The following is a 57671-nucleotide window of genomic DNA, read 5'->3' as shown; positions in this document are numbered from 1 at the left end:
TTCTCGGCCTTAATCAAATTCCCCTTAACAGCAAATTGATATTGACTCTTGGCTTTATCGAACTGTTGCAGGTCTTCGTAGAGGGACCCTAGATTATAGTGAGCGTTGACATTATCTGGATCGAGAGCCAAAGCCTGAAGATAGTCGGCTTCAGCACCAGCCAATTGCCCCTGATTATATTTCTTGACTCCCTGGCGATTGTACCAATCGGAAAAAGCTGGCTTGTTAGAGAATAATAGGGCTAGAACCGCACACAGCAACAATGTGGAAGCGAATTTGGCTTCTTCATGGTAATGCTTGGGAATACGCAGCCTGTTGAGTAATTTTTCAAACCCTTCTTTTCCGGCCTGGGTCAGTTCGCTTCTGGCTTGCAATAGGGTTAAGATACTCGGAAACGCCACCACTGCCACTCCCGCAACTCCGGTTCCCGCACTCAGAAATCGGGGCACAATATCCACCAACAAGCTCAGATTCACTGTCCAACTGCCCACCGTCAGCCCTCTCCACAACCAATCCCAGCGGTCCCAGAGATGGGGTGGTGCTTCTGTTTCCAATCGCCACCACCACGCAGCGGCGGGAGGCTGAAAACTGTTTCGGTATTCAGCTAAGTCGATGACTTTGGTAATCTGCCCTGCTTTGCTCTTCAGCAGAGCGTCCAACTCAACCAGTTGCTGTTGATCCGTTGTAGATACGTGATTACACTGACTCCAAGCAGCCTGCACAGCATCCCTGGCATTGAAAATCTCTAGCACTTCCTTTACTTGAGGAGATTTAGACTCTTTTAGGTTAGAGAGTGCTTCTTGATAGCAATTAAGGGCAGTTTCTAGCTCAGAAGTAGTCATCTATAATTTGACAACTCAATAGCACAGATTATTCTTTTGTAGTTTAGATCTTTTTTTATCTATTTGGAGCAATTAGGAAAAAACTCTTGCATAACTCATAAGTATTAAAAACGCTATAGCTCTTAGGAAATAGGCCGTAAGGAGTAGACCCTAGGGAGTAGTGGTTCAGTTATAGCGCTACGCGCAAGTCAGAAGTCAGAAGTTAGAAGTCAGAAGTAAGCTAGACTCACGTTTCAGAGTTTAGGAGCGACTGCATCAAGACAATGTCCTAATTTGAATGCGTAGTGCTATATCAGCTATTAGCTATCAGCTATCATAAAAAAAATCCCAATTAAAGTAGGGTGGGCAAAGTAATCTAATCATTAATACTGATGTGAAGCAAACGGTTTTTGCCCACCCTACAAGCTTCAACTTTAGAAGTAGTGAACAAAAAATACCAATTAAAGTAGGGTGGGCAAAGTAATCTAATCATTAATACTCATTTGAAGCCAACGGTTTTTGCCCACCCTACAAGCTCTCCCCATCTCCTAACAACCTTCAACCCTCTTAACCCTTCAACCCTCTTAACCCTTCAACCCTCTTAACCCTTCAACCTTCAACCTTCAACCCTCTTCAACCTTGGCCTTTCGGCCACGCTACGCGAACAACCAACTTTTAGCAATCAATAGCCAACAAAATCGTTTCCATCTCTTCCCTTGACAATCCCCCATGACCGCCCAACTTGTGTTGTTCAAACCGGTCTTCTTCATACCACCAAACCGTTTCATACTTATTCGGTAAAATCACTAAATTGCCTAACCGATTCAGCAATAGTGGCGATATTTCACCTGTACCGAAATAGCCTTGCTCAAGTAATGTTGTAGTGCGATACACTGTTGCTCGATCTGCCAACTGCTCCGTCAGCAAATCATAGACTTTATCCAAATGGTCTTCCTGAATATACAACACCATATCCCGACATGATCCTGCTGGCACCAACAGTTTACCTTGGGCATTCCGTTTAATAAACTGCTCAATGGAAGGATTAAGCTGATTCAAATAAATAGTAGTCTCTGGTGAAATCTCTATTTGTCCATGATCAGCCGTAATTAGTAATAATGTATTCTTCAGCTTACCAGCTACCTGCTGATATAAAAGTCGCTCCATAGTTAGCAAAAGTGTGCTAACTTCAGCCTGGAACTGCAGGGAGCCAGGACCGTATTTATGAGCGATGCCATCAACAGTATCCAAATACAGGAAAAAGTAGCTCTTATCGGATTCAGCGATCGCGGCTTCAGTCAGGTTAACTAATGCTTCAGGAATAGTTTTGTAGGGAACAATACTTGCCCCATCACACACCACTCGTGAAAAGGGAGAGTAAGCATAATTGTAGTGTTGAAAACAATAAGATTTAACACCATACTGTTGCAATTTTTGATAGAGAGTTTGGGTAGGGAAAAGGCTTTGCTCAGAAATGCCAGTTGTTTGCAAGGTTCCCCGTTGCTTATCACCCGCAAACGAAAACATCAACGGAGCAATAATATCATCCAACAGCGGCTCATAGTAAAACCAATGGAAGACACCACTCTCACCAACCGGAAGCCCTGAGTGAATAGTAGTCACATGAGCAGCAGTTGTAGAAGGAAACTGGGTAGTCAATTTAGAAGCGACACCTTCCACTACAAACCGCTTCAAAAATTCCGATTGTTCAACATAGTCCTGAAAAAAGCGCCACCCGAAAGCATCAACAAAAATCAGAATAACCTTATCATAGCGTTCCGGTAATTCTCCTAATACACTCCTAGGTAATCCCATGTTTCCTTGACCCGTGAGCAGATGATAGATCATCTGGGGAATCTGGGAGAAACAATAGGAGTCATAAAGGGGCTTACCAATGTTGTCATTTAGTCTAGCGTTTTCAATAGCTTTTAAGGAGTCAGAGTTAATCATAGATAGCAAGGGAACAGGGAATCGGGAATCGGGAACAGGGAACAGGGAATCGGGAGTCGGGAATCGGGAATCGGGAATCGGGGAAAAATCCTGTTTAGTTCATTACTATATGGAAACGCTATTCTATAGGATTTATTAATCGATTATTTAAACTACTTTAAATTTAACACACCAAAAAAAAAATATCAAATTTATTTAAAAAAAATCCTATTTATAGCGGTTTATCGCCTAATGAGGTATATAGTATTTTTTCCCTGTTCCCTGTTACAGGTTACCTGTTACCTCTTAGAGGATATCTGAAAAGTTTTTTGATACTGAATTTTGCCCCCCTAGCCCCCCAATTCTGGGGGGAACAAGAATCAATTTGCTGGTATAAGTCCCCCAAAATTGGGGGAGGGGGCTTTGATCTAGCAAATCATACTTTTCAGACAACCTCTTATAATATACAGTAATTTTTTTTTATGTTCTCTGTTTCCTGTTCCCTCAACCAAAAAAAACTTTTCCAAAACTCTTGACAAAAACATATATAATCATTACGATTATAAATATAAATAAAAAGCAAGAGGTTCACCTTATGCCTTCAAAATTACCGCCTAACTCAGATAATAATCCTGACGAGTCTTCCCCAAAAAAAATCCCTGTTCAGCATATTTTAAAGGGGTCCCGCAAGGCCATACTTAATACGATGCATACCCTGTATGTACTTCGTTACACGGAAATTTCCGACTGGACTCCTCTTCAGCCAACGGGCATTCCGGGAGAGTTCATCACAATTACCGTCAAGTACTTGATTATCCCGTAAAACCTTAAATTCCTGGGGGGTTTTCCCCCCGGCAAAACCATCGGGTCTAATCAGATAGGATCATGTCTGGATAGGTGAAAAAACTGAATGACATAGCGATGCAGCGCGGTCTTGGGGGTTTCCCCCATGAGCGACTGCATCAAGACAAGGTGAATTTTCTAGCCGTGGATAGTATTTCTGCGGCTATTTTTTTGGGGTTAGGAGGTTGAAGGTTGAAGGTTGAAGGTTGAAGGTTGAAGGTTATTTTGTTGAAGGTTGAAGGGTGAAGGTTAGGAGGTTGAAGGTTAGGAGGTTGAAGGTTAGGAGGTTAAAGGTTAAAGGTTATAAGGTTAGCAGGTTGTTCGCGTAGCGTGGCCAAAGGCCAAGCTTGTTCGCGTAGCGTGGCCGAAAGGCCAAGGTTATTAGCTTAAAAGAAATGCTTGATTTCAATTAGTAAGAATATAGCACTACGCATTAAGGTGTTTGAAATTCATAAATTCCGAAACTTAGTCATAGCTGACTTCTGACTTCTGACTTCTGACTTCTGACTTGCGCGTAGCACTATAATGCTGGGATTGGTGAGATTCTTGATATTCCCACACTTCCCTTCTTTGCTTGACAAAGTAAGAGATATTGGTTTACTATCCTAGATTAATTTTAAAAAAAATATTGAGAAAATGTTAAGGCTTTGGGGAATGTCTGCTCTGTTCGTGGTAGGTTGTTATCGCAACCTGAGACAACAAAAGTTTTAGGTTAACAATGATCATCAAATGGAGATATGATGGTGAATTTTCAGTCTATCGGGAAGAAAGTTGCTTCCTTCTTTCTTTTAGTTGCTTTGTGCTTGTCTGTTTTCGTTGCTAACCCTGCTGTAGCTCAAGCTCGTGAGCTTTATGGGGCTGTTAATTCAGATGGTCAAGTATGGTATGGTGAGGGTTTCAAAAGCCGGGAACTCGACGGAGGTATTTATCTTATACAGTTTCAAGAAGGATTTCAAAGTCTGCCAGCACCTACTGTTTCTATATATGGTTCGCCGTGGAAGACTTTCAATATGTCTGCTGCAATTGTTGAAGTCGGACCCGATTATTTGGTCGTACAAACTTCTTCTCCAGATCGTCCTGCCGATAGTGCCTTTACTTTTACGGTTATTGGCGACTAATTACATTTTGGATTCTGTAAAATCCTAGGAATCAAAGTAAGGATTCAGCGAACAGCTATCAGCTATCAGCTGATAGCTGACAATTTCAATTAGCAAGAATAATCCTGGGATTAGTGAGATTGTTGAATGCGATCGCGTAGCGTGGCCTATTGGCCATGGCTTCCCACACTTCCCGACTCCCGATTCCCGATTCCCGATTCCCGACTCCCGACTACTATATACTTATTTCCAATTCCAGTTAAGACCAAAACTTGAGGAGCAGGGGTGATGACTTCAACAGAGAAAGTACTGGTGGCGGGTGCTACAGGTGGGGTTGGACAGCTAACGGTGGCCAAGCTACTAGAGAAAGGTTTTCAGGTTAGTGTTCTGACTCGCAGTGCTGAAAAAGCTCAGGAAATGTTTGATAACCGAGTAGAGATTATAGTTGGTGATATCCGCTATCCCTCTAGGCCGTGTTTTCAAAGTTTTCCGCAAGATTTAGATCCCCCCCAACCCCCCGCGCGGAAGGGGGGAGCCATTCTCAAAGTCCCCCTTTTTTAAGGGGGATTTAGGGGGATCTCCGAGTTTGAAAACACGCCCTAGCCTCCCCCCTGCCATCCAAAATGTTACTCATATCATCTGTTGTACTGGAACGACTGCTTTCCCTTCTAATAAGTGGGATTTCGACACAATGGATCAGGCGAAAGGATTCCCAAGTGTGATCGAGTGGCTCAAGATCTATCTCAACCCCACCTACGCTCGTACTAAAGCCAAAAATAGTCCTGAGCAAGTTGATGTTATAGGAGTCACCAACCTGGTAGCAGCAGCTCCTAAAGACCTCAAGCGGTTTGTCTTTGTATCCTCTTGTGGTGTGCTACGGAAAGATAAACCACCCTATAGTATTCTTAATTCCTTTGGTGTACTCGATGCCAAACAAAAAGCTGAAGAAATTATCATTAATTCAGGATTACCTTATACTATTATTCGCCCAGGACGATTGATCGACGGTCCGTTTACCTCCTATGATTTAAACACTCTGTTGAAAGCGACAACAGCAGGAAAATTAGGGTTAGTCTTAGGTACCGGGGATACTTTATCAGGTCAAACTAGCCGGATTGATGTGGCATCAGCTTGTGTAGAATCCATTGCTAACTCTGTTACAGTTGGAAAAGTTTTTGAGCTGATAAATAGGGGAGCGAGACCATCAGTAATTGATTGGCCAGGGCTATTTTCTACTCTGGAGTACTTAAGCATTTAGCTATCAGCCGTCAGCGGTCAGCGGTCAGCGGTCAGCGGTCAGCTTATTTTATTCAAAAGCTGTTCGGTGTAGCTTGCCCTACGGCGTTGCTTAATAATGGAATGATTTCAAGACTTTTGTGGAATGGGCATCTTGGTGGAACTGGCATCTTGCCAGTTTCAATATATTTTCGGGCGGGCAGGATGCCCACTCTACTCCTATTCAAAAGAAGATTCAGCAACGCCTGGCCTACGGCCAATGGCTGATAGCTGAATGCTGATAGCTGAAAGCTGAAAGCTGAATGCTGATAGCTGAAAGCTGAATGCTGATAGCTGAAAGCTGATAGCTGATAGCTGAATGCTTACCTCCCGATTCCCTACTCCCCACTCCCTACTCCCACCCCTCTCGCTAACGTAAACCCTTCAGCAGTGCCTAAAAATACTTGGTTAGGTAATTGCAAAGCCGCTAACGTAGAATTGTCCAAGAGCAGGTAAGATTGAGTTGAACACAACTGTTTTAAAGTATTTTCATCTTGGGGAATCACTTTGCGATCGCTATAAAAATCTAAACTAGGACGCTGATAGGAAAAAGACGTATAGATAATATCCCCTGGAGCCGTATTTTCCTGAATCAAAGCCGCCACTGGCTTAACTGGAAATGCTTCATTTAACTCCCAGAGCCAAGAGTGAGAACTCATTAATAATACCAAAGTTATATACATCCCTATCAATAAAATTGGGATAAAATTGCGGTTATGCTGTTTAATTGTCCAAGCCGCTAGGGTCATGGTTAGGCTTACCACCATACCCATAAGGATTAAAACCGGTTGGGGATCTGCCAAGATAAAATAAATACATCCCCCTAAAGCAGCTACTCCAATAAATCCTAAAATAATTGTTAAAATCTTAGGATAACGACTCCAATGTTGCCAAAATACAGTGAGTTTAGCGGCAACAGCTATAGCAAAAAAGGGATACACAGGCATAATATACCAGGGTAGCTTAGTGGCCATCATAGAAATAATTGTCAAATAGCCGATAGTCCCAATTAAAATTAAACTCCCCCAACTCGTGAGGGGTTTTCGCCAAGCTAGATAGAATCCTCCTATCCAAAACAATAGCCAAGGGAAAGTATACTTAATTAACTCCAAAAGATAATACCACGCTGATCCTTGATTCCCTTCCACCTTTTCAGAGATGCGAGCAAATCCTTGAGAGAGAAAATGAACTTGCCAAAAGGTTGCTCCATAATGCTGCCATTGGGCAATATACCAAACCAAAACCGGTGCGTAACCTAGGACTATGCCCAACCAAAAATAGCGACTTTTCAACAACCCTAAGGTTTTATTGGCCAGAATAAAGACCAAAGCAATTGCCCCTAGAGGCACAACTAATAGACCTTTTGTGAAAGTAATTAGTCCTAAACAAACTCCGATCCCAATTGCCCAATAAGACTGAGCCTGACAAGCTTTAAGTAAGCAAAATAGCAACAGCAAAAACCAAGTATTGATCATGCCATCCAGCATTGCCAAACGTCCGTGGCGCACAACTGGCAACAGGGTTAAGTAGACGCTAGCGGCAAATATGGCACTGAGACGTTGAAGGAATAGTTCTCGTGCTACTAAATAGAGCAGTGGTACTCCACACGCTGACAAAAAAGCACCAGGCAAACGAGTAGTGAATTCTTGGACACCCCCTACTTTATAGCTTAAAGCAATCAGCCAATCCATCAAAGGGGGTTTCAGTAGATAAGGTTCTCCCCACAGAGTAGGATGGAGCCAGTTACCCGTGCGATAGATTTCTCTAGCGATCAGGGCTCTAGTGCCTTCATCCCAGTCCCGTAGGGGTACATTTCCCAGAAAAATACCCCAAAGGAAAAGGGCGGCCAGGAAAAGGCTTAGGATCCACTTGATATCAGTGAGAGAGGGATTTTTTAAGGTAAGTGCTAATTTGTTCATCTATAACAAAGGGAGTAGGGAGTAGGGAGTCGGGAGTAGGGAGTCGGGAGTAGGGAGTCGGGAGTAGGGAGTCGGGAGTCGGGAGACGGGGTAACAAAATTGACTGTACCTCATAAGTATGAAAAACGCTATATTAATGTTTTGACTAGTTTCGCCCTAGGATGGTTATATAGCATTTCCATTTGATTTGTGAACATAATCTCTTTGGGAAAGGCAAGAGGCAAGATTTAATTAAGTATATAGGAATTTTTGGTAATCAAAAAAACTGTAATTATTTTTTTGTATTTATTTATTAACTCTATAGCAGCATTTAAAGCGTTTTTAATAACTATAATGTCCACAGTTTTTTTTTCCTATTCCCTGTTACCTATTCCCTGTTCCCTGTTCCCTGTTCCCTGTCTTGATATAGATTGATAATCAAAAGATGCATCCTCTATCTCCATCAAATCAACTCCCTCTCTATGGCAAAAGAATCATTGTAACAGCACCAAGAACCTATGGGTCTCGGTTATCTCAACAAATCATTAACCAGGGTGGACTTCCCATAGTGATGCCAACCATTGAAACCTGTTTGTTAGAAAATTATCCTGAATTAGATGCTGCTCTCAGGGAAATAAGTAAATTTGATTGGATTGCCTTTACTAGTCGCAACGGAATAGACGCTTTTTTTGCCCGCATGGCATCCTTGGGTATTTCTAAATCTGTGCTGAAAAATTGTCAACTATCTGCCATTGGAAAAGATGCCGAAAGATTGTCGGATTTTGGAGTAACAGCTGATTTAGTTCCGGCTGAAGCTAGCCCAACCGGAATGGTTACTGAATTGTCTAACTATCCAACTATTGATCAGAAAACTATATTAGTTCCTATTCCAAAGGTGGTCGGGATACCAGAACCTAATGTCATTCCCAATTTTATTTCCGGTTTACAGGAATTGGGCATAAAAGTCAGTCCAGTATTGACCTATCAAACCCGAATTTTGGATAAAACTATCTATGATGTAGAATTGAATCTGATTCGTCAAGGCAAGATAGATGTTATTGCTTTTAGTAGCACCGCAGAAGTGACCGCTTTTTTGACAATGGTAAACTCCCCCCAGGATTATAACCATTGTGTCATTGCTTGCTTTGGTCCCTATACCGCTGCTAATACTGAAAACTTGGGGTTAACTGTCTCTATTGTATCTAAAAATTACCGCTCCTTTGAGGGATTTGCGAATGCGATCGCAAACTTTTTTAATAGCTAACTTTCAGCTATCGTAATCCTAAATAAATTGTGATAATTTTTGATGCCATATTCCGTACTTCTTACTCCCGATTCCCGATTCCCGATTCCCGATTCCCGATTCCCGATTCCCTTTGCTATATAATTAGCGAAGGGAAATTTAGGTGGGTGAATGGAAACCAATCAGCCCTCAGTCAACCCCAATACCCCTAATCTAGATCGGCTTCACATCAAGCGCCCCTGCTTGGTAGTTGCTGATCTCGAACGAGCATTCACCATTTACCAAGATATCCTAGGATTTAAGCTCGACTATCTGGCTGAAGCATCCCCAGACTCTTACCTCTACCAAGTGTTTCAGTTTCCCAAAAGTGCTCAGCTCAAATTTGCATCACTCAGTACAGAAGACGAACCTAGAGCCCTAGCCCTGACCGAAGTCAAGGGAATTGAATTACCCACCCCTACCACTCCCTATCGTTTAGCCCTGGTGGTCAGAGTAAAAGACCTGACCCTAACCATTGAGAAAATCCGTGAACTCGGCCTTGAAACCATTGAGCCCAATTACTTTACTAGACCACCAAACCTCAATTTCACTGAGCAAGCATTCTGCGATTACGACGGTCATCGGATTATGCTTTATGATGTGACATCTGGTTGAGTAATTTAGCGAAGGGAATAGGGAGTCGCACCTCTGCATCGCTATTCCCGACTCCCAGATCCGCTGTTCCCTTTGCTATAGTTATTGCTTCTAAAAGAACGTGAGAAAAATCCTTGGGCTGAGCTTGATTGCCATTGGTTTAGCCATTGGGTGGTTATCTATCCGGAATCACCAGCCACCCGATGCCCTCTCTTCAGATGTTTCGCCACCCCAGAAACAGATCAAATACCAATCCCATCCTCTAGACTTTAGTGTGGTTCATACCTTATTAATTCCAGCTGAAAGTGGATTTTCCGTTACTCCAGCCATATCGGAACAGTTAATCACCTTAGAAGATTTAGCCCAAAAGCACCAAGCTGTAGCTGCCATCAACGGCGGTTTTTTTGACCCAAAAAATCAGAAGACCACCTCAATCGTAATCAAGCAAGGGCAACTAGTAGCAGATCCCCGTGACAACCAGGGGCTAATCCAAAATCCCAACTTACAGCCCTACATGGATAAAATTCTCAATCGATCAGAATTTCGGCGATACCGTTGTGGGTCAACAGTCCGCTATGATATTACCCTACACAGTGAACCGACCCCCCCCGGTTGTCAATTATTAGATGCCCTAGGCAGTGGTCCGTTGCTGGTTCCACAAATTACATCAGTCACCGAAGGTTTTGTAGCTGTAGAAAATGGCAAAGTCATACGAGATGCCCTAGGGAGCAGCCGACTCAATGCTAGAAGTGCAGTCGGTATTACTCCTGATGGCAGCATTTTGTTAGTCATGGTCGCTCAAAAACCAGAAGCTCCCAGAAATTCCGGTATGTCGTTCAGGGCCCTAGCTACCTTCCTGAAAACTGCTGGGGTGGAAAAAGCCATGAATCTAGATGGAGGAAGCTCCTCCGCTCTTTATTATAACGGCAAAACCATTTATGGGAGAGTGGACAAAAACGGAAATCGAATCAAACGAAAAATTAAATCGATTCTAATGGTTAACCAAGACCCGTGACTAGTAGGGAGTCGGGAGCGGTGCGACCCGTGGCGAATTTAATTCGACGACTGTAAGCGCACCGAGGGAGTCGGGAGTCGGAACGATCTGAAAATATAATCAGTCCTTAATTATTATATAGCAGTTCTCCTCTTTATGAGGTACACAGGATTTTTGACCTATTCCCGTTTTCCTATTCCCGATTCCCGATTCCCGATTCCCTATTCCCTAAAATCCAAAACTTGTGTACCTCACCTATTTTAGAAATGCTATAAGAAGATAATAGATGGCATTAGTGAAAAAGTAAATGGCTAAGAAAGTAGCACTGCTGATCGCGGTTGATCAGTATGCAGAAGGTTTAACTACCCATCAAGCTGCCTCCCATGATGTGCAAGCAATGCAGCGAGTTTTACAAGAGAAAACCCTAGGGGATTTTAATCGGGTAGACTTGCTGCTCAATCCCAATATGGTCAACCTAAAAGAGGCAATTCAGAACCTAGTTGACCAATGTGGTGTCAATGACTTAGCCCTAGTTTTTTTCTCTGGCCAAGGAATTATTAATCAGGATGGTAAACTGTATTTAACAACTAGCATCACGACTAAAGATAACCTTGAAGGTACTGCATTACCCGCTTCTTTTTTACACCAGCAATTTAGTCGTAGTGATGCTCAGCAACAAATAGTAATTCTTGAGTGTGATTACTATAGTGCTTCCGCTGATGGTTCGCTGACAGAACCTGTGAGTGTCAATCTCAAGGAAGAACTCAGTGCTCCAGGGCGAGCAGTTCTCACCTCCTCCACAACTACACAAACCTCTTTTGAACAGGAAGCACCTCATTGTTCCCTTTACACCCAGTACTTAGTCGAAGGCATTGAAACTGGTGCAGCAGACCGAGATGGGGCTGGCTTAATCTATGTTCGTGAATTACATAACTATGCCACCGAAAAAGTCCAGACTATTAAGCCCCAGATCGAGCCAGCTCTGTTTCTCGATAATAAAGGGTTGGATATTTTACTGACTATTTTAATGAATAAAGACCCCAAGGATGATCCCGATAGTGAGTATCGCAAAATCGAAGCCAAGTATCGCAAAATTGTGGAAAACTATGAACGGTATGGTAAGATTCCTGAAATTGTTCAATATACATTAAATAAAAAACACAAAGAGTTGGGGATAACTGTTGACCTACACCAACCTGACCAACTCATTTCTGATCAAGGCATAGACTACTCTAACTTGCGAGATTTACTCAAAGCCGGTAAATGGAAAGAAGCCGATCAGGAAACCTTTGCTCTAATGGTTAAAGCAGTTGATCGAGAAGAAGACAACAATCTCGATCCTGAGTCAATCAAGAATTTTCCCTGCACCGATCTACACACCATTGAGCAGCTTTGGCTAAAGTATAGCAGTGGGCAATTCGGCTTCAGTTTGCAAAAAGAAATTTGGCAGAAGCTTGGGGGAAAACTTGATAGTGACGAGAATAACGTTGATAAACTAGAATTCAACCGAAGCGTGTATGTTTTGAGTTCCTATTACAACCCAAACAGTATTTCCCGCAGTAATTATTTCCCTAACATATTAGCGTATCAAACTCAGCTTTATCAACAATTTGGTCATAGTGTGGGATGGCGACAGCGCAAAGGATTGCACCTCAGAAGACGATGGAAAAATTATGAAGACCTTACATTTTCCGTAATCTGGGCTCCAGTGGGTCACCTGCCAACTCTGGTTGGTCGTGATGGCATGAATTTGGGAGTATTATCGATTTGGAGGATGAGGGTTAATTTATTCTCTCACCTTGAGGAGTGTTGGTTATAGCGTTTGTAAGTATTCAGCTATCAGCCGTCAGCGTGTCGCGTATCAGCTTATGGGCACGCTACTTGAGGTGCAGCCTGGTCTTGGGGGTTTCCCCCACTCGCGCTTTGCATCAAGACAGTGTGGCACAGGCTTCGACGCATCGGACCTATTAGCTGATAGCTGACAGCTGAACGCTTAGGTTGAGGAAATGCCAAGCTGGAGAAATAATTCTCAGCACAAATAAGAATCATGAATCGAAACCGTTTCAAAGTTGGAACCTTTAACCTATGCAACTTAGTGCTACCAGATGTCCTATACTATAGAAAAAAGATATATACCCAAACAGAGTACGCTCTTAAGACCACCTGGATCGCTGAACAACTGAAGAAGATGAAAGCTGACATTGTTGGCTTTCAAGAGGTATTTCATAAAGAAGCTCTCCAACAAGCACTGGCTCAGAGCCAAGTTTATGACAATGCCACCACTGTGTTCGCAAACCCTACGGGTAAAAGTCCAGTTGTTGCCCTGACCTCCAGGTTTCCAGTGCTTGAATACAACGTCATCAAAGATTTTCCCACTACGGCATGCCTGGATATCCAAGGAACAGACATCCCACTCAAGCGTTTTTCTCGACCAGTGTTGGAAGCACATCTCAAGCTGAGTGACACGATTGATTGTACAGTTTTTGTAATTCACCTCAAGTCCAAGCGTCCGATCATCCCAGATGGAGTAGACCGCAACGACCCAATTGAACAAGCCAAAGGACAAGCGAGATCTCTAATCCTCCGAGCAGCTGAAGCAACAGCTTTGCGGGTAATTTTGATGGATAAGCTTCAGCACAGGGATCATCCGGTAATAGTTATGGGTGATGTCAATGATAGTGGTCTGGCTATAACCTCTCAAATCGTTTCTGGAGAGCCTCCTTTGAGAAAACTCTGGTTTCAGCAAAAGCAGATCATCTGGGATGTGTTGTTGTATTACGTCAAAGACATTCAAGCTCGACAAAACTATGGTGACTTCTACTACACCCACATCCATAATGGCCACCACGAGAGCCTAGATCACATCCTGGTTAGTCAGGAATTCGTGGTTCAAAATCCCAAACGCATTGGCAGAGTTGGGTATGTCTCCCTTTTCAATGATCATCTGATCGACGAAACTTTGAGTGAAGAGAAAATTGAGACTTGGCAATCTGATCACGGACAGGTCGTTGTCTCCATCGAACTTGATTCATAAGGTGATGTATGAACACTGAAGAGATAGCTAACATTTTCAACTTACCTCCTGAACTTCCTACCGAAGAACTGTTTGAACCGTTGATATCTAGCCAGAGCGTATTAATCGAGCGCATCATCTCCACTGGACAAACTACACCAACCGGAGAGTGGTATGACCAAGACCAAGACGAATGGGTAATCCTCTTACAAGGGCAAGCAACCCTTGCCTACCTTGACGGTTCCAGTGTCAAGCTCAAAGCAGGGGATTATCTATTTATTAAAGCTCATCAAAAGCATCGAGTTGAATATACCAGTGCTGAGCCACCCTGCATTTGGCTAGCCGTTCATGGCAATTTGCAACAGCAGCAGACGTAGGCAAAATTTTCAGGACTTACGCAAAACTGGGCGTTGCTTAATAATGGAATGATTTCAAGACTTTTGTGGAATGGGCATCAGGCGTGGAACGGGCATCTTGCCCGTTACAATCTTCGGGCGGGCAGGATGCCCACTCTACTCCTATTCATTCGAAGATTCAGCAACGCCCAAAACTGGACTCTAAACCCGCTTATAGCATTTCTCAAATAGATCAGGTATCAGAAACGCTATAGAGTAATCGCCCTTCAAGTATGATCCTAAAGTATTAAGTTTTGTAAAACGTTTCATAACTTGATTAGCTAGCCCTGATTACTTACTAGAGGTTACTGTTGTGATGGGGAAATGCGATCGCTATTTATTGTCGTCTCATTTTCCCTTAACTCTAGTAAATTTATATTTCCGAAATCACTCTAAATCAGGAAACTCTCTCCCTAGATGGGAATAGTTTATATAAGCCCAACCAAGACCAGACTACCTTCAATGACAGTTCATAGACAGTTCATAGAAGTGTAGGACCCGAGTGAACTAGGAGATGATCATAAGACGCCGATGTCACTAGAAAATGGATTAAATGCTCTCCAACAAAAACGTTATGCAGAGGCGGTGCAATGGCTAGAAGACTATTGCCACTATTGCCAACATTCTCGCGATCACCATTCTCAAGAGTATAGTCAAGCCCAAGCAGCTCTGGTGAAAGCCTATAGCGGCAATGGTGAGAACAAAAAAGCGATCGCCCTCTGTCGGAAGTTAGAAAATCACCCAAATTCCCAGGTCAGCAATTGGGCAAAAAAATGTCTGGCCACCCTCACTTCAAAGTCAACAAAAACAACCCTAACAAAAACAACAGCGAAAGCCATGTCAAAATCCCGTCACAAAGCCGGAAGAGTGGCGCAAACTGGAATCAGGTTAGCCATGAAAGGCATTGCCAGTAATCTTGCCCTTGCCTCTGGTGTTACCATCTCTTTACTATTTGGGATGGTATTAGTCTTATCTCTGAGTTTGCTGCTAATCCTGAATAGTAACAATCCTGTTACTGGATTAATCATCTCAGTTGCCATCACCCTAATTTTTAACAAATCTGGGAGGCAAGAGGGGTCTATCCATCCCCATCCGTGCATAGGGATGGGGATGGATAGACCCCTTGCCGTAGGCCACGCTATGGGAACAAGAGTATTTAGCAATGGGTTGACAATGTAACACAAAATATATATAATGGTACATAAGGTCGATAAACAAGGTAAAAGCAGTGAGACATCAGGCAGTCAAGGTCAGAATTTACCCCACACAGGAGCAAATTCATATACTTGCTCAGCACTTTGGTTGTGCTCGCTGGTGGTGGAATTATGCACTGAATCAGTGTATAGAAACCTACAAAGAAACAGGCTTTGGATTGTCTCGCGCTGCCCTCAATTCTATACTACCAAAACTCAAAAAAGATAAAGAAACTGAATGGCTAAAAGATTGCTACTCTCAAGTATTGCAATCTGTGAGTCTAAATCTTAGCCGTGCATATCACTTTTTTGAGGGGAGAGCCAAATATCCTAGATTTAAATCATATCATCATCGCCAATCAATTCAATACCCACAGCGTGTATGCCGCGTAGGTGACTGTCTTAAATTTCCTGGAAAACTAGGAATTGTCAAGGCAATAATCCACCGACCACTAGACGGAGAAATCAAGACTGTTACAGTTAGCAAAACTCCATCTGGGAAATACTACGCTTCTGTGCTGATGGAGTACGACTCAGACAATGTAAAACCTTCCACAGACGGAAAGGTTATTGGGATTGATTTAGGTATCAAGGATTTTGCTATTACCTATGATGGCGAAAAGACCTCTAAATTTGCCAATCCAAGACACTTAGCCAAATACGAACGAAAATTAGCCAAAAAGCAGCGTATTGCTGCCCGAAAGAAGAAGGGTAGTAATGGACGTAGGAAGGCTAGAAAGATTGTAGCTAAGGTATACGAACAGATTGGAAATGTCCGCCAAGACTACCTGCACAAGTTGTCTAGAAAAATAGTTGACAACAACCAAGTGGTGGTAGTCGAAAACCTGAATGTCAAGGGCATGGTTCGTAACCACAAATTAGCTAAAGCAATATCTGATCTGGGTTGGGGAACTTTTGTAAACTTCTTGTCTTATAAGTGTGAAAAAGAAGGAAAGGTATTGGTTGAGATAAACCGGTGGTTCCCCAGCTCTAAAACCTGCTCTAATTGTCATTACCAAATCAAGGAGTTGCTGCTTGATGTAAGAGCTTGGACTTGTCCAAGTTGTGGAACTCACCACGATAGAGATGGTAATGCGGCAAAGAACATTAGAGCAGAAGGAATCAGAGTGCTATCCTCCTCTGGGACGGGGGAGGTCAACGCCAGGGGAGAAGAAGTAAGACCAAGACGCGGACGTCCGCCCAGGTTGAGGTGCGACCCGTGGCGAATTTAATTCGCCGACGGAAAGCGCACCTTCGGCATTCTTCCGTGAAGCTGGAAGCCCCAACTTGGCCGTAGGCCACGCTTCGCGAACAACGGAGTAAGTTGGGGTAGTTCACTGTGTGACCCCTACGCCAGTCCTTTGCGTGGTCGTCCAGTGAAACTCCAAGGTGAGTTAATTGGTCGCGGCGATGCTGGCTATAAATTTGGTTCCGATCTCAAGCTTCAAGACCGCAGTGGGATGATTTATACGCGCTATGCTTCTCGCTTTGGTCCAATCGGTAACTTCCTCTTTGGTAGCAGTAAGGTGCAGAACTTAATTGGCTCCCAAGTTAATGTAGTTGGCTGGTTCCGCAGAGGAATTGCCCCTTGGCTAGACTTGATCCACTTGGAAAACAATAACACCACTGTCAACAGCTACCATCGTTTCTGGTCATTGACTGTTGCAGTTGGAGCAATTATTTTGGGTTTTGGACTTTTCTTTGTCCTTTGATATCATCTCCGGTTGTTTCGGGAGTCGGGAGCGGTGCAGCGATTAGCGCGATCTAGCGCGGTCTTTGCTACTGTTCCCTATTCCCTATTCCCTATTCCCTTTGTTATACTTTAAAACTTAATCTAGTCTCACCTCTTTTGATAGGTGTCTAAACCAATTAAAGTACAAACAAATAGATAGGATAATAAATAAAAATAACAGGATTCCAAAATTATCCCAACGTTTCATCATCAACATGATTCCCATTAAAAACAAGACTATCTGCCAAGGAATCCCGATCAATGTCGATAGAATATCCCGCCGATTCTCGTTCCTGATTTTTGCCTGACTATTAGCTGGGAGGTTTTGACGGATTACTCCCCAAAACCCAAACGGTCGAGTCACTCGATAGAAATTATCCATCACCTCCCGGTCAGTTGGCTCAGTTAAAAATGTCCCTAGGATACATCCTAGTAATGAGCAAATGCTGGGAATGAGAAACAGCGCATATTCCTGAAATTGAGCGTAATTTAAGTTGGGTATTACTATTGCCTTGGTTAAAATAGCTGCTACCATCCCCGCCACTGTCCCAAGGGCAAATCCATATCCATTAAAGCGCCACCAGTACCATCTCAACACCAGAGGAATAGACAGTCCAGCACCTAGTCCCAGGGTTAGCCATCCCCAAATATCATTGATATTGGTGATATTGAAACTAAATAGCAATCCCACCACTACAATTACAATTGATGCCCAGCGGCTTTGAACAATCAGTTGTTGGCTAGAGGCTTGGGGATTGATATAAGCTTGATAAATATCCTTAACCCAGTAAGCAGCACTAGCATTGATGATGGAGTCAAAGGTAGACATAGCTGCTGCAATAAAACAAGCGATCAGCAACCCTTTTATCCCCACTGGCACATATTCTGCGATCACCGTTGGTAAGATAAGTTCAGGGTCAGCAATTACCGCTTTAGTGGTTCCGTAATGGATACCCAATACTGCAAAGGCTGTAACCAAGGGCCAACGAAAAGAAAGCAAGATTATCCAAAATAGGGACAGTAACCCGGCTTCGCGATCGCTTTTAGCGGCAAAATAGCGTTGGATCATATAGCCACCCCCGCCGCCAAACCCTACCATAATTTCTTTGAACAGATAGAATAAAATTACGCCACCGAACAAATTGAATATGGCATAGTCTCCCGGTAGATCAACTGTGATTGGGGGCGAGATGCTGCTCCACTCCGTGAAATTCCAGGTTTGTAATTGCTCAGCCCCAGGAATCGAGACCGAGAAGGTATCCGGGATAGTTGCCGTAGAGAATGCGATCGCACAAATATAGATAATCGCAATAAAAATCAAAATACCTTGAAATACATCCGTCCATACCACGCCGTAAAAACCGCTAACAGCCGTGTATACCAGGGCGAGCAAAATCAAAAATATCGAAGCATAGCGGTCATCAATACCCAGAAATTCCCCCAAGAATTTGCCCCCCCCAACCGAAAAGTAACTCATTGAGCCAATCGCAAAGATAATATTAGCAACAGCACTTATGATCCGAGCCGTATTGCCTTCCCTTCCTGAGCCGAAGCGCAAGTGCATCCATTCCGCCAAAGTCATTACATTTGCCCGTCGGTTCCACTTGCCCATGAATATCATAAAAATAGCCATAATTAAGACAACGCCACCCCGGATCTCGATCAAAAATCCCTTCGTTCCCAGAGCATAAATTAAGGCGCTGATCACCATCGTGCCAGCCAAGTCAGTATTGGACGCCATTCCAGAAGCCCCCAAAACCCACCAGGGCAGATTGCGATTTCCCAAAAAGTAGGATTCTATACCCTCAGATGCTTTCCGTTGAAGAATAACCCCAAAAACAACTATGCAAATCAGGTAAATAGTAACAATGATGTAATCAACTGGATGCATGAATTTTATTATGAAGGATTAATTAAAAAAAACCTAATTACAGTAGGGTGGGCAAAGTAATATTATCTAGAATACTCAAAAAAAACAAACTGTTTTTGCCCACCCGACAAGCTTGAGTGTCAAATAAATACCAATTACAGTAGGGTGGGCAAAGTAATATAATCTAGAATACTCAAAAAAACCAAACTGTTTTTGCCCACCCTACAAGCTCATGGGGAAAACTCTCTGTGCCCTTGCTGAATCGCTACTAGACCGTTTTTAGGCGTCCAGGAATCACCATCACTGGACAATCAGCTTTCTGTAAAATTCCCTCGCTGATGCTGCCCACTAAAGCTTTGTAGAGACCGCTGTGTCCATGAGAACCGACCACAATTAAATCGACTGCTAATTTCTGTGCTTGTGCCAAAATTGTCTCAACTATTGGTCCTTGGATCAGCAAGGCTGCCGCATCAATACCTTTTTGGCGTGAATTTTCTGCCCACTTTTGTAGCTGGCGATGCTCCTTGCGAAACTTGTGAGCTATATAATCTCGCTCGGTCTGAGGTCCAGTTTGATAGCCAACAAAATCAGGCTCAGGTTCAGCAATGTGGATTAGCCATAATTTGCTCTTGGTTGCCGCTGCTAAAGACTCGGCTTGGGCAATCACTACTGGTGTGATCTCGGAAAAATCAATGGCGACAAGAAAGTTTTGCATGATATCAAGTCCGAAGCGCATTGGTATTGTATAACACAAGAGTCTTCTGCAGGTGTTGAGGCTATGGACACTCGATACCAATAACAAATGACAACGGACTTTTGACCAAAAAACTAACACGTAAGCATTCAGCTAATGCGCTACAGATGGTGCTACTTGAGGTGCTATCAGCTATCAGCAGTCAGCTAACGCCATAGCTTCATGCTGCACAAGCAGTTACTATAGAGTACCTCAATCAATTGTGTGTGAGAATTTTTGATGCCATATTCCCTACTCCCTACTCCCTACTCCCTATTCCCTATTCCCTATTCCCTGTTCCCTTTGCTATAGCTGATAGCTGACTGCACCTCAAGTAGCGCATATGCTTAGAGGATATCTGAAAAGTTTTTTGATACTGAATTTTGCCCCCCTAGCCCCCCAATTCTGGGGGGAACAAGAATCAATTTGCTGGTAGAAGTCCCCCAAAATTGGGGGATTTAGGGGGCTTGGATGTAGCAAATGAGACTTTTCAGACAACCTCTTAGAGGATACGTGATATTATAGATGAACCCTGAGCAATTAAAGTTTAAAAAAAACTTTAGTAATCAACAATCAACAATCAACAATCAATCCTTAAATTGATAATTTTCCTGGAAGCATAATATGGACAATTGTTTGTTTTACTGGGAAACTGCTTATGTTTAATTCTCCACCGTGTAATTCAGTTAGCAGTTTGGCAATAATCAACCCTAATCCAGAGCCTTGTTGTTCGTATAGTTTACGATCAAATTGCATATAGGCTCCGAGTTTAGCAATTTGAGTTGGTGTCATGCCTCGTCCCTGATCGATCACCAAAAGATTCAAGTGATTATCCTGAAAATAACTCTGAATCTGAATCGGCTTACCAAGGTCGGAAAACTTCAAGGCATTATCAATGATTTCTTCAACAATTTTAGTGAATTTTGATTGGGAAATTTTTACAACTGCTTCTTGCAGTTCTAAGTGCAAATCGTCTTTCCGGTTTACCTTCTTAAATTTTTGCATAGCAAGGTCTTGGATAATTGTTCTAGTAAAACTTTGCTCTCCATAATTAATCAGCTTCCTGGCTTGCTTAGGTTGTTGCTCGATTCGCGCTAGTTCTGCATAGAGTAAAAAATTATGGGTGAGCCGATATAAACGTTCCCCAGAGACACAAATTTGCTGAAGCATGTCCATAGCTTCATCACGATCTATAGTATCATAGTCTTCTATGAGGAATTGGGCAAGATTCAAAATACCATTGAGAGGAGTACGCAACTCATGAGGTAGTGCATGAGTAATGCAATCTCGCAATTCATCGACCTGTTTCTGAGATTCTTGCTCAAAAGCCATCTGCTTGGCTATGCGGGTTGTGACTGCTCCTAATAATTCATCTCTAGTAAATGGCTTGGTCAGATAATCATCTGCGCCCAGTTCCATCCCCATACGCAGATCAGATTTTGTAGATTTAGCCGTAATAAAAATCAAGGTAATTGTCTGGGTGGATGGAATTTCTTGTAACTGAATCATTACACCATAACCATCCAGTTTCGGCATTTTAATATCGCAAATAATCAAATCAGGACTTTCTTTTTTCGCCAATTCCACACCTATTTCACCATTTTCTGCTTGAATAACATCGAAATTTTCTGCCCGAAGTATTTCAACAACAATGCTACGGATATCTTCCTCGTCTTCAATAACTAAAATCTGCGACATAGATCATTTTATCCTTAAACAACTTAACATTGATAAACGCTTTTAAAGACTAAGTAAAATTAATCCTTTGTTCTAGGCATAATCCTAATTACTATTAGGATCAACTGCCAACTGCCAACTGGCAAACAGCTCTCGGTCTTTGTACTTGCTCTGGTACTGCAGGGGAGTACAGTGGAATGGTGACAGTAAAGGTTGTCCCAATACCAACTTGGCTATTTACCGTAATTTCACCACCGTGTACTTCCACAGACTGTTTTACAATTGCAAGTCCAAGTCCAGTTCCTGGAATATTACCCACATTATTGCATCGATGAAATGACTCAAACAGTTGCTTTTGGTCTTCTTCTGGGATACCAATACCCTGGTCTTTAATCTTGAATATAACCTCTTCTTGCTGACAAATCAAGTCAAAGTTTATGGTGCTGTCATTGGGGGAATATTTAGTGGCATTTGAGAGCAAATTTATCAAGATGTGTCTGAGCAGTTTTTCATCAAAATTAACCTCTGGGCATTCACATTGAATAGAAAAAACAATGCTTTGTTGGGTGTCAATACCTAGTTCGATATCTTCGACTAAATCACGACAGAATTCAAGTAAATTTAATGGTGCAGGGTTAAATTTTAGTTTTCCAGCATTAGCTTTATTGACTACCAACACGTCATCCAACATGTGGAGCATATGTTTGACATTGACTTGAATCCGATCTAGATAGTTTTGTTTTTTCTCATCAGTCCAATTCTGGCTGTAATATTTGAAGATTTCAGTAACCCCCATAATAGTGGTTAGGGGGGTGCGGAACTCGTGGGAAGTCATAGAGATAAATCGAGATTTGAGTTCAGTGAGTTCCTTTTCTCTTTCCAGAGATTTGCGAATCTGTTTTTCCAGTCGCTCCCTAACTTGAACTTCGTGCAAAGTCTGGTAAAGCGTAGCATTTTCCAAAGAAATTGCCGCTTGATTACACAGAAGGCTTAACACTTCTAGGTGTTCATTGGTAAAATTTCCAGAAACCATATTATTTTCTAAGTACACCATACCAATCAGATTGTTTTTCCGGAGAAGTGGCAAACACACAGCTGACTTGGGCTGATTATTTATGATGTATATATCATCAGCAAAAGTAGAGTTATTAACAAGATTATTTAAAAGTAAATTTTCTTTATTGATAGCCACATAATTAATCACGGATATGGGCAAATGCTGAGTAATGGTAACTGGGATTGACTCCCGGAATGTTACTCCATTATTAACCACTGTTCCTGCCGCTTCTATAATCAATTTATCGTCTTTTGACAAAATGATAAACCCCTTTTTCGCTCCAGCATTAGTCAGGAGAATCTGCATCAATTTGTCCAGTAAATTCTCGAAAACTATTTCTTCTGAAATGGCTTGAGATGCCTTGATCACGTCAGATAAATCCAGGGCGTTTAAACTTACTGCTATCGTTGAGTTGGTTATGGAATCTAGTGGAACTTTCGTTGTTGGTTGGGCGGTAATTTTGCTAAGGAGTTGGGGGTATCTTGATTCTAAGTCTCTCACTTTTGCCAGAGCTCCCCAGCGACTGTATCCATAGTAGGCATCAGTCAAGTAAGCCTGGGCGATCTTTCGTTTGCCACAAGAGAGATAAAACTCTGCTGCTAGTTCATTGGCTAGTGCTTCTTCCTGGATATAGTCCTGGTCCGCTGCTCCTTCAATCCCTTGGTCATAACGTTCCATGGCTTGCCAGTGTTGCCCTAAAACTCGTGCTTTCTCTGCCTCCACTAGCTCGTATTTATGTTTGAAGTTTGATGGAGCATGGTATGCCCAGGTTTTCAGGGTTTCCTGATTAGCTGCTACTTGGGTCAGGTATTCACCTTGCTGCTGTGGCTCGACATGGGGATAGTGAGCCAAAAGCGCTAGAGAATAGTAGAAATTGTGCTCAGCAACAAGAATCAAGCCAGCGACAGATTGTGCGTATTGCTCTGCTGCCCTGGCCTGAGCAATAGCTTGCTCGGGTTGTTTAAACCAATAAAACAGAATCGATTTGGCAAGATATAGATAAAACAGAGACGTTCCATTATTCTGTTCTCTTAAAATGGGAAGCATTTCTAATTCATTAAAGTCTTCCCCAATTAACTGACAGGGATCGTCAGATTTACCGAGTAAATTTAAGGTTAATTGTTTGCCGATTTGACCATAAATAACATGATAGTCTAGCTTCCTTTTTTGCAGCCACTCCAGATACTGCCCATACTTCTGAGCAGCAAGGTCGAGATCATCTCCCACAAACAATAGGTTGGTACAGTAGTTGAGGGCAGCAAAACCGGAATAGGTTAGCTCTCCGGTTTCAAGACCGCTGTTAAACGCCTCTAGTAAGGGGTTTAGGGTTTCCTTCAGATGCTCTTTCCAGTGTCTGATATGACCATTAAAAAGATCTAATACTATTGATTTGAACTCCTCAGCATCCAATTGCTCTAACAGCATCAAAGACAGTTGACCAAATGTATAGCCACCATCGATATCTCCCATAAATCCACACAAGATCATGGCGTAAGAAATATAGGTGTTCGTAGACAGATGTGAATTCCCATGGTTGATACATAGATTGATTTGTGTAAAGATCAGCAGTGGATACAATGCCGGATTAGCAACAAAAGCAGGGGTTCCTACAGACTTTAAGATCCCCATGGCTGCTAGTTTAGTCAGGTCAGTCATTTCTGGTAGGTCAGCCAAATCCTCACTAATCAGGTCTTTGGGGGGGTCTTGCTCCAGTGGAATCCCGAGCATGTCTAGAACCTGTAGCCCCGTATCCAGGGCGACTTGCATTTGGTTTTGAGCAATATAACCGTGGATTTTTAGTTCATACACCTTGACTTGATCTAATTGGGTTTTGGCTTGTTCCAGAGCCACTCTAGCCAAGAGGTTTGATTGGTCAAAATTGCTGTTGAGGTATTCCGCTTCCACCACTTCTAGATACAAAGCAAGGGTGAAGTCATAGTTGTCAGTCCAGGTATCTGCTGGTAGGAGTCCTAGACCTACATTCAGATACTTGAGAGCGCTGGCATAAGCGGCTGCGGCCTTGGCTTTCTGACCCGCGATCAGATTGAGTTGAGCTAGCTCATCTTTTTCCCACTGAGCGGTGAGTAAGTCCGTGCCAAAATTGAGTTGGTTAACCAAGGCAAAGATATTCTCTTCCCGTGCCTCTGGAGTGGTATGGTTCAGCAACAATTTGCCAATTTTTAGGTGGGTTGCTTGTTGGTCGGATTCCGGAATCAGAGAGTAGGCGGCTTGCTGCACCCGGTCATGTAAAAATTTGTAGTTAACCTTGACATCACTGAGGCCAAAATCTGCGGATTCCTCCTGTTCAAATAGCAGAGGAATTTTGTAACTATCACTCAACGGCAGAATCAAACCGATCTGTAGTGCCTCCCAGAGCTGAGTAGCAGTGATAATGGTTGAGTCTTCATTGACAATGGCTAGCATCTCTAAGTTAAACTGATTGCCCAGACAAGCTGCCAATTTTAAAACCTGCTGGGTGGTTTCTTGTAGCTTGCCAATACTTCTGGCAATCAGTTCCACCACGTTATAATCAGTGATGCCAATGGCTTGAATTTGATCAATATCCCACTGCCAGCTGCCACTGGTGACGTCATAACTCAGCAAGTTTTCTGAATAGAGGGTTTTGAGCAGTTGGGTCAAGAAGAAGGGATTACCTTGGGTTTTATGGAATAATAGCTCTGCTAGGGGTTTGGTCTGGTTTTTCCCTTGGGTGTCATTGAGAGTATCAGCTACTAATTGCTGAACGTATTGTTTCCGTAACGGCTCAATCTTGATCTGATCTATGACCGAGTCAGTTTCTTGAATTTTCTCAATGGTTTGAATCAAGGGATGGGTCGGACTGACTTCGTTATCTCGATAAGCTCCAATGATTAACAAATAGTTGCGATCGCAGTTCGTCATTAAGGTCTGGAGCAACGTTAATGAAGCTAAATCTGCCCACTGTAAATCATCAAGGAAGAGCACCAGGGGATGTTGGGGTTGGGCAAAGACACCGATGAATTGTTGAAACACCCGTAAAAATCGGTTTTGGGATTCCGATGCTCCGAGTTGGGGCACTTCCGGCTGTTCACCGATAATCAGTTCCACTTCGGGAATGACATCAATAATGACCTTGCCATTGGCACCCAGAGCATGTAATAAATTCTGTTTCCAAATCCCTAGTGTTTGAGCCGGTTCTGTCAACAGTTGCCGAATTAATCCCCTAAATGCCTCCAGCAGGGCAGCGTAAGGACTATTCCGCTTAAACTGGTCAAATTTACCACTAATAAAATACCCTCGCGCTTTGACAATTGGTTTATGAACTTCATTGACCACTGAGGTTTTACCAATCCCTGAGTAACCGGATACCAGCATCAACTCAGTGGCTCCAACACTGACTCGTTCAAAGGCCTCCATCAGGGTGGCTACTTCCCCTTCCCGACCATAGAGTTTTTGAGGGATGAGCAGTCGGCTCCCGATGTCATAGGTCCCGGGAGTGAAGGTTTCAATTTTTCCGGTGGTTTGTAGTTGGGATAGACAGGTTTCTAGGTCAACCTTTAGTCCAGCAGCACTTTGGTATCGGTCTTCAGCATTTTTCCTTAGGAGTTTCATCACAATCAATGAAACTACTTCACTAATTTCTGGATTAAGCTGATGAGGAGGGACAGGATATTGAGCCAGATGATGGTGAATCAATTCCATGGGATCGGTGGTGATAAAGGGTACCCGATCCGTTAGCATTTCGTAAAAGGTGGCACCTAAGGAATAGAAGTCGCTGCGGTAGTCAATGGAGCGGTTCATCCTCCCGGTTTGCTCCGGTGAAATATAGGCAAGAGTCCCTTCCAGCCAATTAGGATTGCTAGTGGTGGGATTCTCTAGAGACAGGCGCGAGGCAATGCCCAAGTCAGTGATTTTAACTTGTCCTGTTTCCGGATTGATGATGATATTAGAGGGGTTAATATCTTTATGAATAATCGGGACTTTGTGCAGCTCATCCAAGGTTTCTACTAGAGAAATAGCTATCCGCAGAAAGTCCTTGATAGTCATGGTGTGAGAGTTGATCAAGTGCTTGAGGGATTGACCCCCAAAATCTTCAAATATCAACGCCAATCCATTATTATCGTTTTCCAGACCGTAGCATTTGACAATGCCTTCACAATCAATAGCTTGGGAGATTGTATATTCTTGTCGTAAGCTGCTAATCTCTTTAAGGGAGGGATAGTCCGATTTGATAAGTTTAATAATAACTGGTCTTTGCTGTTGCTGGTGATAGCCGCGATAAACAACTGTACTAACACCAGCTTCTAGTTCTTCTAGAAGTTTAATTTGATAGTTTGGGAATTGTAACATCATCTCTCCCTTGAAGTTTTTAGATATAGTAATTGTGATAGCTATACTGATTTAATCTTGTTTAATCTTGGTGATGGCGCTTCTGATTTGGCTCAAGTAGTTCCTGTAGTTGATGTCGGGTGGGCAGTGCACCAGACAGATAATGAACCTTGCAAAGGGCGTTGGTAGGCACTGCCCACCCGAAGATTAATCTTTAACTGGACTGGGTCGGATCAGTAAAACCAGCAGAGATTTTCAAGCAGCCGTACCAGCACCCCCAGCTTGTTTACTACCGACCGTTGATTAGCTGACCGCTGACCGCTGACCGCTGAATGCTTACCGCCCTAGTCAGGAAAAATTCAACGGTCAAGGGAGAAGGGTGGAGTGCTATTGTCCCTTTTTCCTTTGCCCATTCTGCTTTTACCCGACCTTTAGGTCAGTTGTCTTGCATTCAATTGAGAATTTCCATACAGCATAGTTTCCTACAGCCTATTTTAGGGATTACATCTCTAGAATTCCCGGAAATGCTACTCAGGTAACACTCAGATCACCTCCAGTTAATCACTTGGTTGATCGAATGGTGTTTGAAAAGTCTGTTTACTACTCGGAAGAGCGAAGCATGATTGACCGACTTATAGCAGAAGTCAAAAGTCAGAAGTCATTTGTCAGAAGTCAAACTCTTGCGCTTCTTGATGCAGTCGCTCATGGGGGAAACCCCCAAGACCGCGCTGCATCGCTTACAAAGGGTGTGAGACTTTTGTCATGTCCTAACTGCCCTGGCGACTGCTATATATCAAGTCTGGTTGAATACCCATCAATTTTGGGACCCGGGCGCGGGGCTGACAAGGGTAGGTTTTTTACTTTGGAGATAGGTAATAGGGAATGGGTAATGGGGAATGGGGAATGGGGAATGGGTAATGGGTAATGGGTAATGGGGAATGGGGAATGGGGAATGGGGAATGGCTAATCGGAACCCACCCCTAACCCCGACCAGGAGGGGAAGAGCGGGAGATGGGTCGGTAATCGGTGGAAATTCTGGGAGATTTTCCGACATATTTTCCGAAATTTATTCCCAATGCCAGTACGTACTCGCCCTGCTAGGTAAAAAACCTACCCAAGTGAGGGAGGGTGGGGAGGGTGGGAAGTCTCGGGAGATGGTCAGATGGTCAGATGGTCAGATGGGGGAAATTTTTATTAAGGGTAATTATGCCGACATGATATTACTAGGGTTTTAGCCATTAGGATTTTTCAAAACGGTTTTCTCAAATCAGATTATCAATCATCTCGGGATTATTGATAATGGAGGCCGCTTATTGACATTGATTCAGCAGATTTCCGGTTTTACATACTATCAAAAAACTTTTATCTGTAGTTTGTAATACAAAATAATATGAGGTTACCCTGCAAACTCAATAGGTAAAGATTTATTACGAAAATACTAATTTCTGCGTAAAGTCAAAAGATTATCTTGGGGAATAAATAGGGAGCATCCCACTGCTGTGTGAGCGTGATTATACCGCCCACATATAGCAGAAGTCAGAAGTCAGAAGTCAGAAGTCAGAAGCGGTGCGACCCTGGTGATTTCTAATCACCATCAGAATGCGCACCAAGAGAGTCAAAGTCTTGCGCTTACTTAGGTTTAATACTTTTGTCATGTTCTAACTGCCCTGTCTTGATGCAATAGCGAGTGGGGAGGGGCTGTGTGCGGAACCTGCGTCCGCACCTTGTAAGCCCCGTGGAAACCACGCCAGTTGCTCATGGGGGAGACCCCCAAGACCGCACTGGCTCCCCAAGACCGCGCTGCATCGCTGGCGACTGCTATAAAAAAATATATTTGCCAAAATTTGATGCTAACAATCAAGAGTATTCAAGTTATCTTTCTAAGTGCTTGTAGAATAACATGTTCTCCCGCAATCTCGCCTTGATCATCGGTATCAATAACTACACAAACGGCATTTCTCCCCTGAACACTGCCGTAAACGATGCCAAAAAATTAGTGGAAATTCTCCGCAAAAAGCATGATTACGAAGTCTGGGAATGCCTAGACGAAGTGGCAACTCTGTCTAACTTTAACAAATTTTTAGAAAAAACCTTACCCGAAAAAGTCACTGAAAATGACCGCTTATTATTTTACTTTGCTGGTCATGGAGTCGCTCTCAATGGGGATGATGGTCCGGCTGGTTACTTAATTCCTCAAGATGCTTTACTGGGGGATACTAATAGTTATCTGCCCATGACGAAGTTACACGATGCTTTAAGTCAATTACCCTGTCGTCATTTCTTGGGTATCCTCGACTGCTGTTTTGCTGGTGCTTTTAAATGGTCGAGTACTAGGGATTTATTAACCTCGCCAGAAGTAATTCACCAAGAACGATACGACCGTTTTATTAGTGACCCAGCCTGGCAAATTATTACTTCTTCAGCTTCTGACCAAAAAGCCCTCGATAACTTGAATTTAGATAGCGAACGCAGTCAAGTCGGTAATCATTCCCCTTTTGCTAGTGCATTATTAGAAGCCCTAGAAGGGGCAGCAGATATCTATCCTCCTGCTACCAATGGTAAACCGGCTGGAGATGGGGTAATTACAGCCACAAAATTATATTTATATTTACGGGATCGAGTAGAAATACCTACAGAAAAATACCGTCTGCGACAAACCCCTGGTATTTGGTGTTTAAATAAGCACGATAAGGGAGAATATATCTTTCTTTCTCCGGGACATGAACTTAACTTACCACCCGCACCACCATTAGATGAGTCAAAAAATCCCTATCGCGGTTTAAACTCCTTTGACGAGAAACACAGTTCACTGTTTTTCGGTAGAACATTACTAGTAGAAAAGTTAGAAGATTTTGTCAAAGCTAATCCCCTGACAGTGGTGTTGGGTGCTTCCGGTTCCGGTAAATCTAGCTTGGTAAAAGCAGGATTAATTCCCAAACTACGGCAAGATAATACTGAGAAATGGTGTATTTTGCCACCCATCCGTCCTGGTGAGACTCCCTTGCCAGCATTAAATAATGTGCTATGTAATGCTAAGTTACCAGGGGTAGAGCCACAAAACCCACAGCAGAACCTGGCAATGAGCATTGATGTTTGGGGGAAAAATAACCCCAACTCTAAGTTATTACTGTTTATTGACCAAAGCGAAGAAATTATTACACTCTGTCAAAACTTAGATCAGCGTAAGGAGTTTTTCCAACAGATACTCACAGCCATCAATGGCCATGGGGATAAATTACGGGTAGTATTAACCTTACGGTCTGACTTTGAACCCCAAGTCAGGGATGCTGGCTTAAAGTTTGTCCCCACAGACTATAACGTGGAAAACACTGTGCTTACAAAGCGTTGGCACAGCGGACGATTTATTGTACCGGCGATGACACGAGGGGAACTAAAGGAAGCCATTGAAAAACCGGCTCAAGCACGGGTAATGTATTTTCAACCCCACGAATTAGTAGAAAAATTAATTGATGAAGTGGCGGATATGCCCGGAGCATTACCCCTGCTGTCTTTTGCATTGAGTGAATTATTCCTCAAGTATTTAAGGCGGCAACGGGAGGCACAATACAGGGGTATTACTATTGACCGGGCGTTGACTCAAGCCGATTATCAGGAATTGGGGGGAGTAATGCGATCGCTAACTCAAAGGGCTGATCAAGAATATGAGGCGCTAGTTAATGAAAATCCCGCTTATGACCAAGTAATCCGTCATGTGATGCTGCGGATGGTGGCACTAGGTGGGGGTGAGTTAGCCCGTAGGCGGGTACCTTTATCGGAACTAGAATATCCACCAGCAAAAAATGGTTTAGTTAAGGAAGTAATTGAGCGTTTTAGCACAGCACGGTTATTAGTAGAAGGACAAGATAGTGAGGGTAAGCCCTATGTCGAACCTGCCCATGATGCTTTAGTACGGGGATGGCAAAGATTGCTGGGATGGAAGCAACAGGAGGAGGAAAGCCTACTTCTGCAACGGCGGTTGACGACCGTAGCCCAGGAGTGGAAAAGCCAGCAACAGGCAAAGTTTCTTTGGAATGCTAACCCTCGTCTGGATTTGTTGAAAAAGGTATATTTATCGGATGATAACTGGTTAAACCAGGTAGAAGTTGATTTCGTGCGGCGCAGTGTTAGAAAAAAACGCCGTAACACAATGGTGGGTTGGAGCATCGCTGGCTCAGTTCTTTTGGGGGCAATGATTTTCAGTGCTGCGCTTTGGAACCAATGGAGAAACTCTGAACTTAATAATGCCAATTCTCTCGGTCGCTATTCTTTGTCCCTGTTTGCTGAACATAAAGAAATGGAGGCTTTCGTGGAGGCGATTAGGGCAGGAAAAATCCTACAAAAACACAAGAAAAGCGACCCACAGGTGATGAGTGCCCTGCAGAAAGTTCTTTATGAAGGCAGCGAACGCAACCACTTGCAGGGGAATGATCAGAATGTCACGAGCGTCAGTTTCAGCCGGGATGGTCAGACCTTGGCTTCTGGCAGTGATGACAACACGATCAAACTCTGGAATCTAGAGACAGGCGAGGAAATCCGCACCCTGATCGGGCATACTGAAACTGTCCATAGCGTCAGTTTCAGCCGGGATGGCCAGACCTTGGCTTCTGGCAGTTATGACAACACGATCAAACTCTGGGATCCTAAGACAGGCAAGGTAATCCGCACCCTGATCGGGCATACTGAAGTTGTCAGGAGCGTCAGTTTCAGCCGGGATGGCCAGACCTTGGCTTCTGGCAGTGATGACAACACGATCAAACTCTGGAATCTAGAGACAGGCAAGACAATCCGCACCCTGATCGGGCATACTGAAACTGTCATGAGCGTCAGTTTCAGCCGGGATGGCCAGACCTTGGCTTCTGGCAGTACTGACAACACCATCAAACTCTGGGATCCTAAGACAGGCGAGGTAATCCGCACCCTGATCGGGCATACTGGCCGTGTCAATAGCGTCAGTTTCAGCCGGGATGGCCAGACCTTGGCTTCTGAAAGTGATGACCACACCATCAAACTCTGGAATCTAGAGACAGGAGCCGAAATCCACACCCTCCAGGGGCATGATCACTTTTTCAGGAGCGTCAGTTTCAGCCGGGATGGCCAGACCTTGGCTTCTGGCGGTAGTGACCACATCATAAAACTCTGGGATCCTAAGACAGGCGAGGTAATCCGCACCCTGATCGGGCATAATGACGATGTCATGAGCGTCAGTTTCAGCCCCGATGGCCAGACCTTGGCTTCTGGCAGTGATGACAACACGATCAAACTCTGGAATCTAGAGACGAGAAGGGAAATCCGCACCCTCAAGGGGCATGATCACGTTGTCCATAGCGTCAGTTTCAGCCGCGATGGCCAGACCTTGGCTTCTGGCAGTTTTGACAACACCATCAAACTCTGGGATCCTAAGACAGGCGAGGTAATCCGCACCCTCGTGGGGCATGATGACTTTTTAAATAGCATCAGTTTCAGCCGGGATGGCCAGACCTTAGCTTCTGTCAGTGATGACAAGACCATCAAACTCTGGGATCCTAAGACAGGCAAGGTAATCCGCACCCTGATCGGGCATACTGAAGCTGTCGAGAGCGTCAGTTTCAGCCCCGATGGCCAGACCTTAGCTTCTGGCAGTTATGACAAGACCATCAAACTCTGGGATCTAGAGACGGGAAGGGAAATCCGCACCCTGATCGGGCATACTTACACTGTCTTGAGCGTCAGTTTCAGCCCCGATGGCCAGACCTTGGCTTCTGGCAGTTATGACACTACGATCAAACTCTGGAATCTAGAGACAGGTAAGAAAATCCGCACCCTCAAGATGTATGATAGCGTTGCCACTAGCGTCAGTTTCAGCCCCGATGGCCAGACCTTGGCTTCGGCTTCTAGCAGTAGTGAAAACACCATCAAACTCTGGGATCCTAAGACAGGCGAGGTAATCCGCACCCTGATCGGGCATGATAACGATGTCAATAGCGTTAGTTTCAGCCGGGATGGCCAGACCTTGGCTTCTGGCAGTAGTGACGAGACGATCAAACTCTGGAATCTAGAGACAGGAACCGAAATCGTCACCCTTCAGGGGCATATTGACAATGTCGATAGCGTTAGTTTCAGCTCCGATGGCCAGACCTTGGCTTCTGGCAGTAGTGACGAGACGATCAAACTCTGGAATCTAGACTTAAACTTAGACTCTTTAATGGCGAGGAGTTGCGATTCGGTGCGCAATTATTTGCAGCATAATCCTAATGTCAGGGAGAGCGATAAGCACTTGTGCGACAATCTAAAGAAGTAGTTGCAAAAGATAAAAGTTTTTAAGGCCGTAGCAGCTATTCGTCAAGTCCCTTGACCGTAGGTCACCCTACGCGAACGCGACCATTCAAAATTAAAAATTAAGAATTAAAAATTCAAAATCCGTAATTCTTAATTTTTAATTCTTAATTTTTAATTCTTTACCTTTAATTCCTTAATCAGTAATCTTGCTCTCAACCCATCCACTTGTGGTGCAGAGCATGATCACCAGCAACTACAAAAACATCAAGGCGGTCAGGTCCCCAAGATGCTGCTGCTAGCCCAGCAATGCTGTAACCACCTAGGTTTTTCCAATTTTTCCAGGCAGAACCATCCCAGGAACGGCAATAGACCTTGCCCATGGATCCAATCACGAAACAATCTAGCTGGTTGACTCCCCTGGAGACAGCAGCTATACCATACTGACAGTAGCCTCCCAGTTTTTCCCATGGAGTCCAAATGGAACCATTCCAGGTCTTGTAGTATAGAGCGCGATCGCGACCAATGGTAAAGGTAGCGATATGGTTTGGCCCCCAAGACACTGCTGCGGGTGCAGAAATAGAGTAACCCCCTAAGTTTTCCCAACCACGCCAAGCCGAGCCATCCCACCACTTGTGGTAGAGGGCGTGGTCAGTACCAATGATAAAAGTGTCAATGCGGTTAGGTCCCCAGGAAGAAGCCGCTGGAGCATACAGGCAGTAGCCCCCTAGATTTTCCCAACCACGCCAAGCCGAGCCATCCCACCACTTGCGGTACAGGGAATTATTGCTACCAACCACAAAGGTGTCAATGCGGTTAGCTCCCCAAGAAACTGCTGCGGGTGTAGAAATAATGTAACCCTCTAAGTTTTCCCAGCCGCGCCAAGCCGAGCCATCCCACCACTTGTGATACATAGCGTGGTCAGTACCAATCACAAAGGTGTCAATGCGGTTAGGTCCCCAGGAAGCAGCCGCTGGGCTATATATGCCATAGCCGCCTAAATTTTCCCAGTCACTCCAAGTACCGTCACTGGGGCGAGGGCGAGGACGGGGTGGGGGAGTTTTGATTTTGTCAAAAGCTACCTTGGGCTGAATAATACCAGTACCGGAATGCTGATCCCATCCCTGAGAACCAATATTTTTAGCAGTACTCTCCAGGAGTTTCTTAACTTCCTGCTGAGTCAAGCTCGGCTTGGCTTGCTTGAGCAAGGCTACTACTCCAGCAGCAATGGGTGTGGCAGCAGAGGTACCGTTATCACAGGGGAAGTAACCCCGGAAGTGGGTGATGGAACAGAAGTCAGGCTTTTGGGGGGACAAAGCCGCTGGTCCTTGGCTGCTATAGCCGACAAACTGTTCATTCTTGTTAACTGCGCCCACTGTCATCACTAGGGGATGACCATTCGCGCCCCAGATACTTTTACCAGGACCGAAATCTGAGGCACAACGACCATCAGGACAGGTTCCACCACAGTTACCAGCGGCAAACAGAACTAGAATCCCTTGATTGATGGCTTCCACAACTTTGCGGGTGAAGGGATGGTTTGGATTTCTGGCATAAGTCTTATCCCACTGTTCCTGGTAAATTCCCCAGCTATTGGTGAGAATGTGGGGTGTGCCGTCAGTTTTATGCTGCTTGATTGCCCAATTGAAGGCAGCCAGGGCATTAGAGATGGCATTCCCTACTAGTGGAAAGTCATAGAGCTTGGCTTCTGGAGCCATACCCAACACATCTGTAGCGCACATATTGCCATGTTCGCCCCAGCTGCGAGCTTGAGTCCCCCATTCCACGCTGCGGTGGTAGCCACCAATGACATTGCGAATTCGCTTGGAGGGTTCTCCGGGACGCACAGGACGACCAGCTGCTGTAATTCCGCCATCAACGACACCAACAACAATACCTTGACCTTTATAACCAGCAGCGTGAATTTTATCAACGCCAAGATATTTGGCTACGTCCGCCATAGTTCCCTTAGCAGCCCCAGGGTTACAGTCACAAGAACCAATCGGACAGCTACCAAACCCTGCCATTGGTTCTACCATCGGATACTCTTGCTGTAAGGTGGTAGTGCTGAAGGGTTCGATCGGGGTGTCTGGCCAGACTTTGATCACATTAGGTTGGGCTTCGAGGGCGGCAATTTGGTTTTGAGCAACTTTGCCCTTGACAACGATCACCTCTTCATCAGAGGCTTGAAGTTGCATGGCCAGTTCCGGTGTCTCAGGATCCATCGATACTGGCTCGTAGTCATAATCGATTTGGAAGCTAGGAACCCTGAAACTTCCTGCCATGTAAAACAAGTTAGCGCCTTGACCCTTAGGTGCTCGCATTTCTACCAGCACGTTTTCCATAGGAATATCTGGGGCAGATGAACTCATTGGCACTGCTGTGGGTATATTGCCTTGACTGGATACAGCATTCATGTCAAAGGATGAAATCTGGTCATCAGCCATTTCCCCTAAGGACATGCCATTGGTAGTTGCTTCACCATTAGTCATACCTGGAACCATTGGTTCGTGACTTTCTATGTTTTCCATTGTGCTAATTTCTGATGATGTTTTATAATTGGCTCGATAGAGAGGAGTCTGTCTTAGCTTTTGTTTCAGGATCAGGTTGATGTGAGTGTTTCTGAGCAATACAGTCAACTACCCATTGACCCTGAAGAATTCCAGATTTTTTCTCAAAGTTTTTGTAAAGGTGATATACTTCCGTTATAACTCAGCTGCATTACTGCACTAGCTGCTGTGAAGAGCAATGGCTTAGTCGAGACTTTCCCCTTAACTTGCAAAGAAAACGTTAAACATCCCTACTCCCCAACAGAACTGTGTTATCTAATCTTTAGGTCTAGGCTTTCGGATCTGGACTGTTACCTAAGCTGAAGGGGATACAGCTGTGCAATTCGATTCCTATAATATTGATGCCCCGGGGCAACGGCGAGTAGAAGTTGAGGCTGTTGTTGAATACTTGCAGCAACTCCCTCAAGGTACCTTGTCCGATGGCTAACCAAAGCAGATCGAGTTTGAAACCAGAAGCACCACCTTGGTGGATTGTAGGGTGGGCTAGTTCACTAGTTTGTAGTAGAATATAGGATATAAGGCTGAGGGTTAGTAAACAGCTAGAGAAAATGTCGCAGAGTCTACCAAAAACTCTGATTATTTGTTAGACTTAAATTAGGGTAACACCGACAGGGATTATTATGTAACTTAAATTAAAGCCGAAAACCAAGGGTTTAATAGTTGCGCTGTAATCCCGGTGGAACGAACTTTTTTGACATTTTTATGGCGCTCGCGGGATATTCCGTCACAGAAGCGCGGAGATACCCCCTGGATGCGATGGCATCTTGCATTGGCGGGCAAAAGTCGTTCTTGGTAGACTTTGGTAGCTAAAAAGTATCGGCTACCAAATTTAACTGAAAATAAATTGAAACAGGGGCATTCATTCAAGGTCAAGGAGAAACTAGAAAATAGGGAACTTGGGAACAGAAAGTATTCCCCGTTTACCTTTTCCCGTTCCTGGTTCCCGAGTAAGCATTCAGCCGTCAGCCGTCAGCCGTCAGCCGTCAGCCGTCAGCTAAAGTAACTCAGCATTATTCCAATGCTTACCTGTTGTCTTGATCCCAAGCGCGAGTGGGGGAAACCACGGCAGCGCGGTCATGGGGGGAACCCCCTTTGGCGGCGCTGCCTCCCCAAGACCGTAATGGTGCGTTTGACCCGTAATTAAATTCGCCACGGGTCGCACCTCTGCATCGCTTATTCAAAAGCACCATCTGTAGCACCTCAAGTAGCGTGCGCATTAGCTGATAGCTGATAGCTGATAGCTGATAGCTGATAGCTGATAGCTGATAGCTGATAGCTGATAGCTGATAGCTGATAGCTGATAGCTGATAGCTGATAGCTGATAGCTGAATACTTACGTTCCCGATCACACAAGAGCCTTGCCCTGGATTAACTGGATAGCTGGCTGAGCTATCAGTAGATTTATAGGGGATTCCTTTTGGTTAAACTCATCAACTCATGTCATGCAACAAGAAGCGGCAGCTGCTAAACCAATTCGTTCACTAGAAGATGCTATCGATAAGTGTCAGACCCTGGGTATGCGTCTGAGTCGTCAACGTCGCTTCATCCTAGAACTGTTATGGGAAGCTAAAGACCATCTGTCAGCGCGAGACATTTATGACCGATTGAATCAACAAGGGAAAGATATTGGTCATACTTCTGTTTACCAGAATTTAGATGCCCTATCTAGTCAAGGTATTATTGAATGTATTGAGCGCTCGGATGGACGGTTGTACGGCAATATCAGCGATAATCATAGCCATGTCAATTGCCTGGATACAAACCAGATTCTTGATGTTTATGTAGAACTACCGGAAAACTTGCTCAAGCAAATTGAGGAACAAACTGGTGTAAAGATTACGGAATATCGGATTGATTTTTATGGTTACCGTCAGGACCAATCACCTAACTCCCCTTCGGAGGGGGTAAGCGAGTAGGGAGTAGGGAGTAGGGAGTAGGGAGTAGGGAGTAGGGAGTAGGGAGTAGGGAGTAGGGGTTGCGAAAATTGACTGTACTTCAGTGAAAAAATGTCATTTGAGTTACCGAAAAAACAGACTTTTTTTTATGGTTTGGCCATAACGCAACTAATCAATCAAAGAATCAATCAAAGTATGACGTTTGAATGGGGCAATTAAAAATTGAAGTAAATCCACAGTTGTTAATAAAAACTAGCCAGATGGTGGAGTATTTTGTTAAGCACTGAGCTACTGACCGACTCATTACGATGGATATTTACCAATCTACCATTCGTCCAATTCTCTTTTCTGGGTTGAAGACAGATCCAGAATGGTTACACAATAGAACTCTGGGGCTATTGAGCTGGCTGTCATCGAATCAGAAATCTACTCTAGGTCACTGGCTTCAGGGTCAATTACAGCAAAGGTTTTGCCTAAATGATGCTCGCCTTGAACAAACCCTCTGGGGAGTAAACTTCCCCAACCCTCTCGGTTTAGCAGCAGGGTTTGATAAAGATGGTGTGGCTGCTGGAATTTGGGGAAGCTTAGGGTTTGGCTTTGCTGAACTCGGTACTGTAACCTTTCATGGTCAACCGGGAAATCCTCGTCCTCGTCTATTTCGCTTGATAGAGGACAAAGCTGCTCTGAATCGGATGGGATTTAATAATCTCGGAGCTACAGCAATGGCTGCTCGATTAGAACAGTTGAAGGTTAACAGGTTACAGGTACAACCACCGTTGAAGGTTAACAGGTTACAGGTACAACCACCGTTGAAGGTTAACAGGTTACAGGTACAACCACCGTTGAAGGTTAACAGGTTACAGGTTGCAGGTTTAGAAAAGAACCTACCGGAAGAGAAAGGCAAGGGCGAACAACCTACCGGTAGGGAACGCCTTGGGCAAACAACTTTCAACCGGATCCAAGCTTCAGGTTTAACTATTCCGATTGGCATTAATCTAGGTAAATCTAAAGTAACACCCCTAGCAGAGGCAGCAGATGACTATCGGTCGAGTTTTGGCCTGTTGAGGGAATTGGGGGATTACTTTGTGGTGAATGTGAGTTCACCGAATACACCAGGATTGCGATCGCTTCAGGATGCCACTCAACTTAGTCTGATCTTAGATGCTCTGCAACAGGAAAACGTTTCCCAAAAGCCGATTCTGGTCAAGATTGCCCCGGATTTAGAGTGGAATGCGATCGCAGATGTGCTTGAGCTTGCCCAAACCTATGGGTTAGCTGGGATTATTGCTACTAACACTACCATCCGTCGGGATCTGCTCAAAACACAACGGATTGCGGCAACGGGCAAACCGGTAACGGAAGAAGCTGGGGGGATTAGTGGAGCTCCTTTGCGTCAACGTTCTACAGACGTAATTCGATTTATCTGGCAGGAAACTCAAGGAACTTTACCGATTATAGGGGTTGGAGGGATTTTTACGGCGGAGGATGCTTGGGAGAAGATTACTGCAGGTGCTAGTCTAATTCAGGTGTACACGGGTTGGATTTATAACGGTCCATGGATGGTAAGGCAGATTCTGCAAGGGCTGTTGCAGAAGTTGGAGGAAAGAGGCATGAGTTCAATTTCTGAGGCAGTGGGTTCTGGGTCTGGTTGAAGGTTGAAGGTTGAAGGTTGAAGGTTGAAGGTTGTTTGGTTGAACGCGATCGCGTGGCCTTTTGGCCAAGGTTGTCTGTCAGAATGCAGAATTTAGAATGCAGAATTTAGAAGGCCGAATTTAGAATTCTACATTCTTAATTCTACATTCTACATTTTTAATTCTACATTCTTAATTCTACATTCTTAATTCTACATTCTACATTCTTAATTCTTAATTCTACATTCTTAATTCAAAAATTCAGATTACCAATTCTGAGCGCAGGATAGTAACTGCTTGTCCACTCAGAAAAACGCGATCGCTACCGGTATAGTTAACCTTTACTACACCACCCCGAGAGGAGGCTTGGTAGGCTAAGAACTCATCTTTACTATTGCGCTCGCGCCAGAAGGGAGCGAGACAACAATGGGCAGAACCTGTAACTGGGTCTTCATCAATTCCCACTCTGGGGGCAAAGAATCGGTAAACAAAGTCGTATTCTGAATCACTGTCAGCCCAACTAGTAACAGTTACTGTAAACAGAGGTAAGGTTTTCATCAGTTGGAAATTGGGCTGCATCTGCTTGACCAACTCTTCCGACTCGACCTCCACCAAATAGCCTAGGGAATTTTTCCCAACCCACTTGATGGGTACACCTAAGGCTTGGCTGAGTGCTTCTGGAGTACTGATAACTTCTGAGGGAATCACCGGGAAATCCAGTTGAATCCACTCACCCTGGCGCTGAGCTATCAGCAATTCATTCTTGGTGTAGAACCGAATCGTTTGATCAGGGGAGACATGTCCCTCTGACCAGAGAACATGAGCACTAGCTAGGGTGGCGTGACCGCATAAGAAGACTTCCACTGTTGGTGTAAACCAACGCAAATTGAAACCATCCTCTTGCTTGACTAGAAATGCGGTTTCAGATAAATTCATCTCTCGGGCTACGTTTTGCATCCAGCTGTCATCTTGGGCAGTTGGTAAAACACAGATAGCAGCAGGATTTCCTGTAAAGGGTTTACTGGTGAAAGCGTCTACTTGAATAATGGTTTGTCCCATAATCAGGCAAAAGGTTAAATCAAGTCTGGTTAAGGATTTTTAAAATGATTGATTGTGTTAATTTTAAATTGTTAAGTGTCACTTGATCATTAACAATTTAAAATTAACAATTAATTAACAATTAACATGCCATAAATTTTCCGAAGATGTTATCTAGAATTGAGCCTGTCTCCGGCGGGAGAGTAGAACTGTAAACGTCCAACACCTAAATATAAACCATAGGGCCTATCTCCAGGGGGGAAAGCTGTAACCCCAAACAGATAGACACCACCCCATCGTGGATTACGAACAGGACGAAGCCCAACTGTAATGGTTTTTCCTGGGTTTACTGGTGGATCGAAGGTAACTGAAATTGTTTTGGTTGAGTCGTCTTTTGTTACCCTTCCCAGAGATAACGGCTGACCCCGGTCTTGGTAGGTTCCTTCAAATGCTGAGGATTTCTCGGGATAGAATCGAATCTTATATCCTCCTTGACGCTGATTAATGGTTAATCTTTGGAGTGGTTCACCTATATCCCCTGGTAAGTCCACGGTGAAATAGTATGTTCCTCCTCGAACATCAGCTTGATTAAAGGTAGTTACTGCATCCAACAACCTAGGAGATTTCTCAAATGAAACTCTGCCATCCGCTAACTGAACGGCTTGGGTTGAGGGAGTATCCAAAATTACTAAGGATAAGACTAAGGCTATAGTAATTTTGAGCAAGTTTACCGAAAACAGAAGGGGCGCACGGAAGCTCAATCTCTTTAGAGCTGGGATCAAGGGTGACGCGGTGGTATATGAGGCCGTCTTTTCTTTGATTTCACCATCTAACATGTTGACACTAGTGATGATTCTTGTTATTTGATAATTCTAAGGTAAAAGGTTAGTAGGGAAAGCATAATTGATCCTGTACAACTATGGCATCTGTCTGTAGTGAGGAAAATCACGAAGGGAGTAAAGGTGGGGAAGCATGGCACCATGCACAATGGCAAAATCAAGTATTTAAAGTCAAACTAGTATTTATTATTTCCCCATCTCCGTGATCTTCCGATCTCCTCTTGGAATACATCCTATGTCTGTTTTGTCAAGCCCTCAATTCTATCCACCTAGGCTCAATCCCGTATTAACCCGCCTCTGTCAAAGCTTTTCTGATCTACTCGCCGATAATTTTTATAAACTGAAGTTAGTGGTTGAGTCTACGGACCTAGAGAAACTGGCTCGGTTGGAAGAGGAACGGGTGGTTTATCTCCCGAATCATCCTACCCTTGATGATGGGGTGGTTCTGTTTCTGTTATCAACTCGGTTAGGGCAACTGTTTCACTATGTTGTGGCTTACGAGAGTTTCCGGGGATGGAACAAAAAATTTCTGCCCCTGATGGGAGCCTACTCGATTAGACGGGGTTTAGGCGATCGCGCCAGCATTGCCCAAACCCTAAAGTTACTGAAGCAACCGAGTTGTGATTTGGTAATTTTCCCCGAAGGCGGCTGCTCTTATCAAAATGATACGGTTATGCCCTTCCGAACGGGAGCTATTCAACTGCCTCTACAAGCAATGAACCAAATGGTCAAACAGGGTGAACCTGTTCCTAATCTCTATTTAGTACCGGTAAGTCTGAAGTACCACTACACTGATTCCATGAAGCCAGTGATTGATCAGACCCTGTCCCGTCTAGAGAAGGCGTTCAACATTAATGCGATCGCACCAAACTTCTATGGGCGTTTACGGGCTGTGGCTGAGCAAGTAATTCTTCGCTTGGAGACTGAATATGACCTGAATCTAGACCAAACCACTCAGATGGATTGGAACCAACGGATTAACCAGCTCAAAACTCATCTGTTGAGTGAGTGTGAACAGAAGCTAGAGCTAACACCGGCAACCATGACACCAATCCGAGAACGAGTGTATAAAATTCAGTCAGTCTTAAAATCCCGTGCTCAAGAGTTAGAACAGTTTGATGAAACGACTTATGAATCAATTTACCAAGCTACTCTCCGCCTGCTGAACTTTGATGCAATTTACGATGGTTATGTTGCGGCCTCCCCTACACCAGAGCGTTTTTTAGATACCCTGACTCGACTAGAGCGGGAAGTGTTTAAGTTTGATCGACCTTTGCCGAAAGGACACCGGAAAGCGAAGCTCCGCATTGGAGACCCCATAAACCTCAAAGAGCATTTTGAGTCCTACAGACAAAACCGAGCAGCTACAGTGGAGATGTTGACCCAACAACTGCAACAGACAGTTCAAGAAAATTTATCGTAAGCATATGCGCTACGCGCATATGCTTACAGTATTACTCAACTGGATTTGAGATTAGTCCTGACAATTAATTTAAAATTTGTTTGCAAAAATACTTTTGTTTGCAAAAATACTTCACACTTTTTCCAAAAACAATTGGTTAAGCTAAGAGCAGGATAGAAAGTAGAGGAAATTTTATGAACGCTGTTTTTGGCGTGGATTCACAGCAAAGCCGCTGGCGAACCATTGCCATGTTTGCTTTAGGGTTTTGGCTGAGTAGCAGTTTGGTTATAGACTTTGTGATCATGCCATGCATGTCTACAGCTGGCATGATGAGTCAAGCTAGTTTTGCTACAGCTGGCTATTCAATCTTCTGGACATTTAATCGTGTTGAGCTTTTGTGTGGCGCTTTAATATTAGCTAGCCTCCTAGTGCTGCGTGGTAGTTCTAATCTTTATCATTACGTCAGACGCTGGTCTATTTTATTATCCCTGCTCATGCTAGGGATCGCAATCATTTATACCTACATCATGACACCCCAGATGAGCGCTATGGCTCTACAACTGAATCTTCTAGAGCCAGTGAGTGGCATGCCAGCAGGAATGGTGCAAATGCATGAAGGCTACTGGCTGCTAGAAGCAATCAAGTTAATCGGAGGGACTACACTACTTAGCTGGTGCTATCAAGACTATCGTAGATTGGTGTGTTCGTGACCTGCTCCCACACTCCCCCTAACCCCAGAGGTGATTAATGCTCGTCGAAATGATTGTCAGGTTAATCGGGTGAAAGGGAGGTGGGGTGGTGGGGGATCAATCCTCCACCGTTCCTTCTGAAGGCCACAATAGCCGTAATGCCATCAAAGCAAAGCCAATGGCTGCGATCGCTTTAAGTAGACGAGTAGGTAATAGATGAGCCACCCCTCCCCCAGCTACTACTCCCAGAAAGCTAGCAAGTATCAGTGCCGCTATAGTTCCCAAAAACACAGTACGGGGGGAATTGAGACTACCACTGAGTGCGATCGCTGCCAATTGGCTTTTGTCTCCAATTTCAGCTAAAAATACCGTTAGGAAACTTAGTCCTAGTAATTGCCAATCCATCGTCTAACCTTAAAGCATCTAACCTTCAACTTTAAACCTCCAACCTTCAACCTTGGCCTTTCGGCCACGCTACGCGAACAACCTTCAACCGTCTAACCTTCAACCGTCTAACCTTCAACCGTCTAACCTTCAACCATCTAACTAATACTAATTCAGTTTGATTGCATCCCACAGAAGCATAACTGATATCAACAGTAAAAGTGTTCCGGCAGCAGTATCTATCATCTCAGGGGAGAAGCGCTTAGCGAGCCAATGACCAATCAGTACACCTAGCAAACTAGTAGATATCAGTGCTGCGGCAGCACCAACAAACACAATCAATGGAGACTGGGATTCAGCAGTGATTAGTAGTGTTGCCAATTGGGTCTTGTCTCCCATCTCCGCTAGAAAGATGGTTAGGAAGGTTGAACTAAAGATTCCCCATACAGCCATCTGGTTTACTTTTACTGGCTGACTCTGGTCAGATTGAGTCACTGGAAAACTGCTCAAGATATAGGTACTCTATACAATTTACCAAAATTTGCATAACTTTACATAAATTCTGAGGCTGTGATCGCTCTCAAAATGTCAGGACTTAGGCGGTTAAGTTGATTTCGCCCCCCTAGCCCCCCAATTTTTCGGTGCGACCCGTGGCGAATTAAATTCGCCAACGGAAAGCGCACCGGGAGGGGTAATGATGTCAAAGTCCCCCTCTGGGGGACCAACGGGTGCAAATGCGTAAGTCCTAAATGTAAATTCTTAAAACAAGTTGAGACTTTTCTCCCCGAAAATTCTTATGATTGCTTTGGTAAGCATTCAGCTGTCAGCTGTCAGCCGTCAGCCGTAACTCAGATTAAACGTTACCGTAGCGTGGCCACAGGCCAAAGCTTACCTGTTTTATTCAAAAGCTGATTGCTGATTGCTGATTGCTGATTGCTGATTGCTGATTACTGATTGCTTAGTTGCTTTGATTGCTGATCAATTTATCAAATATGGGAGAAACTGCATTGATTAACTCAATTTTGTTAGCTGCTGTGGAAACCTCTGTTCCGGTGACCCCAGAGTGGAGTCCCACAGTGGGGATAGTAATGATTTTGTGTAATCTGTTTGCGATTACTGTTGGTCGCTTTGCCATCAAAAACCCCGGTCAAGGCCCAGCTTTACCTGGTGCCTCTGGACTGTTTGCCAATTTTGGTATCCCTGAACTCTTGGCAACTACTAGCCTGGGTCACATCCTAGGGGCTGGTGTCATCTTAGGTCTAGCCACTAGTGGTGTTCTGTAAGGTCTTAAAAAGGACTTAGCTTCAGGGGAAGAGAGGGGAGAGGGGGCAGTGGCAGAAGCCCCAATTAGTCTAAAATTATTTTTGACTTTTGATATCGTATTTGCTTCCCCTTCCCGATTCCCCTAGCAATTCTGGTTGAACTCGCTGCAAAAATAACACCACTGCCGCTGAAAACGACCCCTCGATCACCATCAGGGGAATATGAGCAACCATTAGCCCGTAAATTGCTGTCCGTTCTGCTGCCACATTAAAATTAGCAGGAATATTGGTAATGACTAGGACGAAGAATATTAGCGTCGCCACTCCCAAGCCAGCAGCACCCGCCAAGAAGCTGAAGATAGCAGTAACAATTCGATTGCCTTTACCAAACACCCGCCGCAATTGGAACAGGTGATAAGCCAAGATGGCTGATACTCCCATCATGGCTGCATTTATCCCGAGGGTGGAGAGTCCACCATGCTGGAACATAACTGCTTGAAAGAACAAACCAATCAGAATGGCAGGAACGGCATAATAACCTAAAATTGCCCCTAACAAGCCATTAAGAACGAAATGGACACTCGCTGGTGGGATGGGGAGGTGAATTGAGGATGCTACAAAAAAGGCAGCGGTCAGTAAGGATGCTCTGGGAATTGCCTCCTGGGGGTTTTTATGTTGATCAATTCGACGTAGGGCATACCAAGTGAGTCCACCAGTAGCTGCATAACCAGCAAGACAGACAGAAGCAGGGAGAATACCATCAGGAATGTGCATTAGTTTTCCTCCCTAAGAAAAAGAGTGCTGTACCCACAAATCCCCAGACACCAGCAGCTGCCATGAGCATTCTCTGAACAGGGGTGTAACTAGGACTGGTTGATGAGATCATTAGGGAGTTACCCGCTGCTGATGACTGACCCGCTACAGCAGAATTCTCTTCACCGAGAGTAATAGTAATCATGCCACCGTGACCAGCTTGGCGCACCTGAATTGTCCAATTTCCTTGCTGAGCGTAATCGGGAGCAAAGATAAACCTGCCGTTGGTGTCACTAGTCCCGGTCTGCCAAGGGGTGGTAGGATTATTGGGAGCATAAATGGTTACTTGGGCATTGGACATCGGTTTACCAGTGTCGTATTTAGCATTAATCTCAATGGCCTGGATAGTTTTAGATTCAAGCCTAGTGCCGTGAGCCTCAGCATTGACTGACCAACTCAAGACAGACACCAGGCTCAGTAGGATCAAACCTTTCCACTTCATTCTTAATTCTTTACTGTTGAGTGTTGACTGTTAAGCTAGTGTGCATTTAATTGGCACATTTTTTACTTTCCGGAAAAGTCGTCAATCCCTCTGACCCTCTGCGAATCTCCCACTCTCCCCCTCTTGTTGAGTATGCAAATTAGATGGGTCAGAGCTGATCAGGTTTGATTTTTATAGCAGTACGCACTAAGGTTAGGACAACTCTTACTTCTAAAACCTTGTTAGAGTCAACTTCTGCCTTCTGCCCGCCCCCCTTAATAAGGGGGGTTAGGGGGGATTCCTTCTGCCTTGCGCGTAGCACTATATAGCAGTACCTCTCGATTTTTCCTTGTTTTGATCACGAATTTAGGTTAAAAGATTCTGGGGTTTGGAGTAAGGGTGTTGGGTAAGTCATGACTTGGAAATTGGTGTGGATTTACAGTGACCTTCACCGACATGACCTAGGTTAGGCAGAATGTCTTGAGTAAGCTGCTGATAGGTGCGAGCTGGGAGTGCTGATTGAAGCTGAGCCATGGTCACCTCTAGTTTGCCGTCCTTAGCGAGTGCAGCTAATGGCTCAAATCCGATCGCACCAGTGTTGAGGGGGTCATTGGCGGTCGCATCACTATCGCCAAAAATGTGATCGAAGTGGAAGGTAGCTTCTATCTCAGCTTTGCCATCCTTGGCTAGAATCCCTTTGCGCTGATCACCGATAAATTCACCACACCGGTATTCAATCTCTTGGTCGAGTTTGATCACAAAATCAATGGTTTGTCCCTGCTTACTGGCTTTACCACCCATAACCAAAGTTTGACCCATTGCTGGACCAGTCTTGGCTTTGACCATTTTCCAGGAAAGAGCATTGTAATGACCAGTTGGTGCATCAGCTATCTCAGCAATCAGAATTGGCTCGGCATTCTCTCCCCCCTCCGCTAAATCGATGGTTTTGGGATTGGGCAGGATAATTTTCTCTTGGACTGAGATTTCCTTTACTGTATCGGGGTTAAAGGGAGGGTTAGTTTGGTAAGCTGTCATGTCCGCTAGGTTGATGTAAACCCGATCGAAAGATATTTGCCAACGGTCTTTGGAAACAAAGCCCTGTCGGACAAAGTCTTCACCGTTAGCCCGAAATTGCAGCTTGCCATTCCCTGCTGTAGGCTTAGTCTCGCTCTTGGGGTCACCATCACCACAGCCTGAGAGGAAAAAGACAGCTATAACCATTATGTTTACCCATATTTGCACCTTTGTGATCATGATTATGCGATCGCTTCTACCTTCGCTTTTACCTTAATTAGTATACAAAACTTAATAAAACTGAATTTTGGGGTAATGTGCAATGCCCCTCTCCCCCATCTCGCCACACTCCATTAAGGGAGTCGGGAGCGGTGCGACCCGTGGCGAATTTAATTACGGGTCAAGCGCACCGAGGGAGTCGGGAGCGGTGCGACCCGTGGCGAATTTAATTCGCCTACGGAAAGCGCACCGAGGGAGTCGGGACTGGCTAAGCGGGAAAATTGAATGTACCCCTTCAGATCTCAAACGCTATAACCGCTTTTATCATACCTATGAGGTACAGTCTTTATTGGAGCTCATTGCCTTTAAAAGCTTCAAAATTAATGTCTTATTACTTCTGCCCTCTGCCTTAAAAGGATAAGCAAAGTACCTCACCAAAATGAAAATTGCTATATCATCAAACCCAATCGTGATTTCTCATAACACCAAGAAATCCGGCGTTGCTGAATCAAAAAATGGTATATAGCGCTTTTTATCCTCATGAGGTACACATATTTTTTTACCTCTTCCCTCTTCCCTCTTCCCTCTTCCCTCTTCCCTCTTCCCTCTTCCCTCTTCCGAAGTCCCTGCTCCCTAAAACCCAAAAACTTGTACCTTACTAGATTAAAAACCGCTATTATACCATAAAATGGTAAAAAAAGGTAGGTCTTTTATTTGCAACAAAACCTACCTATTAACAATGTTACCCACATTATACCAAAACCACCTAACAAGGAAATTTACTCTAGCCGAATATATTTCCTTAAAAATTTTCGTCAATCTCTTACAGTCAATTAAAAAAGTGAGTTTATAAAAGTTAGCCAATGCTCTCCCTTTACCGATTAAATTTGAAAGTATAATAAAAATAATTAAAAGATTTTTATGATCTCCCAATCTAACACTTGACAAAGTTTGGTTGCCAATAGTTGAAGACTGATTGAAAACCTACTTTACTGATAATCAAATAATTTATTTAGCAATTGATAGAACGAATTGGGGTTCCATCAATTTATTAATGGTTAGCTTAATTTGGGAGAAAAGGGCGTTTCCAGTATATTTTACTTTGTTGCCAAAGGGAGTAGTAATTTAACAGAACAACAAATAATCTTGTCAAAAGTTATCCCGCTTCTTGATGCAGTCGCTCATGGGGTAAACCCCATGAGCGACTGCATCAAGACAAGGAGTTAAAGTTACCAAAACCCGTGGTTTTTCCAGTTTTAATGTTGCTGGTAAGTGGCAACGTAAACTCAAAGGAAGAGCGCCGTTCGCGTAGCGTGGCCATTCGCGCAGCGTGGCCCAAAGGCCAAGGCCAAAGAAGGATGGTTTATTTTGACAAACTTTGATAAATTAGAGTTGGCAATTTCCGCTTACAAAAAAAGATTTAATATAGAGTGTTTAGAGATTTCAAGAGTGGTGGTTATAATTTAGAAAACACTAAAGTTGAGGGTAAACGGTTTATTTCTATAGTTTTATTGATATCTATAGCTTATACTTCTGCAACTTTTAAAGGTCAACATATTAAACGTAAAGGAATCCAAAGTTATGTGGGTCGTGTAAAAGAATATGGACGTATGGAGCGGAGACATAGCGGTGCGACCCAAGGCCGGGTTCCCCGGCCTTGGAGGCGCGCACCGTCCAGTTTTTACGTTGGTTTATATGGTCAAACCTGGATAAAGTTTAAGGATGTTTGTCTAGAATTAGTAACCGAATTAATGAAATTAAATCCTAATAAACGAAAGTATTATCAACGAGGTTTAAGGGCTATGTCGCTTATAGAATCTGCGTTTTAGCTTATTTCGTCACCCCCTCAGATTTTTTATACTAATTTACCACACTTAATCTAGGAGAGCCATTTATTTTTGGTTTGTGTCAGGTTAATTATTTCCTAATCACAATTACATACTAGGCGGTTTTTTTTAGGTATGCAAGGGGTTTTTAAAAGGCTTAGGGACATTAAAAATGCCTTGTGTCTTTTAGGTAGTAGTAATTGGTTATTCGTCATTTTTCCTTTGGATGCCAGCCCTTTGCCTGGAATACTATGGGATTATTATTCGATTAGATAAATAGCTAATTAGGGAAATTAGGGACATAATTATTGCTGTTTTTTCTTTTGTTATTTTATTTGTTGTGGGAGAAAAAGAATGAAGTATAGCGGTCTTTAGGGAGCAGGGACTGAGGCCGTGGGTCACGCGGGGCGCGTTCGGAGCAGGGAACAGGGAACAGGGAACAGGGAATAGGGAACAGAGAACAGAGAAGAGGGAATAGGGAGTCGGGAGTCGGGAGTCGAGGGGAGTCGGGAAATGGGTAAATGGGGAGATGGGGAGAATTATCCCGGATATTTTGGTAGATTTGGATACATATTTTGAGGAGTTTCTAGGCTCTGATTTAGGTCACAGCGTCGAAGCCTGTGCTACAAAGCTGTTTGATATATGCGATCGCGAAAGTATTGGTGAAATAGTCCAGTCAATTTTCCCCGCCCCGACTGGGATCTCCCGACTGTTTGATATATGCGATCGCGTCTGTAATCGTGATCAGCTCCAGTCAATTTTCCCCACCCCGATTCCCGACTCCCGATTCCCGACTCCCGATTCCCGTTCCCCTCCTGGGAGGGGTTAGGGGTGGGTTCCGATTCCCGATTCCCGATTCCCGACTCCCGACTCCCGACTCCCGACTCCCTAATTTATTAGCAATTCAATATTTTGTTCAACCTTAAAATATTAATTAATTTAAATTAATATCAAAAATAAGTGACCTTAACGTCGTCAAAGTATACAATAAATATATTGCAATTTTCAGCAAAAGGAAACGAATCATTATGGCTCAAAATTTCGTCCCCAACCCTGGTGATAATCCCAACCAGCCTAGTGTGCCTAAGCCCTCTGGTGAGGGACAGCGACGACGGGAACAAATCAAACATATCTTAAGTGGTTCTCCCCAAGCTGTTCGGAACACAATTTCTACACTTTATGCCGTTGGTTACGCGCAGGTTAATGATTGGAGCACACCTCAACCTACTGAAAATCCTGGAGAGGTGATCAGTATTTTGATTCGATATGTGCTGCTAGATTAAGCTAGATTAAGATAGTAATTTGCCAGGGATTCCAATCCCTGGCTAAGACGAAGCCTCAAGTTTCAAGGATAATTTAGTGTGTTGTGGATTCCGACAATTGACCGGCTAAGTAGAGCACAACTAACATGATTCGGTGGTTTCACTAGTGGCTTGAGGTGCAGCTAGGCTGTGAAGCGTGGAAAATGGCAATAAATAATTCGGTCAAGGATTGGCGTTAACCAAAACTTGACCGAATTTTTTTTAAAAGGGAAGCGGGAGTAAAAACTGAAGTAAATTCCTCTAGACTGCCTGATTTATGGGTGGTGACGGAAATTAACTCTGAAAGGTAACAGTTTCAATGTTGACCTTTGATACTTGAGTGTTGCTAGAGTTGGCTAATTCGCGATCGCGGCTTATATCATGTCCGGATAATTAATGATAAAAAACCATTTCCCTTTAGACATTACTCCTTTTCTTCTGCCAAATGCCAAATGCCAAATGCCAAATGCTTTCGATTTGCCAAAGTGTAACTATTCAACCGGAGATAATATTACCTATTCGTCAAGTCAGGTAAACCTTCAGCAAAAACTCCCCCCTTAACGAGATTGGGGGGAGGAATTTTTCCACACTAATGATCCAGTCCGTTTATGAGCTAGCTGTTGTAGGTTGGTTACCCCAAACACAACAAGACCAGAAGCCCATTAACTAAATAAAATACCGCCACTATCTGGGTCTCTGACCAGCCAGAAAGTTCCAGATGATTGTGGAACGGTGACATTTTTAATAAACGTTTACCCACCCCATTGGCATCTTTGGTGGCTTTATAGTAACTAACTTGAGCAATCACTGAGACGGCTTCTAGGAAGAAAATACCACTAATTATAAATAAACCCCAAAGGTTCCCAGTCAAAAGTCCTACTGCTGCTAGTGCTCCTCCTAGGGCTAGAGAACCGGTATCCCCCATAAAGACTTTGGCGGGATTGCAGTTGTGGGCAATAAAACCCAGGCAACTGCCACTCATACAAGCACAGAAGACCATTAAACCAAGGGAGGTTGGAGCAATCAGGGCAGCTAGTCCTAAAAATGCGATCGCACAGGTTCCTGCTGCTAGTCCATCCACTCCATCGGTAAGATTAGTAGCATTACTTTCTGCTAATAGCACAAATATACCCAGGGGCCAAAACAAAAATCCCAAGGGTAAGACGATTCCCAAGGGTAGGGTGATGTTAGTGATACTGGCTGGCTGCGTTTGTGCTAACCATATACAAAACAGTAAACTGACCACAATTTGTAAGGCCAGTTTCATTCTCGGTGACATCCCTTTATTAGAACGGCGTTGGACTACTTGCCAATCGTCCACCCAGCCGATTAACAGATAGCCAAGGGTGGCTAGGGATACCGCTAGGACTGGGGTAAAATCCTGCTGTGGGAGGAATAATCCTGACCACACCAGGGCAATCACCACCGCTACCGGCACAAAAAATATGCCACCCATGGTGGGGGTACCCGCTTTCTGTAAATGGGATTGGGGACCCTCTTGACGAATAATCTGACCCATTTTGAGTGCTTGTAGAAAGGGGACTGCTCGATATCCAATCCCAGTAGTGACCAGAGCACAGATCAACAGGGGTATGGTGATGGAGTTACCTGCGATCAGGGAGCGAGCTGCTGTCCCATCCAGAATTAATGCACCCAGAGTTAAGCCGATTGATAGAATATATAGGAGTTTAGTTCCCGTTAAGTTGAACAACTGCCCAGACAATCGTTTAGAATCTACCACAAGCCTCTTATTCCTTTGTTGAACACTCCTCACAAAGATACAATTCCCTGTATCTTTGCTTATATCCGTATAATTTACGGTTACGAGTCAAATCCTAACATCAAAGGTCTGCGATCGCTCAGGGTAGGACTGATTTTTGAAAATTTACGAGATGATCAAGCTATGACCGGATCACAGGATGACCGGATCACCGCATCACGCCATGACCGGATCACTACCAAGGTCTGGGGAGATCAGAAACACTACAGATGGTGATGGTCAGCTCGTAAGCATTCAGTTAGCATTCAGTTATCAGCGTGTCGCGTATCAGCGTGTCGCGTATCAGCTAATGGGCTACGCGCAGGCTACGCCAACAGCTTATGGGCTACAGATGGTGCTACTTGAGGTGCTATCAGCGTGTCGCGTATCAGCTTTCAGCTTTCAGCTTTTGAATAAAACAGCTAACCATTTGTTTAACAAGATTCGCGGAATTCCCCAACCTGGCCTTTGGCCAGGCTACGCGAACGTTCAGGTTGGGGATGGATAGCGAAACGACAAGTTGTGACAAATCTTGACGAATCATGCTATAATAATTATGGTTGCTGACCCGCCTGACCGACTAAAAGGCTACCTTGCAAACGGTCTAATATCCAATCAGTTTTAGGCCAAAAGGTATAAAAGTACTAGCGGAGCTCAGGGAAGAGACTTGCCCCAGCTGGTTAGTCATAGTGCTGTAATTCCAAGGTAAGTCTGTCGTGAAAGTTATACGTCCTTAGAAGGCGGATGTCTGCCTGTGGACGCTGAGTAAGACCAATATTAGCGCGGCTTTTAGAGGCGTCGGGGACGCGCGCGGGAAACCCTTTTGACGAATAAGACCGTCCCTGATTTGAGTTGAGAATTGGAAGCCCCAACCGAGAGCGTTGCAGGTTGGGGTACTTCACTCTGAGTTATTTCCACAAAGCTGTTCGCGTAGCGTGAGCCTTTGGCTGACGGCTGACCGCTGACGGCTGACCGCTGACGGCTGACCGCTGACGGCTGACGGCTGACCCCTGAATGCTTACGAACAGCTGGGTTAATCATGGCGCAACTCCACTGTGATGATCACAGCTTTAATCTAAAAAGAGACAATCTTGTTGTCGTTGGCTTAGCCCGCTGGCAATGGCTTGCAACTGGTTTTTAGAGAAGATCATTCTCTCAAAGGTTGTGATCGGTCGTCTAGAAGTGTAGCCAAAAGTCATTGAGTATCGCTCTGATCCAGTAGGTGGTTTCAGACGATGGAAAATGCTGCGTGTGTCAGTAAAAATTACTGTGCCGTAGGGTCCTGAGCAAGGGTTCCAGATAGATTTAGGCGCAATCCTTGCCATGTCTTTATCCGAGACAAAACCAGAACTGTAATAATTGTAGTTCAGGGTTTGAGCTAATGATGAGGTTAAATTTCTGGGAATATATTCAAAAGGGCCACCATCTAACCCCACATCATTCAAGTAGATAATGATTTTCACCATGCGATAGTCTTCTGGATCTACGTGCCATTGCCTGACATGTACTGGTTTTCCATCGGCAATATTCCTTTGAAGGGTTACACCAACAAAGAACACTGGAACACCAAGGTAATTTTCTACAATATCAAGCAATCGTTCGTTAAGTCCCCACTTGAAAATTTGTGGGTAACTAATTAGCTCTTCGCGATAGTTTATATAAGACTGAGTTTTCGGTATGGGCAATGCCCGTAATTTTGGTAATATATCCTCAGCATTATCTATCAGTTCCTTAGAGTAAATTCCTAACTCTTCTAAAGAAGTAACAAACGTTCCTTGTCTGTTTAGATAATTCAACAATGGTAAATCTACTGGTGCTAGGGCAGGAAGGGAATTATAATGGTTTTCTCGTCGGATGAGATAGTCCCCATAGTAGAAATTATGTAGCATCGGTATGCGGAAAGACTCTCTCTTAATTTTTCCCGGTAAACGTTTGGTCTTTTTTCCCAAAGAATTACCAATCAAAATCATAAAATCACTAACATAGTTCTACTTAAATTGATAGAATACCATAATCAAATGTATAGGTTAATACTGAATAATTGCATTTTAATAAATCAATATTTTGAAGTTTATATTGCGGTGAAAAGTTTATAATAAGCTAAGTTTATAACTATCTCTTATGACTATAAAATATCTAGCCTATCATCGACTATAAAGTCCGGTTAATCATTTCCCAAATATTTTTTATTTGGTAATGGGTAATCGTAAACTACCAATTCCCAATTCCTAGCATCAGGGTCAGCATTCAGCAGTCAGCAGTCAGCAGTCAGCTTATTTTATTCAAAAGTACCTCAAGTAGTGTGGCACAGGCTTCGACTATCAGCCAAAGGCCTTGGCCTATGGCCACGCTACGCGAATGGCCACGCTACTTGAGGTGCTTATGCGCTATGGGCACGCTACTGTTCGCGCAGCACCTCAAGTAGCGCAATCGGTGCTTTTAGGTGCGACCCGTGGCGAATTTAATAATTAGATGCGGAAAGCGCACCTTTGAATAAAAGAGGTAAGCAAAAGTTTAATCTGAGTTATAGCACTACGCATTAAGGTTAGGACATTTATAAAAGCAGCAAAAGCTATTATAATCAGCTATTGCTAGCATGCTAGCATGCTAGCATGCCTGGCACGTAGCGCTATACCTCTGCTGCGATGGGATTCATAGTCTTTGGCTAAGAGTTAAGTTAAGATCTTCAGCCGTAAGCATTCAGCCGTCAGGGGTCAGCGGTCAGCTTAAAATAAAGCTCGTTCCCGTAGCGTGCGCATGGCCCAAACGATATAATTTAATAGTTCGAGATTAATGATAATTGAAAGTCACCAGAAAAGTCCATTGCGCATTGCGCATCGGCGCACGCTACTTGAGGTGCTTTGTGGCACAGGCTTCGACCCTGGGACTTTGCTCAAATTAAACTAATGCTTACCTCTTTTATTCTTAACGCTTTCCTCCTCAACCGTACCCATAGCGCATAAGCACCTCAAGTCGCGTGCGTGGCACAGGCTTCGACCCTGGGAGGTAGCGCATTAGCTGATAGCACCTCAAGTAGCACCATCTGTAGCGCATAAGCACCTCAAGTAGGGTGCGTGGCAAAGGCTTCGACCCTGGGAGGTAGCGCATTAGCTGATAGCTGAATGCTTACCTTCTGCCAGTAACAGGTGATATTCAAGTTCACTGGCTGAACCCATAGCAATTTGAAGAAAACGGGCTAGTTCGGCTTCTGACAAACGTAAGCATTAAGCTGACTGCTGACTGCTGACTGCTGAATGCTTACCTAATACTTAAAGCCTCAAGCCTAATACCTAGTGCCTAAGTTAATACTAATCCCTGACAAAGGTAAGGAAACTTTCCCATAAGCATCCAAAAGTTTAGGGGCTTGATGACGCCACTCCAGCATCTCTTCCATCCTGCGTCTACCTTCTGCTCCCATTTTTTCTCTGAGTTCAGGAGAATTGAGCAGTTCCAGAATTTTCTCAGCAAACTCCAGCTCGTCATTAGGCGTAGCATAAACAGATGCATTCTCTGCAGAGCGTCTTCCCTCTCGGAGGTCAAACTGAACAATAGGTTTGCCTAAGGCCATGTACTCCAAGATTTTATTCATAGTACAGTTTTCGTTGTAAGCCGATGTGGGAGACGGTTCCACGCATACATCGCAACTGGAAAGCCGCTCTAAAAGTGCTTCCCCGGTCTGAAATCCTGTGAATTCTACAAAATCAGTCAGGTCAAGCTCTTTAGATAAAGCCTTGAGGGTTTCAGCAGCAGGGCCACTGCCAATGAGCATGAAGTGAATATCTTGGCGCTTCTTTTCCTGCACGATGTAACGTACTGCCCTCAGAAGATAGTCAATGCCCTCTGGTTCCCCCATCACTCCCATATAACCTACCAGATATTGACGACCTCTGCGGTAACTCGGGTTTGAGGGCATAATCCGAAACCGTGCCAGATCAGGTCCACTGCGCACTACAAATACTTGCTCTGGTTTCTTCCCCCCTCGGGTAAGGGCGACCTTGCGATGGGATTCGTTGGTTGAAATCACCATGTCTGCTGTAGCATAAGTTAAGCGCTCAGCCCAGCGTAGACCATGATAGAAGATATCTTTTCGTCCATACTTGGCGATGTACATCTCCGGAGCCAGATCGTGGTGATCGAAGATTACTTTTACGCCCCGAAACAATTTAAACCATCCCGCCACTAGGAAGATTAAATCTGGGGGATTGCAAATGTGGATAATGTCAAAACCCTGCTCTCGCCATACTTGGCAAGCTAAGCGAAATTGCCAATTTATAGCCCAGCTGTACTCTCGAATATAGCCAGTAACGGAGCTTTCTTCCGGTGGTAGGGGATGGCGATAAATATGAATCCCTTCAATGACTTCATAATCTTTGTCAAACCCATTCCCTTTGGGAGAAATTGTAGTAACTTGATAGCCAGCTTTCTGTAAGCTAGTGGCTTCCATCCATACCCTTCGGTCAAAGGGTACAGGTAGATTTTCGACGATTATTAATACTTTAGAAAATGAAGTCATTAAAATTTAGTTCCTTAATCAAATCAGTAAAACTAATCATTAAATATACTTTTAATGATAGATGCCGAAGTGATGTAAAATATAATTGTATTGTTAATAACTTAAAAAGTTGATCAACTTTTATCATCTAGGGGTGCTTCCTTCAAGGTTTTCTCAACAAGTACCGAAGAGCTATATATTTGTTCCACAACATTCTTAAATTCAAATTTAGTTGGTTGCGCCCATGCCCTTTCACTCAACTGCTGTCGCAATTCTGAGTTTTCTGCTAGTTCTACTAAGGCATCACTAAGCCTCTGAATCATAGCTTCTTCCGTCAACCCATCCGTTTTTATCACCCGTCCACAGGTTTCATCCACTATCACTCCTGGTCCTCCTAAATCGAGGCAAACTACAGGTAAGCCATAGGACAAAGCTTCTATGACAACTGTACCGGAAGTTTCATGGAGACTTGGGAATAAAAAAACATTATGGTGTAGATAGGCTGAAATCAATTCTTTCTGATCTATCCAAGATATCCAGTCTACAGCATTCTGGATTCCCAACTGCTCGGTGAGTCCTTGCAGCCACTTTTCTTCTGGACCTCTGCCAAGGGCTGTTAAACGGGCATTCGGGATCTTATCGAGCAGCTGCGCAAAGGCTTTTAGCCCTAGATGTAAACCTTTCCAAAACAACAACCGTCCTACAAACAGAACCCGGAAAGTTTCTGTTTCGGTTGACTTTCGTTGAATTCCCTCAGGGATAGTAGTCATCCTACAGGGAGGCACATTAAAAATAACTTCAGATTTATGGCGATAAAATTTTGGAATAAGCGACCGTGTTTGCTCGGAGTCAAGATAGATTTTTGATGCCTTAGTAAAGGTCAAGTGCATCAGGGGATTAAACTGAATCCAGCTATTGGCTAGGTCACGACCAAAATCAAGGATTTTGCCCATCAAGGGGTAGCTTTTCCTGAAACGCCAAGGTGTTCTTAGTCCACCAGCTAGTGGACCCAAAATGAAAGGGAGTCCTAGAAAACCCATGAAGCTATAACGTCGCACACAGCTATTTGTGACATGATGCACACAATCAAATGCCACTTGCTGGGTCAATAATTTGGCAGTCTGATACGCACCCCACTGCCAGTGGAACAAAA

52 protein-coding genes and 3 pseudogenes (2 of these 55 cut by a window edge) are annotated in these 57671 nt (G+C 44.0%); 33 read left to right on the top strand and 22 right to left on the bottom strand.

Annotated elements, in window-relative coordinates; all coding sequences use genetic code 11:
* Positions 1-842, bottom strand: the 5' portion of a protein-coding gene (locus F6K64_RS08285) for a tetratricopeptide repeat protein (RefSeq protein WP_287265248.1). It extends 400 nt beyond the left edge of the window; only the first 842 of its 1242 coding nucleotides appear in the window; it begins with the start codon at positions 840-842; the stop codon falls past the left edge of the window.
* A 654-nt stretch (positions 843-1496) separates the two neighbouring features.
* A complete protein-coding gene (locus tag F6K64_RS08280; RefSeq protein ID WP_008179134.1) occupies positions 1497-2771 on the bottom strand; it encodes an alkaline phosphatase family protein in 1275 nt (424 codons plus the stop codon).
* Positions 2772-3647: 876 nt separating this feature from the next.
* Between F6K64_RS08280 and F6K64_RS08270 the strand changes: the two genes are divergently transcribed.
* The 5 genes and pseudogenes from F6K64_RS08270 (at position 3648) to F6K64_RS08245 (ending at position 6193) form a co-directional block, all read left to right on the top strand.
* A complete protein-coding gene (locus F6K64_RS08270) occupies positions 3648-3782 on the top strand; it encodes a hypothetical protein (protein ID WP_287256807.1) in 135 nt (44 codons plus the stop codon).
* A gap of 551 nt (positions 3783-4333) precedes the next feature.
* Positions 4334-4711, top strand: coding sequence for a hypothetical protein (locus tag F6K64_RS08265; RefSeq protein WP_044492157.1), 378 nt, complete (start codon positions 4334-4336; stop codon positions 4709-4711).
* Positions 4712-4837: 126 nt separating this feature from the next.
* Complete coding sequence (locus tag F6K64_RS08260) at positions 4838-4966, top strand: hypothetical protein (protein ID WP_267871978.1); 129 nt, start codon at positions 4838-4840, stop codon at positions 4964-4966.
* Positions 4967-4978: 12 nt separating this feature from the next.
* Positions 4979-5948 (top strand): annotated as a pseudogene (locus tag F6K64_RS38785) (SDR family oxidoreductase).
* A complete protein-coding gene (locus F6K64_RS08245) occupies positions 5906-6193 on the top strand; it encodes a hypothetical protein (protein ID WP_131826986.1) in 288 nt (95 codons plus the stop codon). The pseudogene F6K64_RS38785 and the gene F6K64_RS08245 overlap by 43 nt, the downstream one beginning before the upstream one ends.
* Positions 6194-6303: 110 nt before the next feature.
* Here the strand turns inward: F6K64_RS08245 and F6K64_RS08240 are convergent, their stop codons facing one another.
* Positions 6304-7884, bottom strand: a complete 1581-nt coding sequence (locus F6K64_RS08240) for an ArnT family glycosyltransferase (RefSeq protein ID WP_287265246.1) — start codon at positions 7882-7884, stop codon at positions 6304-6306.
* A gap of 424 nt (positions 7885-8308) precedes the next feature.
* Here F6K64_RS08240 and F6K64_RS08235 point away from each other — a divergent pair, with 424 nt between their 5' ends.
* The 10 genes and pseudogenes from F6K64_RS08235 to F6K64_RS08190 form a co-directional block, all read left to right on the top strand.
* Positions 8309-9127, top strand: coding sequence for a uroporphyrinogen-III synthase (locus tag F6K64_RS08235; protein ID WP_008179144.1), 819 nt, complete (start codon positions 8309-8311; stop codon positions 9125-9127).
* A 29-nt stretch (positions 9128-9156) separates the two neighbouring features.
* Positions 9157-9318, top strand: coding sequence for a hypothetical protein (locus F6K64_RS08230; protein WP_154659662.1), 162 nt, complete (start codon positions 9157-9159; stop codon positions 9316-9318).
* Positions 9278-9760 carry a VOC family protein gene (locus F6K64_RS08225; RefSeq protein ID WP_008179147.1) on the top strand — a complete coding sequence of 161 codons (483 nt, stop codon included), beginning with the start codon at positions 9278-9280 and terminating at the stop codon, positions 9758-9760. The genes F6K64_RS08230 and F6K64_RS08225 overlap by 41 nt, the downstream gene beginning before the upstream one ends.
* A 100-nt stretch (positions 9761-9860) precedes the next feature.
* A complete protein-coding gene (locus tag F6K64_RS08220) occupies positions 9861-10754 on the top strand; it encodes a phosphodiester glycosidase family protein (protein ID WP_008179149.1) in 894 nt (297 codons plus the stop codon).
* A 286-nt stretch (positions 10755-11040) separates the two neighbouring features.
* Entirely contained in the window at positions 11041-12552 is a 1512-nt protein-coding gene (locus F6K64_RS08215; protein WP_008179151.1) for a GUN4 domain-containing protein, read from the top strand.
* 228 nt (positions 12553-12780) lie between these two features.
* Positions 12781-13767, top strand: coding sequence for an endonuclease/exonuclease/phosphatase family protein (locus F6K64_RS08210; RefSeq protein WP_008179155.1), 987 nt, complete (start codon positions 12781-12783; stop codon positions 13765-13767).
* 8 nt (positions 13768-13775) lie between these two features.
* On the top strand, positions 13776-14123 hold the full coding sequence (locus tag F6K64_RS08205) for a cupin domain-containing protein (protein ID WP_008179156.1): 348 nt from the start codon (positions 13776-13778) through the stop codon (positions 14121-14123).
* A 549-nt stretch (positions 14124-14672) separates the two neighbouring features.
* Entirely contained in the window at positions 14673-15320 is a 648-nt protein-coding gene (locus F6K64_RS08200; RefSeq protein ID WP_008179158.1) for a hypothetical protein, read from the top strand.
* A gap of 49 nt (positions 15321-15369) precedes the next feature.
* Positions 15370-16566, top strand: coding sequence for an RNA-guided endonuclease InsQ/TnpB family protein (locus tag F6K64_RS08195; protein WP_008179160.1), 1197 nt, complete (start codon positions 15370-15372; stop codon positions 16564-16566).
* 105 nt (positions 16567-16671) lie between these two features.
* Positions 16672-17046, top strand: a pseudogene (locus F6K64_RS08190) (peptidase M48); the annotation flags it as partial.
* A 117-nt stretch (positions 17047-17163) separates the two neighbouring features.
* On the opposite strand, the gene F6K64_RS08185 reads toward F6K64_RS08190, so the two are convergent.
* The 4 genes from F6K64_RS08185 to F6K64_RS08170 form a co-directional block, all read right to left on the bottom strand.
* On the bottom strand, positions 17164-18957 hold the full coding sequence (locus F6K64_RS08185; protein WP_008179163.1) for a sodium:solute symporter family transporter: 1794 nt from the start codon (positions 18955-18957) through the stop codon (positions 17164-17166).
* Between the two features lie 247 nt (positions 18958-19204).
* Positions 19205-19672 (bottom strand): universal stress protein, encoded by a 468-nt coding sequence (locus tag F6K64_RS08180; protein WP_008179165.1) that lies wholly within the window; start codon positions 19670-19672, stop codon positions 19205-19207.
* Between the two features lie 591 nt (positions 19673-20263).
* Entirely contained in the window at positions 20264-21367 is a 1104-nt protein-coding gene (locus tag F6K64_RS08175) for a hybrid sensor histidine kinase/response regulator (protein WP_287252844.1), read from the bottom strand.
* 100 nt (positions 21368-21467) lie between these two features.
* Positions 21468-26735: an ATP-binding sensor histidine kinase gene (locus F6K64_RS08170; protein ID WP_287252847.1), complete on the bottom strand. Its 5268-nt coding sequence runs from the start codon at positions 26733-26735 to the stop codon at positions 21468-21470.
* A 308-nt stretch (positions 26736-27043) separates the two neighbouring features.
* On the opposite strand from F6K64_RS08170, the gene F6K64_RS08165 reads away from it, so the two are divergent.
* The 4 genes from F6K64_RS08165 to F6K64_RS08150 all read left to right on the top strand — a co-directional run bounded on the left by F6K64_RS08165 (position 27044) and on the right by F6K64_RS08150 (position 32988).
* The gene (locus F6K64_RS08165; RefSeq protein ID WP_008179178.1) at positions 27044-27250 is read left to right on the top strand and encodes a hypothetical protein; all 207 of its coding nucleotides are present in this window, start codon (positions 27044-27046) and stop codon (positions 27248-27250) included.
* Between the two features lie 420 nt (positions 27251-27670).
* Positions 27671-27946 (top strand): hypothetical protein, encoded by a 276-nt coding sequence (locus F6K64_RS08160; protein WP_154659663.1) that lies wholly within the window; start codon positions 27671-27673, stop codon positions 27944-27946.
* Positions 27947-28446: 500 nt separating this feature from the next.
* Positions 28447-28605 carry a hypothetical protein gene (locus F6K64_RS08155; protein WP_161603124.1) on the top strand — a complete coding sequence of 53 codons (159 nt, stop codon included), beginning with the start codon at positions 28447-28449 and terminating at the stop codon, positions 28603-28605.
* A gap of 6 nt (positions 28606-28611) precedes the next feature.
* Positions 28612-32988 (top strand): nSTAND1 domain-containing NTPase, encoded by a 4377-nt coding sequence (locus F6K64_RS08150; RefSeq protein WP_287265245.1) that lies wholly within the window; start codon positions 28612-28614, stop codon positions 32986-32988.
* Between the two features lie 190 nt (positions 32989-33178).
* Here F6K64_RS08150 and F6K64_RS08145 read toward each other — a convergent pair whose 3' ends face one another.
* Together F6K64_RS08145 and F6K64_RS08140 are read right to left on the bottom strand one after the other, a co-directional pair.
* The gene (locus F6K64_RS08145) at positions 33179-35494 is read right to left on the bottom strand and encodes a DUF8189 domain-containing protein (protein WP_202799147.1); all 2316 of its coding nucleotides are present in this window, start codon (positions 35492-35494) and stop codon (positions 33179-33181) included.
* Between the two features lie 1061 nt (positions 35495-36555).
* Positions 36556-36882 (bottom strand): hypothetical protein, encoded by a 327-nt coding sequence (locus F6K64_RS08140; protein WP_008179194.1) that lies wholly within the window; start codon positions 36880-36882, stop codon positions 36556-36558.
* A gap of 93 nt (positions 36883-36975) precedes the next feature.
* On the opposite strand from F6K64_RS08140, the gene F6K64_RS08135 reads away from it, so the two are divergent.
* Together F6K64_RS08135 and F6K64_RS08130 are read left to right on the top strand one after the other, a co-directional pair.
* Entirely contained in the window at positions 36976-37449 is a 474-nt protein-coding gene (locus F6K64_RS08135; RefSeq protein WP_008179196.1) for a Fur family transcriptional regulator, read from the top strand.
* A 317-nt stretch (positions 37450-37766) separates the two neighbouring features.
* Positions 37767-39080 carry a quinone-dependent dihydroorotate dehydrogenase gene (locus F6K64_RS08130; RefSeq protein ID WP_438941755.1) on the top strand — a complete coding sequence of 438 codons (1314 nt, stop codon included), beginning with the start codon at positions 37767-37769 and terminating at the stop codon, positions 39078-39080.
* Between the two features lie 240 nt (positions 39081-39320).
* Here F6K64_RS08130 and F6K64_RS08125 read toward each other — a convergent pair whose 3' ends face one another.
* Positions 39321-40118 carry a PhzF family phenazine biosynthesis protein gene (locus F6K64_RS08125; protein WP_008179202.1) on the bottom strand — a complete coding sequence of 266 codons (798 nt, stop codon included), beginning with the start codon at positions 40116-40118 and terminating at the stop codon, positions 39321-39323.
* Positions 40119-40267: 149 nt separating this feature from the next.
* Positions 40268-40933, bottom strand: a complete 666-nt coding sequence (locus F6K64_RS08120) for a DUF2808 domain-containing protein (protein ID WP_008179204.1) — start codon at positions 40931-40933, stop codon at positions 40268-40270.
* Positions 40934-41016: 83 nt separating this feature from the next.
* Here F6K64_RS08120 and F6K64_RS08115 point away from each other — a divergent pair, with 83 nt between their 5' ends.
* The 3 genes from F6K64_RS08115 (at position 41017) to F6K64_RS08105 (ending at position 43048) form a co-directional block, all read left to right on the top strand.
* On the top strand, positions 41017-41142 hold the full coding sequence (locus F6K64_RS08115; RefSeq protein ID WP_267871979.1) for a hypothetical protein: 126 nt from the start codon (positions 41017-41019) through the stop codon (positions 41140-41142).
* A gap of 29 nt (positions 41143-41171) precedes the next feature.
* Positions 41172-42359, top strand: a complete 1188-nt coding sequence (locus tag F6K64_RS08110) for a 1-acyl-sn-glycerol-3-phosphate acyltransferase (protein ID WP_008179206.1) — start codon at positions 41172-41174, stop codon at positions 42357-42359.
* 173 nt (positions 42360-42532) lie between these two features.
* Entirely contained in the window at positions 42533-43048 is a 516-nt protein-coding gene (locus tag F6K64_RS08105) for a DUF4149 domain-containing protein (protein WP_008179207.1), read from the top strand.
* Positions 43049-43144: 96 nt separating this feature from the next.
* On the opposite strand, the gene F6K64_RS08100 is transcribed toward F6K64_RS08105, so the two are convergent.
* Together F6K64_RS08100 and F6K64_RS08095 are read right to left on the bottom strand one after the other, a co-directional pair.
* Positions 43145-43432, bottom strand: coding sequence for a TMEM165/GDT1 family protein (locus F6K64_RS08100; protein WP_008179209.1), 288 nt, complete (start codon positions 43430-43432; stop codon positions 43145-43147).
* Positions 43433-43579: 147 nt separating this feature from the next.
* On the bottom strand, positions 43580-43906 hold the full coding sequence (locus F6K64_RS08095; protein WP_008179210.1) for a TMEM165/GDT1 family protein: 327 nt from the start codon (positions 43904-43906) through the stop codon (positions 43580-43582).
* 497 nt (positions 43907-44403) lie between these two features.
* Here F6K64_RS08095 and psaK point away from each other — a divergent pair, with 497 nt between their 5' ends.
* Positions 44404-44694 (top strand): photosystem I reaction center subunit PsaK, encoded by a 291-nt coding sequence (gene psaK / locus F6K64_RS08090; protein ID WP_008179213.1) that lies wholly within the window; start codon positions 44404-44406, stop codon positions 44692-44694.
* Positions 44695-44769: 75 nt separating this feature from the next.
* On the opposite strand, the gene cbiM is transcribed toward psaK, so the two are convergent.
* The 3 genes from cbiM to F6K64_RS08075 all read right to left on the bottom strand — a co-directional run bounded on the left by cbiM (position 44770) and on the right by F6K64_RS08075 (position 47128).
* On the bottom strand, positions 44770-45447 hold the full coding sequence (cbiM, locus tag F6K64_RS08085) for a cobalt transporter CbiM (protein WP_287265243.1): 678 nt from the start codon (positions 45445-45447) through the stop codon (positions 44770-44772).
* Positions 45434-45928, bottom strand: a complete 495-nt coding sequence (locus F6K64_RS08080) for a carboxypeptidase-like regulatory domain-containing protein (protein WP_287265242.1) — start codon at positions 45926-45928, stop codon at positions 45434-45436. Before F6K64_RS08080 ends, cbiM begins: the two co-directional genes overlap by 14 nt.
* Before the next feature lie 390 nt (positions 45929-46318).
* Positions 46319-47128, bottom strand: a complete 810-nt coding sequence (locus F6K64_RS08075) for a DUF4382 domain-containing protein (protein WP_287265241.1) — start codon at positions 47126-47128, stop codon at positions 46319-46321.
* A 110-nt stretch (positions 47129-47238) separates the two neighbouring features.
* Between F6K64_RS08075 and F6K64_RS08070 the strand changes: the two genes are divergently transcribed.
* The 5 genes and pseudogenes from F6K64_RS08070 to F6K64_RS08050 all read left to right on the top strand — a co-directional run bounded on the left by F6K64_RS08070 (position 47239) and on the right by F6K64_RS08050 (position 50249).
* Entirely contained in the window at positions 47239-47370 is a 132-nt protein-coding gene (locus tag F6K64_RS08070) for a hypothetical protein (protein WP_267873691.1), read from the top strand.
* Positions 47358-47561: a hypothetical protein gene (locus tag F6K64_RS08065; protein ID WP_008179222.1), complete on the top strand. Its 204-nt coding sequence runs from the start codon at positions 47358-47360 to the stop codon at positions 47559-47561. The genes F6K64_RS08070 and F6K64_RS08065 overlap by 13 nt, the downstream gene beginning before the upstream one ends.
* A gap of 435 nt (positions 47562-47996) precedes the next feature.
* Positions 47997-48969: pseudogene (locus F6K64_RS08060) on the top strand (transposase family protein); the annotation flags it as partial.
* 737 nt (positions 48970-49706) lie between these two features.
* Positions 49707-49892, top strand: coding sequence for a hypothetical protein (locus F6K64_RS08055; RefSeq protein WP_287265239.1), 186 nt, complete (start codon positions 49707-49709; stop codon positions 49890-49892).
* A gap of 102 nt (positions 49893-49994) precedes the next feature.
* Positions 49995-50249 carry a hypothetical protein gene (locus F6K64_RS08050; RefSeq protein ID WP_008179228.1) on the top strand — a complete coding sequence of 85 codons (255 nt, stop codon included), beginning with the start codon at positions 49995-49997 and terminating at the stop codon, positions 50247-50249.
* Positions 50250-50898: 649 nt separating this feature from the next.
* Here F6K64_RS08050 and mraY read toward each other — a convergent pair.
* Positions 50899-52008 (bottom strand): phospho-N-acetylmuramoyl-pentapeptide-transferase, encoded by a 1110-nt coding sequence (mraY, locus tag F6K64_RS08045; protein ID WP_008179230.1) that lies wholly within the window; start codon positions 52006-52008, stop codon positions 50899-50901.
* 15 nt (positions 52009-52023) lie between these two features.
* Here mraY and F6K64_RS08040 point away from each other — a divergent pair, with 15 nt between their 5' ends.
* Together F6K64_RS08040 and F6K64_RS08035 are read left to right on the top strand one after the other, a co-directional pair.
* Complete coding sequence (locus F6K64_RS08040) at positions 52024-52263, top strand: hypothetical protein (protein ID WP_131826983.1); 240 nt, start codon at positions 52024-52026, stop codon at positions 52261-52263.
* A 73-nt stretch (positions 52264-52336) separates the two neighbouring features.
* Positions 52337-52534 (top strand): hypothetical protein, encoded by a 198-nt coding sequence (locus F6K64_RS08035; RefSeq protein ID WP_287254595.1) that lies wholly within the window; start codon positions 52337-52339, stop codon positions 52532-52534.
* A 281-nt stretch (positions 52535-52815) separates the two neighbouring features.
* Here the strand turns inward: F6K64_RS08035 and F6K64_RS08030 are convergent, their stop codons facing one another.
* Positions 52816-53067: a hypothetical protein gene (locus tag F6K64_RS08030; RefSeq protein ID WP_131826982.1), complete on the bottom strand. Its 252-nt coding sequence runs from the start codon at positions 53065-53067 to the stop codon at positions 52816-52818.
* A gap of 29 nt (positions 53068-53096) precedes the next feature.
* On the bottom strand, positions 53097-53996 hold the full coding sequence (locus tag F6K64_RS08025) for a phytanoyl-CoA dioxygenase family protein (RefSeq protein WP_287265238.1): 900 nt from the start codon (positions 53994-53996) through the stop codon (positions 53097-53099).
* A gap of 364 nt (positions 53997-54360) precedes the next feature.
* On the opposite strand from F6K64_RS08025, the gene F6K64_RS08020 reads away from it, so the two are divergent.
* On the top strand, positions 54361-54498 hold the full coding sequence (locus F6K64_RS08020; RefSeq protein WP_287254599.1) for a hypothetical protein: 138 nt from the start codon (positions 54361-54363) through the stop codon (positions 54496-54498).
* Between the two features lie 635 nt (positions 54499-55133).
* On the opposite strand, the gene F6K64_RS08015 is transcribed toward F6K64_RS08020, so the two are convergent.
* From F6K64_RS08015 to F6K64_RS08005, 3 genes are all read right to left on the bottom strand, one after another.
* Complete coding sequence (locus tag F6K64_RS08015; RefSeq protein ID WP_008179236.1) at positions 55134-55241, bottom strand: four helix bundle protein; 108 nt, start codon at positions 55239-55241, stop codon at positions 55134-55136.
* Positions 55242-55309: 68 nt separating this feature from the next.
* Entirely contained in the window at positions 55310-56470 is a 1161-nt protein-coding gene (locus tag F6K64_RS08010; protein WP_008179237.1) for a glycosyltransferase family 4 protein, read from the bottom strand.
* 182 nt (positions 56471-56652) lie between these two features.
* Positions 56653-57671, bottom strand: partial view of a glycosyltransferase family 4 protein gene (locus F6K64_RS08005; protein WP_008179240.1) — the 3' portion only. 277 nt of this gene lie beyond the right edge of the window; 1019 of the gene's 1296 nt are visible here — the last part of the coding sequence; its start codon lies off the right edge, out of view; it ends in the stop codon at positions 56653-56655.

The organism is Moorena sp. SIO3A2 (assembly GCF_010672265.1).
In the GTDB taxonomy this organism is placed as follows: Bacteria; Cyanobacteriota; Cyanobacteriia; order Cyanobacteriales; family Coleofasciculaceae; genus Moorena; species Moorena producens.
The sequence above is the reverse complement of the archived record's forward strand: the minus strand, read 5'-3'. Positions and strand labels throughout refer to the sequence as shown.

Bases quoted from the DNA above. Each gene is read 5' to 3' on its own strand.
- F6K64_RS08280 (WP_008179134.1), bottom strand. From the start codon at position 2,771: ATGATTAACTCTGACTCCTTAAAAGCTATTGAAAACGCTAGACTAAAT.
- F6K64_RS08265 (WP_044492157.1), top strand. From the start codon at position 4,334: ATGGTGAATTTTCAGTCTATCGGGAAGAAAGTTGCTTCCTTCTTTCTT.
- F6K64_RS08260 (WP_267871978.1), top strand. From the start codon at position 4,838: ATGCGATCGCGTAGCGTGGCCTATTGGCCATGGCTTCCCACACTTCCC.
- F6K64_RS08240 (WP_287265246.1), bottom strand. From the start codon at position 7,884: ATGAACAAATTAGCACTTACCTTAAAAAATCCCTCTCTCACTGATATC.
- F6K64_RS08235 (WP_008179144.1), top strand. From the start codon at position 8,309: ATGCATCCTCTATCTCCATCAAATCAACTCCCTCTCTATGGCAAAAGA.
- F6K64_RS08225 (WP_008179147.1), top strand. From the start codon at position 9,278: ATGGAAACCAATCAGCCCTCAGTCAACCCCAATACCCCTAATCTAGAT.
- F6K64_RS08215 (WP_008179151.1), top strand. From the start codon at position 11,041: ATGGCTAAGAAAGTAGCACTGCTGATCGCGGTTGATCAGTATGCAGAA.
- F6K64_RS08210 (WP_008179155.1), top strand. From the start codon at position 12,781: ATGAATCGAAACCGTTTCAAAGTTGGAACCTTTAACCTATGCAACTTA.
- F6K64_RS08205 (WP_008179156.1), top strand. From the start codon at position 13,776: ATGAACACTGAAGAGATAGCTAACATTTTCAACTTACCTCCTGAACTT.
- F6K64_RS08200 (WP_008179158.1), top strand. From the start codon at position 14,673: ATGTCACTAGAAAATGGATTAAATGCTCTCCAACAAAAACGTTATGCA.
- F6K64_RS08185 (WP_008179163.1), bottom strand. From the start codon at position 18,957: ATGCATCCAGTTGATTACATCATTGTTACTATTTACCTGATTTGCATA.
- F6K64_RS08180 (WP_008179165.1), bottom strand. From the start codon at position 19,672: ATGCGCTTCGGACTTGATATCATGCAAAACTTTCTTGTCGCCATTGAT.
- F6K64_RS08175 (WP_287252844.1), bottom strand. From the start codon at position 21,367: ATGTCGCAGATTTTAGTTATTGAAGACGAGGAAGATATCCGTAGCATT.
- F6K64_RS08170 (WP_287252847.1), bottom strand. From the start codon at position 26,735: ATGATGTTACAATTCCCAAACTATCAAATTAAACTTCTAGAAGAACTA.
- F6K64_RS08165 (WP_008179178.1), top strand. From the start codon at position 27,044: ATGCTTACCGCCCTAGTCAGGAAAAATTCAACGGTCAAGGGAGAAGGG.
- F6K64_RS08160 (WP_154659663.1), top strand. From the start codon at position 27,671: ATGGCTAATCGGAACCCACCCCTAACCCCGACCAGGAGGGGAAGAGCG.
- F6K64_RS08150 (WP_287265245.1), top strand. From the start codon at position 28,612: ATGTTCTCCCGCAATCTCGCCTTGATCATCGGTATCAATAACTACACA.
- F6K64_RS08145 (WP_202799147.1), bottom strand. From the start codon at position 35,494: ATGGAAAACATAGAAAGTCACGAACCAATGGTTCCAGGTATGACTAAT.
- F6K64_RS08135 (WP_008179196.1), top strand. From the start codon at position 36,976: ATGCAACAAGAAGCGGCAGCTGCTAAACCAATTCGTTCACTAGAAGAT.
- F6K64_RS08125 (WP_008179202.1), bottom strand. From the start codon at position 40,118: ATGGGACAAACCATTATTCAAGTAGACGCTTTCACCAGTAAACCCTTT.
- F6K64_RS08120 (WP_008179204.1), bottom strand. From the start codon at position 40,933: ATGTTAGATGGTGAAATCAAAGAAAAGACGGCCTCATATACCACCGCG.
- F6K64_RS08115 (WP_267871979.1), top strand. From the start codon at position 41,017: ATGGCATCTGTCTGTAGTGAGGAAAATCACGAAGGGAGTAAAGGTGGG.
- F6K64_RS08110 (WP_008179206.1), top strand. From the start codon at position 41,172: ATGTCTGTTTTGTCAAGCCCTCAATTCTATCCACCTAGGCTCAATCCC.
- F6K64_RS08105 (WP_008179207.1), top strand. From the start codon at position 42,533: ATGAACGCTGTTTTTGGCGTGGATTCACAGCAAAGCCGCTGGCGAACC.
- F6K64_RS08100 (WP_008179209.1), bottom strand. From the start codon at position 43,432: ATGGATTGGCAATTACTAGGACTAAGTTTCCTAACGGTATTTTTAGCT.
- psaK (WP_008179213.1), top strand. From the start codon at position 44,404: ATGGGAGAAACTGCATTGATTAACTCAATTTTGTTAGCTGCTGTGGAA.
- cbiM (WP_287265243.1), bottom strand. From the start codon at position 45,447: ATGCACATTCCTGATGGTATTCTCCCTGCTTCTGTCTGTCTTGCTGGT.
- F6K64_RS08080 (WP_287265242.1), bottom strand. From the start codon at position 45,928: ATGAAGTGGAAAGGTTTGATCCTACTGAGCCTGGTGTCTGTCTTGAGT.
- F6K64_RS08075 (WP_287265241.1), bottom strand. From the start codon at position 47,128: ATGGTTATAGCTGTCTTTTTCCTCTCAGGCTGTGGTGATGGTGACCCC.
- F6K64_RS08050 (WP_008179228.1), top strand. From the start codon at position 49,995: ATGGCTCAAAATTTCGTCCCCAACCCTGGTGATAATCCCAACCAGCCT.
- F6K64_RS08035 (WP_287254595.1), top strand. From the start codon at position 52,337: ATGGGCTACGCGCAGGCTACGCCAACAGCTTATGGGCTACAGATGGTG.
- F6K64_RS08030 (WP_131826982.1), bottom strand. From the start codon at position 53,067: ATGATTAACCCAGCTGTTCGTAAGCATTCAGGGGTCAGCCGTCAGCCG.
- F6K64_RS08025 (WP_287265238.1), bottom strand. From the start codon at position 53,996: ATGATTTTGATTGGTAATTCTTTGGGAAAAAAGACCAAACGTTTACCG.
- F6K64_RS08010 (WP_008179237.1), bottom strand. From the start codon at position 56,470: ATGGAAGCCACTAGCTTACAGAAAGCTGGCTATCAAGTTACTACAATT.